This window comes from Picosynechococcus sp. PCC 8807 (assembly GCF_001693295.1).
Lineage (GTDB): Bacteria > Cyanobacteriota > Cyanobacteriia > Cyanobacteriales > MRBY01 > MRBY01.
This window is the reverse complement of the sequence record NZ_CP016483.1, coordinates 1824512-1881381: the sequence shown is the minus strand read 5'-3', so window position 1 is coordinate 1881381 and position 56870 is coordinate 1824512. Positions and strand designations below refer to the sequence as shown.

At 49.5% G+C, this 56870-nt stretch carries 60 protein-coding genes (2 of these 60 running past the window's edge); 28 read left to right on the top strand and 32 right to left on the bottom strand.

From position 1 onward, the window contains the following. The 7 genes from AWQ24_RS09085 to AWQ24_RS09055 form a co-directional block, all read left to right on the top strand. On the top strand, positions 1 to 184 hold the 3' portion of the coding sequence (locus tag AWQ24_RS09085; RefSeq protein WP_065716623.1) for a hypothetical protein. The gene continues 110 nt to the left of window position 1, outside the view; 184 of the gene's 294 nt are visible here — the last part of the coding sequence; the start codon falls outside the window, past its left edge; it ends in the stop codon at positions 182 to 184. Then, the gene (locus tag AWQ24_RS09080) at positions 177 to 902 is read left to right on the top strand and encodes a CHAP domain-containing protein (protein ID WP_065716622.1); all 726 of its coding nucleotides are present in this window, start codon (positions 177 to 179) and stop codon (positions 900 to 902) included. The genes AWQ24_RS09085 and AWQ24_RS09080 overlap by 8 nt, the downstream gene beginning before the upstream one ends. Then, the gene (locus AWQ24_RS09075) at positions 895 to 1146 is read left to right on the top strand and encodes a hypothetical protein (protein WP_065716621.1); all 252 of its coding nucleotides are present in this window, start codon (positions 895 to 897) and stop codon (positions 1144 to 1146) included. Before AWQ24_RS09080 ends, AWQ24_RS09075 begins: the two co-directional genes overlap by 8 nt. Then, positions 1136 to 1864: a hypothetical protein gene (locus AWQ24_RS09070; protein ID WP_065716620.1), complete on the top strand. Its 729-nt coding sequence runs from the start codon at positions 1136 to 1138 to the stop codon at positions 1862 to 1864. Before AWQ24_RS09075 ends, AWQ24_RS09070 begins: the two co-directional genes overlap by 11 nt. Positions 1865 to 1866: 2 nt before the next feature. Next, a complete protein-coding gene (locus AWQ24_RS09065; protein WP_065716619.1) occupies positions 1867 to 4035 on the top strand; it encodes a hypothetical protein in 2169 nt (722 codons plus the stop codon). 214 nt (positions 4036 to 4249) lie between these two features. Beyond that, positions 4250 to 5332, top strand: a complete 1083-nt coding sequence (locus tag AWQ24_RS09060; protein WP_083993513.1) for an integrase — start codon at positions 4250 to 4252, stop codon at positions 5330 to 5332. Then, positions 5329 to 5820 (top strand): hypothetical protein, encoded by a 492-nt coding sequence (locus AWQ24_RS09055; protein WP_065716618.1) that lies wholly within the window; start codon positions 5329 to 5331, stop codon positions 5818 to 5820. Before AWQ24_RS09060 ends, AWQ24_RS09055 begins: the two co-directional genes overlap by 4 nt. A 51-nt stretch (positions 5821 to 5871) precedes the next feature. On the opposite strand, the gene AWQ24_RS16610 is transcribed toward AWQ24_RS09055, so the two are convergent. Genes AWQ24_RS16610 through AWQ24_RS09040 form a run of 3 tightly spaced genes read right to left on the bottom strand, consistent with a single transcriptional unit; the run spans position 5872 to position 8840 of the window. Continuing rightward, positions 5872 to 7413 (bottom strand): NAD(P)/FAD-dependent oxidoreductase, encoded by a 1542-nt coding sequence (locus AWQ24_RS16610; RefSeq protein ID WP_065716617.1) that lies wholly within the window; start codon positions 7411 to 7413, stop codon positions 5872 to 5874. A 44-nt stretch (positions 7414 to 7457) separates the two neighbouring features. Beyond that, the gene (locus AWQ24_RS09045) at positions 7458 to 7895 is read right to left on the bottom strand and encodes a DUF1493 family protein (protein ID WP_065716616.1); all 438 of its coding nucleotides are present in this window, start codon (positions 7893 to 7895) and stop codon (positions 7458 to 7460) included. Between the two features lie 12 nt (positions 7896 to 7907). After that, positions 7908 to 8840: an NAD-dependent epimerase/dehydratase family protein gene (locus AWQ24_RS09040; protein ID WP_065717346.1), complete on the bottom strand. Its 933-nt coding sequence runs from the start codon at positions 8838 to 8840 to the stop codon at positions 7908 to 7910. A gap of 210 nt (positions 8841 to 9050) precedes the next feature. Here AWQ24_RS09040 and AWQ24_RS09035 point away from each other — a divergent pair, with 210 nt between their 5' ends. The 8 genes from AWQ24_RS09035 to AWQ24_RS09000 all read left to right on the top strand — a co-directional run bounded on the left by AWQ24_RS09035 (position 9051) and on the right by AWQ24_RS09000 (position 14643). Further along, positions 9051 to 9230, top strand: coding sequence for a DUF3285 domain-containing protein (locus AWQ24_RS09035; RefSeq protein ID WP_030007517.1), 180 nt, complete (start codon positions 9051 to 9053; stop codon positions 9228 to 9230). 6 nt (positions 9231 to 9236) lie between these two features. Next, positions 9237 to 9728: an rRNA maturation RNase YbeY gene (ybeY, locus tag AWQ24_RS09030; RefSeq protein ID WP_065717345.1), complete on the top strand. Its 492-nt coding sequence runs from the start codon at positions 9237 to 9239 to the stop codon at positions 9726 to 9728. A 25-nt stretch (positions 9729 to 9753) separates the two neighbouring features. Next, positions 9754 to 10242, top strand: coding sequence for a diacylglycerol kinase family protein (locus AWQ24_RS09025; protein ID WP_065716615.1), 489 nt, complete (start codon positions 9754 to 9756; stop codon positions 10240 to 10242). Positions 10243 to 10290: 48 nt separating this feature from the next. Continuing rightward, positions 10291 to 10905, top strand: coding sequence for an aminodeoxychorismate/anthranilate synthase component II (locus AWQ24_RS09020; protein WP_030007514.1), 615 nt, complete (start codon positions 10291 to 10293; stop codon positions 10903 to 10905). 22 nt (positions 10906 to 10927) lie between these two features. Beyond that, positions 10928 to 11752 (top strand): MBL fold metallo-hydrolase, encoded by an 825-nt coding sequence (locus tag AWQ24_RS09015; protein ID WP_065716614.1) that lies wholly within the window; start codon positions 10928 to 10930, stop codon positions 11750 to 11752. A gap of 168 nt (positions 11753 to 11920) precedes the next feature. After that, positions 11921 to 12238 (top strand): hypothetical protein, encoded by a 318-nt coding sequence (locus tag AWQ24_RS09010; protein ID WP_030007512.1) that lies wholly within the window; start codon positions 11921 to 11923, stop codon positions 12236 to 12238. Between the two features lie 369 nt (positions 12239 to 12607). Then, positions 12608 to 14131: a photosystem II chlorophyll-binding protein CP47 gene (gene psbB, locus AWQ24_RS09005; protein ID WP_012307371.1), complete on the top strand. Its 1524-nt coding sequence runs from the start codon at positions 12608 to 12610 to the stop codon at positions 14129 to 14131. A 203-nt stretch (positions 14132 to 14334) separates the two neighbouring features. Next, entirely contained in the window at positions 14335 to 14643 is a 309-nt protein-coding gene (locus tag AWQ24_RS09000) for a YkvA family protein (protein WP_065716613.1), read from the top strand. Here the strand turns inward: AWQ24_RS09000 and AWQ24_RS08995 are convergent. Both AWQ24_RS08995 and ileS read right to left on the bottom strand, forming a co-directional pair. Further along, positions 14640 to 15344 (bottom strand): diacylglycerol/polyprenol kinase family protein, encoded by a 705-nt coding sequence (locus tag AWQ24_RS08995; RefSeq protein WP_065716612.1) that lies wholly within the window; start codon positions 15342 to 15344, stop codon positions 14640 to 14642. The two genes, AWQ24_RS09000 and AWQ24_RS08995, sit on opposite strands and share 4 nt — an antisense overlap. Positions 15345 to 15386: 42 nt before the next feature. Next, positions 15387 to 18278, bottom strand: a complete 2892-nt coding sequence (gene ileS / locus AWQ24_RS08990; protein ID WP_065716611.1) for an isoleucine--tRNA ligase — start codon at positions 18276 to 18278, stop codon at positions 15387 to 15389. Between the two features lie 154 nt (positions 18279 to 18432). Here ileS and AWQ24_RS08985 point away from each other — a divergent pair, with 154 nt between their 5' ends. Next, positions 18433 to 19053, top strand: a complete 621-nt coding sequence (locus tag AWQ24_RS08985) for a Uma2 family endonuclease (protein ID WP_065716610.1) — start codon at positions 18433 to 18435, stop codon at positions 19051 to 19053. Positions 19054 to 19211: 158 nt separating this feature from the next. On the opposite strand, the gene AWQ24_RS08980 is transcribed toward AWQ24_RS08985, so the two are convergent. Beyond that, entirely contained in the window at positions 19212 to 19694 is a 483-nt protein-coding gene (locus AWQ24_RS08980) for a restriction endonuclease (RefSeq protein WP_065716609.1), read from the bottom strand. Continuing rightward, positions 19663 to 19911 carry a helix-turn-helix domain-containing protein gene (locus tag AWQ24_RS15925; protein ID WP_071932320.1) on the bottom strand — a complete coding sequence of 83 codons (249 nt, stop codon included), beginning with the start codon at positions 19909 to 19911 and terminating at the stop codon, positions 19663 to 19665. The genes AWQ24_RS08980 and AWQ24_RS15925 overlap by 32 nt, the downstream gene beginning before the upstream one ends. A gap of 86 nt (positions 19912 to 19997) precedes the next feature. Between AWQ24_RS15925 and AWQ24_RS08975 the strand changes: the two genes are divergently transcribed. Both AWQ24_RS08975 and hemB read left to right on the top strand, forming a co-directional pair. Then, positions 19998 to 21050 (top strand): site-specific DNA-methyltransferase, encoded by a 1053-nt coding sequence (locus tag AWQ24_RS08975; RefSeq protein WP_232318799.1) that lies wholly within the window; start codon positions 19998 to 20000, stop codon positions 21048 to 21050. A gap of 480 nt (positions 21051 to 21530) precedes the next feature. Beyond that, entirely contained in the window at positions 21531 to 22514 is a 984-nt protein-coding gene (gene hemB, locus AWQ24_RS08970) for a porphobilinogen synthase (RefSeq protein ID WP_012307365.1), read from the top strand. 138 nt (positions 22515 to 22652) lie between these two features. Here hemB and AWQ24_RS08965 read toward each other — a convergent pair whose 3' ends face one another. From AWQ24_RS08965 to AWQ24_RS08900, 13 genes are all read right to left on the bottom strand, one after another. Further along, positions 22653 to 23108: an LCCL domain-containing protein gene (locus AWQ24_RS08965; RefSeq protein ID WP_157096846.1), complete on the bottom strand. Its 456-nt coding sequence runs from the start codon at positions 23106 to 23108 to the stop codon at positions 22653 to 22655. A 77-nt stretch (positions 23109 to 23185) separates the two neighbouring features. Continuing rightward, on the bottom strand, positions 23186 to 24358 hold the full coding sequence (locus tag AWQ24_RS08960; protein WP_065716607.1) for an agmatinase family protein: 1173 nt from the start codon (positions 24356 to 24358) through the stop codon (positions 23186 to 23188). Positions 24359 to 24455: 97 nt separating this feature from the next. Beyond that, positions 24456 to 25232, bottom strand: coding sequence for an ABC transporter ATP-binding protein (locus AWQ24_RS08955; RefSeq protein WP_065710883.1), 777 nt, complete (start codon positions 25230 to 25232; stop codon positions 24456 to 24458). A gap of 7 nt (positions 25233 to 25239) precedes the next feature. After that, positions 25240 to 26070, bottom strand: coding sequence for an ABC transporter permease (locus AWQ24_RS08950; protein ID WP_065710882.1), 831 nt, complete (start codon positions 26068 to 26070; stop codon positions 25240 to 25242). 64 nt (positions 26071 to 26134) lie between these two features. Then, the gene (locus AWQ24_RS08945; protein ID WP_065710881.1) at positions 26135 to 27175 is read right to left on the bottom strand and encodes an ABC transporter substrate-binding protein; all 1041 of its coding nucleotides are present in this window, start codon (positions 27173 to 27175) and stop codon (positions 26135 to 26137) included. Positions 27176 to 27257: 82 nt separating this feature from the next. Then, positions 27258 to 27953 (bottom strand): hydrogenase nickel incorporation protein HypB, encoded by a 696-nt coding sequence (gene hypB / locus AWQ24_RS08940; RefSeq protein ID WP_012307359.1) that lies wholly within the window; start codon positions 27951 to 27953, stop codon positions 27258 to 27260. A 12-nt stretch (positions 27954 to 27965) separates the two neighbouring features. After that, positions 27966 to 28331: a hydrogenase maturation nickel metallochaperone HypA gene (gene hypA / locus AWQ24_RS08935; RefSeq protein ID WP_065716606.1), complete on the bottom strand. Its 366-nt coding sequence runs from the start codon at positions 28329 to 28331 to the stop codon at positions 27966 to 27968. 100 nt (positions 28332 to 28431) lie between these two features. Continuing rightward, positions 28432 to 28929 (bottom strand): TIGR00725 family protein, encoded by a 498-nt coding sequence (locus AWQ24_RS08930; protein WP_065716605.1) that lies wholly within the window; start codon positions 28927 to 28929, stop codon positions 28432 to 28434. A gap of 2 nt (positions 28930 to 28931) precedes the next feature. Continuing rightward, positions 28932 to 29525, bottom strand: coding sequence for a recombination mediator RecR (recR, locus tag AWQ24_RS08925; protein WP_083500703.1), 594 nt, complete (start codon positions 29523 to 29525; stop codon positions 28932 to 28934). A 64-nt stretch (positions 29526 to 29589) separates the two neighbouring features. After that, positions 29590 to 31320: a diflavin flavoprotein gene (locus tag AWQ24_RS08920; protein ID WP_065716604.1), complete on the bottom strand. Its 1731-nt coding sequence runs from the start codon at positions 31318 to 31320 to the stop codon at positions 29590 to 29592. A 122-nt stretch (positions 31321 to 31442) separates the two neighbouring features. Further along, entirely contained in the window at positions 31443 to 32549 is a 1107-nt protein-coding gene (gene cobT, locus AWQ24_RS08915; RefSeq protein ID WP_065716603.1) for a nicotinate mononucleotide-dependent phosphoribosyltransferase CobT, read from the bottom strand. A gap of 142 nt (positions 32550 to 32691) precedes the next feature. Beyond that, entirely contained in the window at positions 32692 to 32868 is a 177-nt protein-coding gene (gene rpsU, locus AWQ24_RS08910; protein WP_012307353.1) for a 30S ribosomal protein S21, read from the bottom strand. Positions 32869 to 33213: 345 nt separating this feature from the next. Further along, positions 33214 to 34470 (bottom strand): MgtC/SapB family protein, encoded by a 1257-nt coding sequence (locus AWQ24_RS08900; RefSeq protein ID WP_062434607.1) that lies wholly within the window; start codon positions 34468 to 34470, stop codon positions 33214 to 33216. A gap of 144 nt (positions 34471 to 34614) precedes the next feature. On the opposite strand from AWQ24_RS08900, the gene AWQ24_RS08895 reads away from it, so the two are divergent. Continuing rightward, a complete protein-coding gene (locus tag AWQ24_RS08895; protein ID WP_012307350.1) occupies positions 34615 to 35286 on the top strand; it encodes a J domain-containing protein in 672 nt (223 codons plus the stop codon). Positions 35287 to 35397: 111 nt separating this feature from the next. Then, positions 35398 to 37683 (top strand): single-stranded-DNA-specific exonuclease RecJ, encoded by a 2286-nt coding sequence (gene recJ / locus AWQ24_RS08890; protein ID WP_065716601.1) that lies wholly within the window; start codon positions 35398 to 35400, stop codon positions 37681 to 37683. A gap of 10 nt (positions 37684 to 37693) precedes the next feature. Here the strand turns inward: recJ and AWQ24_RS08885 are convergent, their stop codons facing one another. Beyond that, positions 37694 to 38152 carry a tetratricopeptide repeat protein gene (locus AWQ24_RS08885; RefSeq protein WP_198161448.1) on the bottom strand — a complete coding sequence of 153 codons (459 nt, stop codon included), beginning with the start codon at positions 38150 to 38152 and terminating at the stop codon, positions 37694 to 37696. A gap of 199 nt (positions 38153 to 38351) precedes the next feature. Between AWQ24_RS08885 and AWQ24_RS08880 the strand changes: the two genes are divergently transcribed. From AWQ24_RS08880 to AWQ24_RS08865, 4 genes are all read left to right on the top strand, one after another. Beyond that, a complete protein-coding gene (locus AWQ24_RS08880; protein WP_065716599.1) occupies positions 38352 to 39329 on the top strand; it encodes a metal ABC transporter substrate-binding protein in 978 nt (325 codons plus the stop codon). Between the two features lie 54 nt (positions 39330 to 39383). Next, the gene (locus AWQ24_RS08875) at positions 39384 to 40181 is read left to right on the top strand and encodes a metal ABC transporter ATP-binding protein (protein WP_065716598.1); all 798 of its coding nucleotides are present in this window, start codon (positions 39384 to 39386) and stop codon (positions 40179 to 40181) included. Continuing rightward, entirely contained in the window at positions 40178 to 41041 is an 864-nt protein-coding gene (locus AWQ24_RS08870; RefSeq protein WP_065716597.1) for a metal ABC transporter permease, read from the top strand. Before AWQ24_RS08875 ends, AWQ24_RS08870 begins: the two co-directional genes overlap by 4 nt. 156 nt (positions 41042 to 41197) lie before the next feature. Further along, a complete protein-coding gene (locus AWQ24_RS08865; RefSeq protein WP_012307344.1) occupies positions 41198 to 41833 on the top strand; it encodes an L-threonylcarbamoyladenylate synthase in 636 nt (211 codons plus the stop codon). Between the two features lie 11 nt (positions 41834 to 41844). Here AWQ24_RS08865 and AWQ24_RS08860 read toward each other — a convergent pair whose 3' ends face one another. The 9 genes from AWQ24_RS08860 to AWQ24_RS08820 form a co-directional block, all read right to left on the bottom strand. Continuing rightward, the gene (locus AWQ24_RS08860; protein WP_012307343.1) at positions 41845 to 42486 is read right to left on the bottom strand and encodes a hypothetical protein; all 642 of its coding nucleotides are present in this window, start codon (positions 42484 to 42486) and stop codon (positions 41845 to 41847) included. A 127-nt stretch (positions 42487 to 42613) separates the two neighbouring features. Further along, positions 42614 to 43477 carry a shikimate dehydrogenase gene (locus AWQ24_RS08855; protein ID WP_065716596.1) on the bottom strand — a complete coding sequence of 288 codons (864 nt, stop codon included), beginning with the start codon at positions 43475 to 43477 and terminating at the stop codon, positions 42614 to 42616. A gap of 71 nt (positions 43478 to 43548) precedes the next feature. Next, positions 43549 to 44325 carry a DUF6816 family protein gene (locus AWQ24_RS08850; protein ID WP_065716595.1) on the bottom strand — a complete coding sequence of 259 codons (777 nt, stop codon included), beginning with the start codon at positions 44323 to 44325 and terminating at the stop codon, positions 43549 to 43551. Positions 44326 to 44329: 4 nt separating this feature from the next. Next, positions 44330 to 45424, bottom strand: a complete 1095-nt coding sequence (ychF, locus tag AWQ24_RS08845; protein ID WP_012307340.1) for a redox-regulated ATPase YchF — start codon at positions 45422 to 45424, stop codon at positions 44330 to 44332. Between the two features lie 38 nt (positions 45425 to 45462). Continuing rightward, positions 45463 to 47349 carry a WD40 repeat domain-containing serine/threonine-protein kinase gene (locus tag AWQ24_RS08840; RefSeq protein ID WP_232318798.1) on the bottom strand — a complete coding sequence of 629 codons (1887 nt, stop codon included), beginning with the start codon at positions 47347 to 47349 and terminating at the stop codon, positions 45463 to 45465. Positions 47350 to 47556: 207 nt separating this feature from the next. Continuing rightward, complete coding sequence (locus tag AWQ24_RS08835) at positions 47557 to 48063, bottom strand: hypothetical protein (protein WP_065716593.1); 507 nt, start codon at positions 48061 to 48063, stop codon at positions 47557 to 47559. 124 nt (positions 48064 to 48187) lie between these two features. Continuing rightward, a complete protein-coding gene (locus AWQ24_RS08830) occupies positions 48188 to 48820 on the bottom strand; it encodes a hypothetical protein (protein WP_065716592.1) in 633 nt (210 codons plus the stop codon). Positions 48821 to 48822: 2 nt separating this feature from the next. Then, the gene (locus tag AWQ24_RS08825; protein WP_065716591.1) at positions 48823 to 49206 is read right to left on the bottom strand and encodes a hypothetical protein; all 384 of its coding nucleotides are present in this window, start codon (positions 49204 to 49206) and stop codon (positions 48823 to 48825) included. After that, positions 49203 to 49955 carry a hypothetical protein gene (locus AWQ24_RS08820; protein WP_157096845.1) on the bottom strand — a complete coding sequence of 251 codons (753 nt, stop codon included), beginning with the start codon at positions 49953 to 49955 and terminating at the stop codon, positions 49203 to 49205. Before AWQ24_RS08820 ends, AWQ24_RS08825 begins: the two co-directional genes overlap by 4 nt. Positions 49956 to 50109: 154 nt before the next feature. On the opposite strand from AWQ24_RS08820, the gene AWQ24_RS08815 reads away from it, so the two are divergent. From AWQ24_RS08815 to AWQ24_RS08800, 4 genes are read left to right on the top strand one after another with little or no spacing between them, the layout of a single operon-like run. Beyond that, entirely contained in the window at positions 50110 to 51351 is a 1242-nt protein-coding gene (locus AWQ24_RS08815) for an HlyD family secretion protein (protein WP_065716589.1), read from the top strand. A 2-nt stretch (positions 51352 to 51353) separates the two neighbouring features. Further along, entirely contained in the window at positions 51354 to 53315 is a 1962-nt protein-coding gene (locus AWQ24_RS08810; RefSeq protein WP_232318797.1) for an ATP-binding cassette domain-containing protein, read from the top strand. A gap of 3 nt (positions 53316 to 53318) precedes the next feature. Then, entirely contained in the window at positions 53319 to 54425 is a 1107-nt protein-coding gene (locus AWQ24_RS08805) for an ABC transporter permease (protein ID WP_065716588.1), read from the top strand. A gap of 10 nt (positions 54426 to 54435) precedes the next feature. After that, a complete protein-coding gene (locus AWQ24_RS08800) occupies positions 54436 to 55566 on the top strand; it encodes an ABC transporter permease (protein ID WP_065716587.1) in 1131 nt (376 codons plus the stop codon). Here the strand turns inward: AWQ24_RS08800 and AWQ24_RS08795 are convergent. Together AWQ24_RS08795 and mltG are read right to left on the bottom strand one after the other, a co-directional pair. Continuing rightward, positions 55517 to 56422, bottom strand: a complete 906-nt coding sequence (locus AWQ24_RS08795; RefSeq protein WP_065716586.1) for a tRNA (5-methylaminomethyl-2-thiouridine)(34)-methyltransferase MnmD — start codon at positions 56420 to 56422, stop codon at positions 55517 to 55519. The genes AWQ24_RS08800 and AWQ24_RS08795 overlap by 50 nt on opposite strands. Positions 56423 to 56442: 20 nt before the next feature. Beyond that, positions 56443 to 56870, bottom strand: the end of a protein-coding gene (mltG, locus tag AWQ24_RS08790) for an endolytic transglycosylase MltG (RefSeq protein ID WP_232318796.1). 661 nt of this gene lie beyond the right edge of the window; the window shows 428 of its 1089 coding nt (coding positions 662-1089); its start codon lies beyond the right edge, outside the window; it ends in the stop codon at positions 56443 to 56445.

The window sequence follows — 56870 nt, the reverse complement described above, 5'->3', positions numbered from 1 at the left end:
TCTCCCTGATGAGATAGATGCTGACCTTGGGGAGATCCACCGCCAATTAAATGCCGTTTGGGGGAAGCTGGATCACCTCACAGAACTAACCGACGCAAGGCTAGACCGTATGGAACGGCAACTAAATTATCTGGCCGGGACGATCCGCATAAATCTTGAAAACTTAGAAGGTCGCCATGATTGAAGAAATCCTAAAAGTTGCCCGCGCTGAAATTGGCTACCGGGAAAATCCCCCAGGGTCTAACCGGACAAAGTATGGGGATTGGTATGGCTTCCACGATCTTTGGTGCGCCATGTTCACCTCATGGGTATTTGATAAGGCTGGATTCCCTTTGCCTAAAATTCAGACTGGCGCACCATCTGGAGGCGCTTATTGTCCCTATATTGAGGGCTATGCTCGGAGACAGGGGCAATGGCACCGAACCCCCAAGCCTGGGGATTTAGCCCTGTTTCACTTTGGGCAGAATTTGGCGATCCATATCGGCATTGTTGAATCTGTTGGCAGTGGCGGAAATTTCACCACCATTGAAGGGAACACGAAAAAGAGCAATGCCCCAGGACAGAACAATGGCGAATGGGTTTGGCGAAAACATCGCCACGTTAATCAATGTCGGGGATTTTATCGGCCCATCGGATCTCAAGCCCTCACGGGGAAAGAAGCTTACCATCGCTTTCTCTCTCTGAGGAAGCCTTTTATGGCAGGCTACGATATCCGGGAATGGCAAAAGCAGGTCAACTATTGGGGGCTAGCCATTGAGATCGACGGTGTTTATGGCCCGGAATCAGAAAAAGCCTGTCGAGAATTACAGCAAAAATGGGGGCTAGATGTTGACGGAATTGTTGGCCCGCTTACTTGGAATCGAACCTTTCTCCCAAGCTCTGAGGCTCCCAAAAATGGCTGAAAACGACAAAGAAAAATTATTCAAAATAGCCATGGCTAAGGACGGCATCCAAGCCGCCGATATTGCCTATTATTGCCTGTTATTCTTGCCTATGATTACAGGCTTAGTCGGCTTTTATTTTTGGGCTAAGGCAATCCTTTTCTATCCCGACATCCCCTCTAAAAGATTGGAGCCTTTGTTGATTGTTTCCTGCCTTTTGATTGGGGTTCCTGTGGCTGGAGGATATGCCAAAAATGGCAAGTAAATTATTAATTAATGGGCAATTATTTTATGGCCGATCCGAAATTCAATCTTTCTCAACACAGCAACAAGGTGGATCGGGGATTGAGGTCAACTGGGGTGGTGGGGATATTGATGTTTTGACTGGGGAAACCTATCAATTTGTCAATCACGTTGTAGGGGGGATGTGGGAATATTCCAGCTATCGAACGCATTGGCTTAGTGGTGCCAACAAGTGCGGCTACCAAAAAGCGATAAGAACTTTGACGGCAACCAGTTGGGCTCCCCCCACCTTTGGCACGTTTCAGGCGGGAAGCCCGCCCCCTGACCCAGAAATTGATTGGGAACAAGCAACCCAAGCCAATACACAAGACCAGGGGATATGGAGCTATACAGCAGGCTCAACGGATAGTCGGTGTGATGGCACAAAACGCTGGCAACAAAGACGAAACGGATCGATTGTCAGAACTCTTGATACGTGTATATCTGCATACGCTTTTTTTGAAACTAGAACTTTCCCGAAGGTCTTAACTAACACAGGGCAAACTTCAGTCAGGCAAACAGGGGTTACACCGTTAGTAAGAGTTCTTGGGAATGAGTGCAACTTAGTTATCACCTACACAGACGGAAAAACGCAGACTTTGATTTATTCAGAGTGTCCCACGGTTGCCCCTTTTGAGGACGAAATTTGTCCCCAGGCTTGCGATAAAGCGAATCAGATTTTAAATAGATTGAGAGGTTGAAAATGGCTTGTAATTGTGGTCAGTTAAATGGGAGTCTGTCGAGAATCAATAGTAAGCTTGACTCTCTTCTAAAGGAAAATCAGGTATTAAAAGCTCAGGTGAACGGGAAAGCAGATAAAAGCGCGTTTGATATCGTCAAGGATAATTTAGGGACCGTCCTTAAAAGTTATCGCAATATCGATTTGCGCAATAAAGCGATTGATGATGAATTGGATTTTCTGCGAAATGCGACCAACGTCGTGCCGAATACCGTTCAAGAGTTAATCAGAAACTATCGGAATAGCCGAGACTCTGGGACAGCGGTTAGCAGGGCAGAATTAGAGGCGCTCCGTAGGGAATTGCGAAGGGAGTTTGCAACTAAGGGCTATGTCAATGCTCAGGTGGGGGCAGCGAAAAGAGCATTGCAGGAGCAAATTGTTTCTGTTCGGGATGACTTGGGAAGACGAATCAACAAAGTATCTGAGGGCATCCAGGCAAAGATTGATGAGGCAACTAAGCCACTACAGGATCAGATTGACAAACTGAAGGGACAATACAACTCTCTCAAATTACGCCAGGACGCGTTAGGGGCTTCCCTTCGAGCAATTGAATTATTAGTGGGGACACTCGATACAGCAGTAAGCTCTCTTCTTACTACCGTTCTCCCTATTGTGAGCTTTATCACTTCGATGATCTCTTTGGGGTTTGGGGTAGGGGCATGGATCGATTTTCGTAGGGAAGTGCGGGGATTACGGAAAGAGCTAAATTCCCTGAGCCTGCAATATACCGGGCTTGATGGTCAGCTCAAATTGATTCAGAGAGAGCTTGATCGGCTTTCCCCCACTAAAGACCCAGCAACACAACGGGATATCCAGCGATTGCGGGATTCGATTAACTCGATTAACACTTCCCTGTTGGTCAGAATCAGCACACTGACCCAAACGGATAGAGCGCAAGATGTGGCCATAGCGGGGAACGCGGTCAAGCTTGCGGCCCTTACTGCTGGATTGACCACCGTGACCAATTTAGTTTTTGGTAGACCGGGCTTTACTGGAGGAACCAACGTGATTAGAGAAACACGCATTATTGAACGGCAACCGATCATCAACAATCGGACGATCAACAATACCACCGTGATTAATCGTCCAACGGAGCGCACGGTGATCACCAACAATAACGAAAGGGTCAGGGTCGTTAACAATACCAACAGAGTGACCACCAACAACACAACGACGATCCGCGAGAAACCGATCATCACCAACACGACGATCAATCGCACAACCAGTCAGCCAACACAGCAGATCGACTATGCCAGAATCCAACAGGGAACCAGGACTGAATTGGTGCCAGTTAACGCGAACGTGACGGCACAGGCGACAGAAACCAGAACCCGCTTTCAGCAGCTTATTGACCCCATCCGAACCACGACCCAGGACATCCAGAAAAAAGCGAGGTCAATTTACGATAACCAATTTGTGCAAACCTCCCTGAACGTGCTGAATACCGCTTTCCTGGTACATAATGCGATGCGATTAAGCTTTGATGCGGGGCAATTTGTGGGCGATGTTTTGGGGCAAGTTCTAGGCTATGCGGGGATTAAATTTAAGGATGAAGATGGCGGCGAAATTTCTCTGAATCAGGCAATCGGAAATACCCTGAATGATGCGATTAGCGTAATTATTCCTGTGGAATGGCAGGATCGCCTATTGGATGCCTGGATCAGAACGAATAATGTGTTTTCGGCAAGTGCCAATATCTATTGGAGCCTCCGAAATATTGGCGACGAATTACAGAACGTCACGGAGATCACCAACGACCGCTTAGGGACTTGGATGAACGTCGCCAGGGAGGAAGGCTTGGTAAGTGACGATGCCTACCCTTATCAGCCTCCGATTAGCACAGATTCGCCCTATGGTCGGACAAATGCTTTTCTACAGAAAATCAATAATCGCGTGGACGGTTGGGAAAATGCCGTTAATAACTTAGAAGATGCTGCTGGATCGGTAGGATATATCGCCTCAGTGCCGATCACCGTGGCGGATGAGGTGAGCTTTATTTCTGAGAATCGCGCCAATATTGCGACGGCGGTTAACGGCACCCAGGAAACCGAAGAAGTCAGAGAGGATGAGCAGCTGATCGACAATGAAGCCCCAACGACTTTAGAAAGTCCATTAGATTTTCTAGGGGAGTGATGTTTTATGGGGGATTCGCTATAGTGCGATCGCCCTTTTACAGACTCATAAGCCCAAGGTCGGCAGTTCAAATCTGCCTCGAGCCATATTTACAGTGTAGGTCAAATTTCCATTGCGCTATCGGTAGCGTGGGGGATTTTTGCTTACTTTTTCATGGTGGCCTGGGATGCCTATTCTCCCGTAAGGCTTGGTCTAAATATGGTCTAGATCAGCCATGAAAATTCAAGAGATTAACCGGGATTTAGACGCCCTAAGAATTGGTGTGTCTGTGGAAATCCAGGGGAAACGGGTCTATCTGCGGGCCACACTTCCCCCTAAACCTGGGACAGGGCGGACAGCTCCCCATCGGCAACGGATCGCCCTTGGGGTCTTTGCTAATGAGCAGGGATTGCAGCGGGCTAAGGCCGAAGCGATTAAGCTCGATGGTCTGATTGCTTGCGGGGAATTTGACTGGGCCGCGTATGGCAAAAATGACATACAGACTTGTTCGGAATGGATCGCCGCATTTGAGCAAGATTATTTTGCCAAGCGGGCCGATACACCCCAAGCGCGAACGACCTACCGCAGCAGCTACCAACAGATTTTCAACAAACTCCCCCAGGGGCGCAAGCTCACCAAAACGGCGATCCTTGATGTGGTGAAGGCAATCAAACCAGACAGCCGCCAAAGATTGCGGGCCTGCATTGCCTTAAGGAAGTTGGCGGAATTTGCGGGGATAGCGGTAGACCTGGACGAATACCGGGGCCGATATTGCCATAAATTTCTCACGCCGCGTACATTGCCCACGGATGAGCGGATCGCCAATGGATTTAGAAAAATCCCGAACCCATCCTGGCGTTGGGCCTATGGGTTGATGGCGGCCTATGGGTTGCGCCCCCATGAGGTATTTTTTGCAGACTTGAGCGATCCGCCATTGCTTTACCTGCGGGAAGGGAAGACCGGACCGCGCCATGTGTCGCCCCTGTATCCGGAATGGGTAGAGCAGTGGGGGCTATTGGGGGGAACCGCGCCGCCATGGTCGGGGAGTAAGGATTATTCTGCGTTGGGTAGTCGAGTGACGCGGCAATTTTATCGCTATGATGTGCCGTTTACGCCCTACATTTTGCGCCATTGCTACGCCCGCCGATCCAAGCAGTTTGGGATTAAGCCTATCGATGCAGCGAAATTGATGGGCCACGGCCTCGATGTGCATTTTAAGACTTATCATCATTGGTACGAGAAGGATGAAGTTTTAACACTTACCCGACAGATTGCTGATAATCCCGACCGTCCCCGCGCCCCTGGAGAAAGCTCATGATTGATACTTTGATTAAAACCCTGAAGCTGCTAGGAATTTCTCTGCTTGGCTCTGCTGCTTTTTTTGTCATTTTTATGGTGGCGACATCGGTAGATCCGAATAATCCAGAAGATTTTTTAGCCATCCTGATTCTTGTCTGTCTAGCCTTTGCTCTGGAGGTTTGGGTTTACAAACGGTTTTATAAAAGGTGGCACATCGTCTTTTTAAATTTCATGGTGACCCACTTTGCTTCATTTTTTGCTGTGGTTCCCACGATTTTTTTTTACAGGGCCGGATATGAAGATACAGCAGGGCTTGTCTTTTTTGCGGTCTGGTTTGCGATCGCCTATTTTTCTCAGTCCCACGTTAGGTATGTGGAACGGCTAGAGCAAAAGGTTAAGGCACAGCAGGCCCAGATTGATGGGTTTACGGATCAGAAAATCCAGATCCAGAAGCAGATCGAGACCATGAAAACGCGCCTAGATAACACACGGCGTTACGGCAAATAAAAACGGCGATCGCCCCCTGATCGCCATTGTCCAGATCCTTTAAGCACGCTTTTAATCAGCAATCATCTGCAAAATTTGTAAATGTTGACCCAGGGGACTGAGGGTATTGGCGGCAATCATCCCGGATCCAGCCACCGCCGGAATGCCAATCCCCGGAAAAGTGGAATCTCCACAGCAGAAAAGTTGGGCGATGGGCGTTGTACAGCCCGGAAACTGTTCTTTCCCCGCTTTTAATTCGGGGCCATAGGTACCGCGATCGCGTCTGAGGAAACGACTATGGGTGAGAGGTGTACCAACAAGGGTTAATTCCGTGCGTTGACGAATATCGGGAATCACTTTTTCCAGGGCTTGCCACAAAACCTGGGAACGTTCTTCTTTGAAAGCAGCATATTCCGGGGAACGACGGTCTAGGTTTGCCCAGGGTGCATAGTCTTCGGTAGCAGGTAAATATACGTGGATACTATGTTTTCCTGGGGGCGCTAGACTCGGATCCAGCAGTGAAGGAACCGAAACAGCAACCACATTTTGAGGCGCATCAACCCCTTTTTCCCAGTCATCAACGATGAGGTAATGGCACTCCAAATCTTCAGGTAAATTGCTGCTGTCAATCCCTAAATGAAGGTGCATAAAACTGCGACAGGGCTGCATTTTATCGGCTCGTTTCTGCAATTTTTGGGGAATATTTTGCGGCTCAATCAACTTGAGAGTATCCCAAACAGAAGCGTTAGAAACTACAGCGCGACGGGCTTGAGTAATTTCACCGTTGCGCAGTTGAACTCCCGTGGCCTTGCCATTTTCAGTGAGGATTTTTTCCACATGGCTATTCAGGCGCAATTTGCCCCCAAATTTTTCGAGGCCCCGCACCAGAGCCGCCACGATCGCCCCACTGCCTCCCTGGGGATAATCTAAAATCACCTCCGGACGATACCAATCGGCGAACATAAAGGCCATCTCCGCGCAAATCGTACCGTTGGCCGGCAATCCAGACAGCATAAAACAAAGCAAATCCAGCCAATTACGGATAAAGGGGTCAGTAATCACGCGATCCATCACCCGGCTAAAGGGGGTATTCAGTTGGGGAGTGTAGGGGAGATAAGGCAGGAGAGTTTTGGCATATTTACCGACGGTGCGGACAACACCAAGATCGTTACGAAAGGCCGCCAAAGGGAGTTTTGTCGCCGCTTCGCCGAGGGGACGCATGGTTTCCTGGAGCTGGCGCCATTGGGGAATCACATCAGCCTTACCGATCTGGGTCAACATTTCACAAAAGCCATCGGCTCCCACCGCCGCGCGAAAATAACCTTCGGGTAAATGGACACCCCAGGCATCGTAGGTGAGCCATTGGCAATCTTCTTCGAGGAGATCAAGGACTTGGCGCAGGGGATTGGGGGAAGGGCTGTAGGAAAGACCGGAATAAAGGGATGGCCCGGAGTCGAAATGATAACCCTGTCGGGTAAAACTGTGGGCTGCACCACCGGCGATCGCATGGCTTTCTAAGACCAAAACGTCATAACCATAACGAGCCAAAAGACCCGCACAACAAAGCCCGCCAATGCCGCTACCAATGACGATTACCTCTGGATTTGCACTCATCGCTACATTTTCCCGAATACTGCTTCGACGTATGGTAAACGCCTTTAGGTGAATTTTTCGATGAGGAGGGGCGCAAAACGATTCAGGATGTAGAAAAAGACGAGGAACAGAATAATTTTATTGACCACCATATCCCAACGTTTTTTCGGGAGGGTGTGGTCGGGATAGCTGAGTTTCCAGCGGCGCTTGGTGGCCGCTTTTAATAAAATTTCTGGGGTGATAGGAATGCGTTCAACCCGTTCGTAGGGAGGCTTGATCAAAAATCCACCAAGGTTAAGGCCCGCTTCGCCGTGGTGAAAATACCAAAGGTAGCCATCAAGATCGACTTTGAATTTCTGGGCGAATTTTTCTATAAAGGTGGCACAGTCATCGGCCTGGATGTCAAAAGTGCCAAAAAGATCAGTTGTTGCGTTGAGGCGATCGCCTTCTGTTTTGGGGAGTTCTGTTTGGATGAACTGATAAATATCGTCGAGGGTGGGCATGGGGTTTTTCCTCTACTGCTGGCTTAGGATCTGGTCATCAAGGCTAAAGTCAATAGCAGCCTTGTCTCGTTCGTTGGCAAGGTAATCATTTTGGAAGGAATCTTTTAAGCCACCCACCAGATCATATTTCGGTTGCCAATCCAGGTCATTTAGGGCCTTGTGAATATCCGCCATAAAGTGCTGGGCGCGGATCGGGAAAGTCTTCCGTTTGCCGAGGTCAAATTTTTTCGGGTCATAGTAAACCAGATCCACAGCCGCTGGATCTTTCCCGGCTGCTACCGCACAGGCTTTGGCAAGTCCGGTAAAAGTGACAAAGCGATCGCCTGAAATATTGTAAATTTGCCCAATTGCTTTCGGATTATCCAGCACCGCTGCCATGGCCGTGGCGAGATCATAGACGTGACCAAATTGAGTAATCAGTTGTCCATCCCCAGGAATTGGAATCGGTCGATCGCGGACGATGCGGTCAAAGAACCAAGCTTCCAGGTCATTGTAATTTTTTGCGCCGTAGATGTAGGTGGGACGGATCGACGTCCAGGGCAAATCACTCTGGGCCAAATAAGCATCCGTTTCGTGTTTACCCTTGTGGCGGCTGTTGGGGTCAACGGGATCGGCTTCCTTATGGGGCGGTTGGTCAGTGGGCAGATAAACGCCAGCGGAACTGACATAGACAAAATGCTTCACTTTTCCAGCAAAAATTTCGGCGAGGGGCTGGGTATGGGCGAGTTCCCGGCCGTTGTTATCAAAAATCGCGTCAAAGGTTTCGCCAGCCAGTTTTTCTTTCAGTTGCGCCGGATCTTGGCGATCGCCAATAATTTGCTCTACCCCCGTCGGTGCCGGATGATTGCCCCGGTTAAACAGCACTACTTTGTGGCCTGCCGCCAATAAAACCTGGGTGAGATAAACCCCAATAAACCGGGTACCACCAATAATTAAAATGCGCATAATTTTTTCCCAAACAGCGATCGCCTTAAGCATTCAGTGTATCGGATGGGGTTCCAGAACTGGAGCGACGTATCAGAAAAACTCGTCTCAAGGGGTTGGCTCTTTCCGCCGTTATTTTTTGCAACAAACTGTTACATTAGAGAGGCATTTCTCAAACAAATATTTTTTTCAAAATTCCGACCCGTTGCCGTAAATTCTTCGTCCCGAACCATGTCTGAATCCCAAACTTCCCTCGACCAGGCCCCAGAAGCCACTGAACCTAAACCCAGCTATGTCAAGCTCGCCATGCGGAATATGGTGCGAAAAGGGGGTAAGTCCCTCTGGCATTTTTTCCTCACCACCGCTGGCCTGTTGGGGTTTTTCGTCACCATGGCCTACCTCACCCGTTAGATGGGGATGCAGCCCGTGCTTGAGTGTGAAATTTTTGTCGAAAATGCTTCTGGTCTAGAGCTGCCGGAATTGGCGATCGCCCCTTGGGAAAGCCACCTGGAGCAGTGGCTACCGAAATTAACAGCGGCTTTACCCCCGGCCGATGGTTACGAGTTAACCCTCCGCTTTACCACTGACGTCGAAATCCACAATCTCAATCACCAATATCGCCACAAAGACCAACCCACCGACGTCCTTTCCTTTGCGGCCCTCGAAGACAACTTTGCTAGCCCCTTACCCCCTGGGGAACCGCTCTATCTGGGAGACATTATTGTTTCGGTAGAAACAGCCCAACGCCAGGCCCAGGAACGGCAGCATAGCCTCCAAACGGAACTGGGTTGGTTGGTGAGCCATGGTTTATTGCACCTGCTGGGGTGGGATCATCCCGATGAAGCCCGGTTAATTGAAATGCTTGATCGTCAAGCCGTACTCTTGCGAAACGTTCAACTTATTCCATAATGGGGTGATTCTATTGAGGGAGAAGATGACACAACACAAAAAAATCCTCTCACCCCCCGACCGGGAACGGCGATCGCTAGCTTGGAAAGTGGCCCCTGACCTCCTCGCGAGCTTCCGTTACGCTTGGCAGGGCATTGTGTACGCCACCCGCACCCAGAGAAATTTTCGGATTCACTTGGCGATCGCCGTTTTTGTGTGGACAATGTGTTGGCTGTTGTCCCTCAATTATCTAGAAACAGCGATCCTCACAGCCATGGTCGCCCTAGTACTCGTCCTGGAGTTGCTGAATACAGCCCTTGAATCGGTGGTGGATCTCACGGTACAGCAGAGTTACCATGAGCTCGCAAAAATTGCCAAAGACTGCGCGGCGGCGGCGGTACTCATTGGGGCGATCGCCTCGGTGGCCATTGCCGGATTAATCGCTTGGCCCCACTTCCAAGCACTCCTAGAGCCTGCTATCTTAACCCCTGTAAAATCCTATTTTTTACCGCAAAAAATTTCCCTGTTTCCCTAGCTCAACCCCGCACAAATCCCCATCACTATCTAAAGGAGTGTGACCCCTTTGATCATCGTCATCGACAACTATGACAGTTTCACCTATAACCTTGTCCAATACCTCGGCGAATTAGGCAAAGAATTACCCGTGGCCCAGGACATCGAAGTGTATCGGAACGATAAAATTACCCTCGCTGAAATTCGTGCCAAACAACCTGCGGGCATCGTCATTTCGCCGGGGCCAGGCCGTCCAGAAGACGCGGGGATTTCCTTGGCGGTGATCAAAGAATTAGGCCAGGAACTTCCTATCCTTGGGGTTTGTCTGGGACACCAAAGCATCGGCCAGGTGTTTGGGGGCAAAATTATCGGTGCCGCAACCCTGATGCATGGCAAGATCTCCGCGATTCACCATGCCAACAAAGGGGTATTTGCTGGTTTAGAAAATCCATTCCCCGCCACCCGTTACCATAGCTTGGTGATCGACAAAAATAATTGTCCTGATTGTTTAGAGGTCACTGCTTGGGTGGATGACGGTACGATTATGGGCGTACAACATCGGGATTATCCCCATATCCAGGGGGTACAATTCCATCCCGAAAGTATCTTAACCACGGCAGGTAAACAGCTTTTGCGGAATTTCCTCGCTACTCTGTCGCCTGTACCGCTGCTTGTAACGAATTAGTGAGGGGCTCCCCGACATAACCATGAAACGTAGACAGTTTATTCAGACCGCAGGAATTAGTGCTTTTGGGGCGATCGCCGGCTTTTCCCTCCTGCAAAAAAACGCCGTCCAAGCCCAAACCGGCAACCTTGACATCGAATGGCTGGGCCACACCTGTTTTTCCGTCAGTGGTGCGGGGACTAAGGTTCTCATTAATCCCTTCCGTGCCCTCAGTTGTACCGCAGGTTATCGGGACACATTTCCCCAAGCAGACATTGTCCTGTTGAGTAGCCAACTGTTCGACGAAGGCTATACCGATGGTTTACCCGGAGACCCCAGGATTTTGTTCCAAGCCGGACAATATCCCGTGAATAACATCACCTTTGACGGCATTAGCCTCGCCCATGCCAACATCGAACGCTATCGGGGCTGGCGTTTCCCCCCCAACATTGCCTGGAGTTGGCGCCAGGGAGGCATTAGTATCTTGCACCTCGGCGGCGCTGGGGAAGAAGTAGACATTGATGATTTTATTTTGACCGGGGGCAGCCCAGATATTCTGATGATCCCCGTTGGGGGCACCGACGCCGACCCACAGAATATTCCCCCCAAGGGTTACACCCCAGCCCAAGCGCTCCAAGCCCTAGAGTTGCTGCGTCCCAAGATTGTTATCCCGACCCACTACAAAACAACGGCCGGGGACGACACCTGTGGGCTCCAGTCCATTGAATCCTTTTTAAACTTGGTAGACCGTAACGAAATTAAGGTGACAACGGTGGCTTCAAATCGCCTCCAGGTCAATCGAGCGGCCCTTTCCCAAGCCAATTCAGAGATTAAAGTTTTAAGCGATCGCCCCCTGTTGCGGGTCTAGGCGGATCATCATTTTTCTTTTGATTGAACAACCTCCAAAATTCTTGGGGGTTTTTTGATCGCGATGGTAAAACCTAGAAAATATTTGCGATTTATTGACCTCACCCCTGGGTATAAAGGGCAATCGAGCCTATCATTTTGGACATTGATCTGCCCTAAATTCTCGCTTATGCAATATTTTTTTCTCACCGAAGGGTGGCACATTGGCCGCGTTTGGGAACCCGGTGGCCCCTGGGATATCCTGTCCTGGCGACGTCCCCCCAAGATTCAGCGCACCAACATCGCCATGGAAAATCAAGGGGAGCGCCTCTGGCTCTACCAAGTAGACGACCCGATCCTGATGCTGGAAGTTACCCCCGATCCCACGAAGGTCAAAACCGAAAACATCGGTCAAGTGATGATCAAACGCCTCATCACCCCCGAAGAGGCGATCGCCCAATTAAACCAAGCCAACACCCTCTACAAAGACCCAACTCCAAGCCATTAGCGCCATTACATTTCCCGTAATACGCTTGCCAAGCCCTCTAACAATAGTTACACTTCTTTAAACAATCTTCCCCCTAAACCCAGCACAAACCCTTTGTATCGTAGTTTAGAGAGAAGAAAAAAACGCTTAAGTCCTTGGGACAACTAGCAATAACAAAACAACTTTCTTGAGGATGCTTTGTAAACTTTTGTAAATTTTTCCGAGGAAGCTTTTATTAAAGTCTACGAAGACATTGCCGTCAAAAAGCCGTTTCAACTCAAAATCTTCCTATAGATTTGAAGTTGTTTTTCTCGGTTCAGACCAATCCTCGTTAATAATGAGAAAATATTTGGTCATAGTAGACACGATTGTTTAGGAGGAGAGTAGTCAATGGGACTACCTTGGTACCGCGTACATACAGTCGTCCTTAACGACCCAGGTCGTCTGATTTCTGTACACCTCATGCACACTGCGCTCGTCGCAGGTTGGGCTGGCTCAATGGCCCTCTATGAGCTAGCAATTTTCGATCCCAGTGATCCCGTCCTCAATCCCATGTGGCGGCAGGGCATGTTCGTACTGCCGTTCATGGCACGGCTGGGCGTAACTGGCTCCTGGAATGGCTGGGATATCACTGGTGCCGTAGGCACTAACCCCGGTTTTTGGTCCTTTGAAGGCGTCGCCGCAGCACACATCGTTCTGTCCGGTCTTCTGTTCCTCGCTGCCGTTTGGCACTGGGTTTATTGGGATCTCGATCTTTTTGTTGACTCCCGTACCGGTAAGCCTGCCCTAGACTTGCCGAAAATGTTTGGGATTCACCTATTCCTATCTGGTCTTCTTTGCTTCGGCTTTGGAGCCTTTCACCTCAGCGGCGTCTGGGGGCCTGGAATGTGGGTTTCTGACCCCTATGGTGTAACGGGCCATGTCCAAGCTGTTGCCCCCGATTGGGGCCCCAGTGGATTTAACCCCTTTAACCCTGGCGGCGTTGTTGCCCACCACATTGCCGCTGGTATCGTTGGGATTATTGCTGGTCTTTTCCACCTCAGTGTCCGTCCCCCTGAGCGTCTGTATAAGGCACTCCGGATGGGTAACATTGAGACGGTTTTATCCAGCAGTATTGCAGCGGTATTTTTTGCCGCATTCGTCGTCGCTGGCACCATGTGGTACGGCAACGCTACCACCCCCATCGAACTTTTCGGCCCGACCCGTTATCAGTGGGACCAGGGTTATTTCCAAAACGAAATTCAGCGCCGTGTGGATGCTGAAATTGCGTCAGGGGCAACACCTGCGGAAGCTTGGAATACAATTCCTGAAAAACTTGCTTTTTATGACTATGTCGGTAACAGCCCTGCGAAAGGTGGTTTGTTCCGTACAGGGCCGATGGATCAAGGTGATGGAATTGCTCAGTCTTGGGCCGGCCACCCTGTCTTCAAAGATGCAGAAGGTCGTGAGCTTTTTGTTCGTCGGATGCCCAACTTCTTTGAAACCTTCCCTGTGGTCATGACCGATGCGGATGGCGTCCTCCGGGCTGATATTCCGTTCCGTCGTTCTGAGTCTAAGTTCTCCGTTGAACAGGCTGGGGTTACGGTTTCCTTCTTGGGTGGCGAACTCAATGGTCAAACCTTCACCGATGCTGCCACTGTCAGAAAATACGCCCGTCGTGCCCAGTTGGGTGAGCCTTTCGAGTTTGATACTGAAACCCTTGGTTCTGACGGTGTATTCCGGACGAGCCCCCGTGGTTGGTTCACTTTTGGTCACGCTGTATTTGCGCTGCTGTTCTTCTTTGGTCACATTTGGCATGGTTCTCGGACGTTGTACCGTGACGTATTTGCCGGGGTTGACCCTGAACTGGCAGAAGAGCAAGTGGAATGGGGCTTCTTCCAGAAGGTTGGTGACAAGAGTACCCGTGCTAGCTAATTAAACACAGGTATCTATTGCATCGATCGGAAAGTTTTTTCCAATAATTCATTTTGAGGAGGTTGGGCATTTAAGCCTAGCCTCTTTTTTCTTGGAGAAAATTAACTAGATTTGGGGGAGATGGTGGCGGTTTTCTACACTGGTTGCGAAAGAAGAGGATTCTGCAAAATTGAGGTATTCCCTGAATGAATTAAAAGAATATTATGTCGCTTTCTCCCAAGGCTCTTTATGATTGGTATCGCAACACCCTGCGCAATCCGAAATACCGGTGGTGGATTATTTTAGGCACTTTGGCATATTTGATCAGCCCCATTGATCTCTCGCCGGACTTTTTCCCCATTGCGGGCCAGATTGATGATGTGATGCTGGCGACATTGTTGATTGCGGAACTGTCCCAAATGGCCTTGGCCTTTTTCCAAGCTCGTCAAGAAAATTCCCAAGGGAAAACGACAACCCAGGGAGAAACGACGGCAACGGTAGATATCCCTTCGGTTTCGGTAGACGAATCCTAGATCAAAGCTTGTACGAGTAAAAAGGCGATCGCCGCACTGCCGACGGGCACGAGAAAATTATCAATGCCAAACTGGGCAATGCTTTCGAGCAAGGTAGAACAAAGGGCAACAACGAGGGCGATCGCCGCTTTTTGCCAAAGCATGAGGTCAAAACTGAGAAATAATAAACCGCAAATCAAGAAACCCACCCCAAACATGGTGGCGGTGCCTTCGAGGCTTTTTTTGTTGCCAAGAATTTCGTAGGGATGTTGCCCCAATTGGCTACCGACCACGGCAGCCAAACCATCGCCCCAGGCCATCACCAAAATGCCGAGCACCGCAAACACAGGTTGCTGAATTGACCAAAACCACCAGATCAACACCCCCATACTAAGGGCATAAAAAAAGGTACCGAGGCTCTGGCGACCAACGCTGTTCACGCTGGGTAAAATCGGCAGGAAGTAGGAAACTAAAGCAATTAAGCCTGCAATAAAGGCGGCGGCAATGCCAATTTCCATCGGAATATCAAACCACCAGGCGAGGAGAATGACATTACCACTGCCGATATGGACAATTTTGCGGGTCAGTTCTGGGCTTAGGTGATTTTTGCGGCTGAGACCTTCGGCGATCGCCAACAGCGCCCCCAGATAAGTGATGACCGTTCCCAAGGGCATCCGGAGGGCTGGGGAAAAGATTTCCGCGACGAGATGATTGACATCCATAAAAAATTAAGGGCGAGATTACTCCCACCCCTAAAGCACAACTTAGAAGTTACCAACTAGCGCCTCATTACAACGTTCACAAATGGTGGGATCATCCGTAAAGGTGCCCACTTGTGTGGAGTAATTCCAACAGCGATCACACTTGTGACCGTCCGCTTTGACCACGGCGATTTGGAGCTTGCCAGCGGCCAACTCCAGGGTGTCTTGGTACTGCTGATCGTCGAGGGCTGCCGTCACAAATTCCACCTGGGAAACAAGGAGCAAATAGCGCAGTTCATCCACCCGTGGGGACTCACTCAAACTGTCGGCGGGATTTAGGGCCGCGAGCCAGTCTGTTAAGGCCCCATCCACATCGCGCATCAGAATTTTTGCTTCGAGGGAAGCACCGATTAATTTTTCTGTGCGGGCTTTTTCGAGAACGAGGTTCACGCCGTTGCGGATTTTGCGCAGTTCTTCCCACCGTTGGAATAAAGTTTCGTCTGCTGCCCATTGGGGATCGAGTTGATACCAACCCGCGTTAAACACCGATTGATGCTCCGTTTCGTAGGGCAAGTTTTGCCAAATATCCTCCGCCATGTGACACAATACCGGGGCGATCGCCTTGGCTAGGGTTTCAAGGATAATCGCCATTACCGTTTGACAACTGCGGCGACGGGGCGCATTCACATCAGAAATATACAGGCGATCCTTGGCGATATCAAGATAGAAATTAGAGAGATCCACCACACAGAAATTTTGCACCTTTTGGAAGAATTTAAAGAATTGGAATTCCTCAAAAGCTTCTGTAACTTCTGTAAAAACATTGTGGGTTTGATGCAGAATATACTTATCTAATTCCGGTAAATCACTGTAAGCAACTGCATCTTTCGCCGGATCAAAATCATGGATATTTCCTAAGAGGAAACGGGCCGTATTGCGAATCTTGCGATAAACATCCGCCAACTGTTTCAAAATCGTTTGGCCGATAGGCACATCTGAAGAGTAATCCACCGAAGAAACCCATAGGCGCAGCACATCTGCACCATAGGGCGGTTCGGTTTTCTGGTTTTTGCCGCCATTAATAATGATATTGGGATCAACAACATTTCCCAGGGATTTACTCATTTTGTAGCCCTTTTCATCGAGCACAAAACCGTGGGTTAATACCGTTTTATAGGGGGCCACATTATTAACAGCCACACTGGTTAAAAGACTCGACTGGAACCAACCCCGATGCTGGTCAGAACCTTCTAAATACAGATCCACAGGATAATTTAAACCGTCCCGCTGTTTAGCCACAGCCGCCCAGGAAGAACCCGAATCAAACCACACATCCATGGTATCGGTACCCTTGCGGTAAGTGCGACCATTGTCACGATATTCCTCCGGTAAAAGTTCTTCTACCGAACGTTTCCACCAAGCGTCAGAACCTTCCTTGGCAATGATTTCTCTAACGTGGTTAATGGTGGTTTCATTTAACAATGCTTCCCCGGTTTCCTCGTCGTAGAAAACAGGAATGGGGACACCCCAATTGCGTTGCCGGGAAATACACCAGTCACTGCGATCGCCAACCATCGCCGTGATCCGATTTTCCCCCTGGGCCGGAATCCACCGCACCCCCTTAATCGCGCTTAGGGCTTCATCGCGGAACCCTTCCACCGAAGCAAACCACTGCTCCGTGGCCCGGAAAATGGTCGGTTTTTTCGTCCGCCAATCGTAGGGATATTTGTGTTGGTAGGCTTCTTGCTTTAAAAGGGCGCGTTTTTCCGTTAAAGCTGTGATAATGGCGTCGTTGGCCCCGTTGAGGACATTTAAGCCCGCAAACTCGCCTGCTTCTTCGGTTAAAGTTCCTTCTGCATCTACTGGGGAAAGGATCGGCAAACCATATTTCTGGCCTGTGATGTAGTCTTCCTGACCATGGCCCGGCGCGGTATGGACGAGGCCCGTCCCAGATTCCGTTGTGATGTAATCACCACCAGCCACCACCGGACTGGTGCGATCATAGAGGGGATGCTGATAGGTGCAATGTTCGAGAATTTCCCCTTTAAAACTGGTTTTAATCGTTAAGGCAGCGTCAAAAGTTTTCGTTAAACTTGCTGCGAGATCCTTGGCCACCACTAAATATTTCTGAGCGCACAGGCTGCCATCGGTTTCGACAACAGCATATTCCAGGGCCGGGTTGATCGCGACAGCTAAGTTACCGGGCAATGTCCAGGGCGTTGTTGTCCAAATCGCCACGCCCAAACTATCGGCAAATTCCCCTAAAACAGCTTTGGCTTCAGGGCTTAGATCCGTGATCGGAAAAGAGACGTAGATACTTTGGGAAGTGTGGCCTTCGGGGTATTCAAGTTCTGCCTCTGCGAGGGCCGTTTGGGAACTCGGACTCCAATGGACGGGCTTCAGACCCCGGTAGATATAGCCTTTGAGGGCCATGTCGCCAAATACGCCGATTTGAGCCGCTTCGTATTCTGGGGTGAGGGTGAGGTAAGGGTTTTCCCAGTCGCCCCAAACGCCATAGCGTTGAAATCCGGCTGCTTGGGCTTTTTGGGTTTTGAGGGCAAAGTCACGGGCTTTGTAGCGGAGTTTGAGGGGCGTAAGGTTTTGCCGGGCATCGGCGCTGAGGTTTTGCAGTACCTTTAATTCGATGGGTAAACCGTGACAATCCCAACCGGGAACGTAGTGGGTTTTGTAGCCTTGTAAGAGTTTGTACTTATTGATGATGTCCTTCAGCACTTTGTTCAGGGCATGGCCCATGTGGAGGTCACCATTGGCGTAGGGGGGGCCATCATGCAGCGTAAAGAAGTCTTTGGGGTTATTCTGCGCTAAATCTTCGTAAATGCGGTTTTCTTGCCAGAATTTTTGGATTTCTGGCTCTTTTTGGGGAGCATTCGCCCGCATATTAAAGGTGGTTTTCGGCAAATTAACGGTATCTTTGTAGCTCTTTGCGTCTGTCACGGTGGCTGTGGTGGCTGATGTTTACAAATGTTTGCTATGGCTGATTTTAACTTGCCAGGGCTTGTCCCGTGAATCTCGGTGAAAAAAGGCGATCGCCAACGTCTTGGGATTCATTAAATAGAATGGAGGGTGATCGGCAAGGGGAGATAAAGTGATGCTGACGAAACAACGGGCGGATCGGGTGCTGTTGAGCAATATCAGTTGGCAGCAGTTTGAAAATATTCTGCGGGATCTGGGAGAAACTCGTTCTAGTCGCGTGGCCTATTGTGATGGAACTTTGGAAATTATGACGCCCCTCCCTGAACATGAATTTTATAAAGAGGCGATCGGTGATGCGATCAAAGATTGCGCTGACGAACTAGAAATTGATTATGAAAGTCTCGGCTCAACGACTTGGCGCAAACCGGCGGCCAAAGCAGGCTTAGAGCCGGACAATTGTTTTTACTTCCAGCATGAGCCGTCAATTCGGGGCCAGTTGGACTATGATCTCGCTAAAGATCCGCCCCCTGATTTGGTTTTAGAAATTGAACTGACAAGCCGATCTTTAGAACGGTTTCCCATCTATGCACGGTTAGGAGTGCCGGAAATTTGGAGCTACGAGGACGGCAAAATTACAATTTACTTGCTTGACCAGGGAGAATATCGCGTTTCAGAAACGAGTCTAGCGCTGCCGCAAATTTCCGTGACGAAAATGATGACATTAATCGAAGAAAATCGTCCCCTAGGCCGTCGGGCAATCCGCCGCGCTATTCGGGAGTGGGCGAAAACTCTGTAATCCTTAAACCATCAATTTGCAGGGTGATCGATAGGATACTTTCTTGCCCTGTACTCTGTAGTGTTAACAGTGAAGTTGTGCGACGGCAGATAATCTTGAACTCCCACCGGCAATCTTTGTTCCGTCCGCACCAACATATTGTTAGACAGGAAAACCACTCAAGCCTCGTAGATTAAAAAGCCATGTTCTCTGACATAGGTTAAGGAAATTTTGGGATTATTAATATCCTTTCCACCTGAGTCGTTCCACTTCCTTTCCCACTGTTCATAATAGAACTCCAAGTCCGCTGGAGTAAGCTGATATATTGACACTAAATTTATCCCACTGTAAACCGCAAAAAGCCAATCAACTTTCCTATATTTTTCGATAATTCTTGGGTTGATATGATGGTGCGTCGAGAAACTTTTAGTTAACTGTATGTTGACAGATTTCAACTCATACTCATTTCCGTCTGAGTCCTTAGCATCATTTCCTTCTCTTCCTGGCAAAACTTCCAGGCCAGTTATTAAGAGAACTTGTAAAAGTTTGCCGCCATTATCTTGAAAAATGTCATTAATCCCATGCTTTGATGCCAGTTCTTGATAACGTTGTATGTATGGGAACAGCTCATCAAGTATCCTCTTGTCTGGGTGGAAATTCATTCTTGTGATCTCTTAGAAGTTCGAAGGTGTCAACCTCTAAGGCTTTTGCAAGACGCTCCATATTATCGATCGATACATTACGTTCGCCACGTTCAACCGATCCCACATAGGTTCTATGCAAACCTGCTAAATCAGCAAGTGCTTCCTGCGACAGTCCTTTTGACAGACGGATCTGACGTAATCGTTTTGCAAATAACTCCCTGGCATTCGTTGACACAGGCGTACAACATAAGAGGTTGACATAAAATACATTTTTGAGATAATGATGACCATGAGTCTACAGACTATAAGTAGCAATCGAGGTTGGCATTGATTAACTTAAATACTGATTTTCCTATAGATGTTGAAGCTCTTGAATGCCCACCAGTTTATTCAACTGATAAGGGTGCAGCGTTTTGTGGAGACTCTTTAGAACTCCTTGGTAAGTTGCCTAATGAGAGTGTTAATTTAGTAGTAACGAGTCCACCCTTTGCGCTTCAGAGAAAGAAGGAGTACGGCAATAAAAATCAGAGCGAATATATTGATTGGCTAGCTGGTTTTGCTCGACTGGTTTATCGAAAATTAAAGAGCGACGGCAGCTTCGTTTTGGATTTAGGAGGGGCTTATGAAAAAGGAAAACCAGTTAGAAGTCTCTACAACTTTAGAATCCCTATCTACTTCTGTGATGAAATAGGATTTTTTTTAGCAGAAGATTTCTACTGGTTTAACCCTTCTAAGCTTCCTAGTCCTATCGAATGGGTGAATAAAAGAAAAATTCGAGCAAAAGACTCAGTAAATACAGTTTGGTGGTTTAGTAAATCTGAGTTTCCCAAGTCAGATGTTACTCAAGTTTTGACTGAATACAGTCCGAGAATGAAAAAATTGTTAGAAGATCCTGATAAGTTTTATAATCCTAAAAAGAGACCTTCAGGGCATGATATTAGCAAAGGATTTGGAAAAAATAATGGAGGAGCGATTCCTTCTAACTTGCTGAAAATCCCGAATTCTGAATCAAACAGCCAGTATCTTAGAGGTTGTAAAGCCCTTGGGCTAAAGGCTCATCCAGCCAGGTTTCCTGGGAAGTTGCCAGAGTTTTTCATTCGTTTTCTTACTGAGCCTGGAGATCTCGTACTTGATATATTTGCAGGATCTAATACGACTGGTTTTGTAGCGGAGCAAGAAAACCGCTATTGGATATCTTTTGAGAAAGATATTCAGTATTTAGCTGCATCTTCTTTCAGGTTTATGCAAGAGAATATCCATGATCAAGCATTGAAAGACTGGCATCAAGAAATTATCGATGGTAAATCTCTTGAGGTCTCACCGAAGGCTAATCAGCTCAGACTTTTTGAGAAAGCAGCACAATATCACAACTGATGGCACACAGCTAAGTATGTTTGTCTAACTAGTGATTATGCGGAATTATTCCATCTAAAATGCCTCACAGCACTTTTACTTGGAATAATTCCGTATAAAACCTCTACTAGGGACGTTATGCAGACGACATCCATATAAAGTTGTTATCCAGATATTGTACAGACTTCATTTCCATCATAGACAATAACCTCTGCATAAGCTTCTGGATTTTTTCCGGAGAGTGATTAGCCTTGGCATAGTGACCCTGGCACTGGGCTTGATCAGAGCAAAAAGGCGATTTTTGATTTTAGGGTCATTCTTGAACATAGACCATTGAGAGGTTGGGCCACCCGCTGTGCCATTCGAGAATGGACGAAAACCCTCTAGGCCAAGCCAAAACTTGCGAATCATTGAGGACTGTTACGTTTCAGTAAAGGAATGGGGGCGATCGCCTAAACTATTCAGAAGCAATTTTTCATCTGGATTTTATTTTTGCCAACTATGTTCCCTTCTAGCCGCCCCCGTCGCCTTCGCCAAAGTGAGTCGCTTCGCCGCATGGTGCGGGAAAATACCTTTACGGCCAATGATTTGATCTATCCCCTCTTCGCAGTGCCCGGAGAGGCGATCGCCAACGAAGTAAAGTCGATGCCCGGCGTTTATCAACTCTCCATCGATAAGATCGTCACCGAGGCCAAGGAAGTTTGGGAACTGGGCATTCCAGCGGTGATTCTGTTTGGCATTCCCCCCGAAAAAGATAACGATGCAACGGGAGCCTGGCACGATTGCGGCATTGTCCAAAAGGCAACCACGGCGATCAAGGAAGCGATCCCCGAAATGACCGTGATTAACGATACTTGCCTCTGTGAATATACGCCCCACGGTCACTGCGGCTACCTGCAAACGGGGGATTTAACCGGACGAGTCTTAAACGATCCCACCCTTGAACTGCTGAAAAAAACCGCTGTGTCCCAGGCCAAAGCTGGCGCGGATATTATCGCGCCTTCGGGGATGATGGATGGTTTTGTCGCCGCGATTCGTGAAGGTTTAGATGAAGCTGGTTTTACGAATATTCCGATCATGGGCTATTCCGCAAAATATGCCTCGGCTTACTATGGCCCCTTTCGGGATGTGGCCGAATCTGCTCCCCAATTTGGCGATCGCCGCACCTACCAAATGGATCCGGGCAATGGCCGCGAAGCCCTCAAGGAAGTGGAACTCGACATCCTCGAAGGGGTAGATTTTGTCATGGTCAAACCGGCCCTCGCCTACATGGATATTATTTGGCGGGTCAAGGAAATGACCAACCTGCCCGTTGCCGCCTACAACGTTTCTGGGGAATATTCTATGGTCAAAGCCGCAGCCTTAAACGGTTGGATCGACGAGAAAAAAGTCGTCCTCGAAACCCTCACGAGCTTTAAACGGGCGGGCGCAGATTTGATTCTCACTTACCACGCTAAAGACGCTGTCCGTTGGTTGGCAGAGTAAATCTTGGCCTGGGGCATATTTCCCCCAAGAGAATAAACAATGAATCATGGGGACGCTTGTGAGTTGTCCCCTTTTTCGTGACCCAAAAAAAGCCCCGTACATCCTACGGAGCCAAATTTTTTTCGGGAACATCAAAAACTATTCCACCTCGAAGCTACCACCCCAAGGCCCATAACTAGAGGTTGTGATGCCGTTACGTTCTGTGCCGACAAAATCCGTTTGGGAACCCAGCACTTTGACCGTCACATTGCCCCCAGTAGTCGGTTCTAACAGACCTGCGTGGACAGCAGCCGTACAAATCGATGAGCCATCACTGTAGATATCCGTGCCCCAAATTTTTTCTGTGGGTTGTCCCGCCGGACAAATCACGCTGAGGGTCTGGCCTATTTGGCTCCGCAGACCGAGCATTCCTGGGGTTGTTTCCCAGTCAATGGCCCGGACTTTGGCCGTTTGGGTGCTGGGCTGGTGGTGGCTGATCTGGGTAGTGGGTTGGTGGTGGGCTACGGTGGGTGCAGGGTCATGGTGGGCAAGGGTGGCAACGGGGGCGATCGCCAACCCCAAAAACACACAACTGCCAAGGGTCAAATACTTCATCGCAAACAATTACTCTAGAAAACACAGACAAAAATTATGCTTTGCCGCTAAGAAAACAGAACACTCTTCCTCAAAGTTTAAGTCCAAGCCTGATCCACTGCCATATTTGCTTCGGGGTGAATGTAGGCGGGCTTTTCTTTGCGGGGTAGCTGACCAGATAAAACGAGGTGGGCCATGGTGTCACAAATCACGCGGGTCGCCATCAGGGATGTGATATCGCTAATGTCGTAGGGCGGTGAGACTTCGACGATTTCCAAACCGCAGACGGGGGCATTCCGGACAATCTTACCGAGGAGGGCGAGGGCTTCCCTGGGCAATAAACCGCCTGGTTCTGGCCAACCCGTGCCGGGGACAAATCCCGCATCAATGCAGTCAATGTCAAAGCTGATATAAACACAGTCGGTACCATCTAAGGCACGCTCCAGGGCAAACTCCGCCGCCGCATCGATACCCATTTCGGTAATATCAGTCACCGTGAGAATATTGGTCGCCCGTTCGCGACAAACCTTGACCCCTTGCCGGGGTACCTGCCAGCCGCCAATCCCCAACTGCACCAGATTTTTGGCGGGAGCATTGGCCATGTTGGTGGCATGGAACCAAGGACAGGTGTGCATCCGTTCGTCTAAATCTGTTTCCTGGGTGTCCACATGGCGGTCAAAGTGAATAATGCCTACTTTTTTATCGCCTAAATGCCGACAAACCCCCCGCACCGTGGGAAAGCCGATGGAATGGTCGCCGCCGAGAATGATCGGAAAAGCACCGGAACTAAAGACATGGGCGACTCCTTTAGAAATTTGATCAAAGGATTTTTCGTTATTGGCCGGAATCGTAAAGACATCCCCTACATCACAGAGGGTAATTTGCTCCCGCAGATCAATGCCCATCTCAAAGTTGTAGGGCGTGTAGAGGGCAGAAATCCGCCGGATCCCCTGGGGGCCAAAGCGAGTACCGGGCCGATAGGTGGTACCAGAGTCGTGAGGAACGCCAAGGATAGCCACGTCATATTCACCGACCTTGCGGACATCTTCGAGGTAAGGGGCCTTTAGGAAAGTATTGATCCCGGCATAGTGGGGCAGTTCTCCCCGGGAAAAGGTGGGAATACTGCGGTCTTTGATACTGGCGGCGGCTTCGAGGCCGTATTCCAGGCCCCGGGCTACTTCCTGTTGCCAACCGGTGAGGGGGAGGTGAGATTCTTTTTCGAGGGCTTCTTGGGCTTCGCTGGGGGGACGAAAATTCGGTTGTTCACTCATGGTGATCGGGCCTTTCTTGGGACGAATTTAGTTAACGATAGCAGTAACCAAGCAAATTCTTGGTTTTTGGGCAAATTACGCAAGATAGCTTTGCATTTTATGGGGTCTGTACTGCTTCTACGGGGACTTCACGCATTAGTTGCATCACATGGTATTTGTAATCGATAAATTCTGGCGATCGCTTAATTTCGTCGCCGTGGTGGTGGGAAAAATCTACCTTTAATTCTTCTTTGATGCGGCCAGGATGGGCTGCCATGACGTAGATCCGTTGACCAAGAAAAATCGCTTCTTCGACATCGTGGGTAATCAAGAGAATACTGGTTTCGGTTTGCTCCCAAATTTCTAGGAGAAATTGCTGCATATTTTCTTTGGTGAGAACATCCAAGGCCCCAAAGGGTTCATCCATTAACAAAATCTTCGGTTGGGAAGCGAGGGCGCGGGCGATCGCCACCCGTTGTTTCATCCCCCCAGAAAGCTGTTTCGGCAGTGCTTCCTGGAAAGGCCCTAAGCCGACCACATTGAGGTAGTAATAAGCTCGTTCGTAACGCTCTTTTTTCGGTACTCCCTGCAATTTCAACCCAAAGGTGACATTATCCAAAACAGAAAGCCAAGGATAGAGGGTATAGCGTTGAAAGACCATGCCCCGGTCGGCCCCAGGCCCAATAATTTCTTGCTGGTCAACGGTGACTTTGCCCGTACTCTGGGTTTCGAGGCCCGCAATAATCCTCAAAAGGGTGGATTTTCCAGAACCAGACGCTCCAACTACACAAACAAATTCGCCTCCCTCGACGTGGAGACTAATATTTTGGAGAGCGGTAATTTTTCCGTGGCGGGTTTGGAAAAACTTGTGAACTTGATCAACTTCTAAATGCATGATGTTTCTAGTCGAGAGACCAGCGGCAGAGGAATCTTTGGAGCCAAATAAAACAGAGGTCAATGAGGAGGCCAATTAAGCCAATTACAATTAAGCCAGCGAAAATTTGGTCAGTATTTAAAAATCTTTGGGCGACACTAATGCGCCGACCTAACCCTTCTGTGGCGGCCACCAATTCTGAGACGATTACTAGGTTCCAGGAGGCGGCGATATTCACTCGGCCAGCGTCAATGATTTTGGGCAAAATATAGGGAAAAATAACTTTAATGACGATTTGGGGTCGATTTCCCCCCAGGGTGTAGGTGGCCTCAATCAGTTCTTTGGGGACAAACTTGACGGCGTCCATAATCATCAAGGTATTGAAGAAGAGGGTGCCAATAAAAATTAATAAAACCTTGGGAATTTCCCCGACGCCGAAATATAAAACCAATAAGGGAATAAAAGCGGGGGCCGGCATATAACGAACAATGCCGATGATCGGTTCACACAGCGCCCGGATACTGGCAAAGGCCCCCATCAAAATGCCCAAGGGAATCGAAATGATGACCGCGAGACTAAACCCCGTCAGCACCCGCAAAACGCTGTAAATAATGTCTTTTTGCAGGTCGCCGCTGGCCCACAAATTGGCGATCGCCTCCCAGACAGCCATGGGGGTCGGTAGAAAGAGCGGTTTAACCCATCCCTGACTGGAGATAATTCCCCATAAAATCAGAGGCAACAGAATCGAGGCAGACATCAACAGCCAACGTAACTTTGGGGGAATTCCAGAAGTGATATCCCAAAATAAAGAGGGCTTGAGCATCCGGAAAGAGGGTTTGATAACGGGCGCTTTAGTCATGGCGATCGCCAAAATAATGGATTTAAAAAATCCCCCGGAATAAGAAGACCGAGGGATGCAAAAGCTACTGTTTTTCTGCGTAGGCTTTAACGAAAGAAGGATCAAATAAACCACTGAGATCCGCTGGCGCCTCAATTAACCCCGCATCCACCAAGAAAGTATTAATTTCCTGGGCGGCGTAGTTCAGGGAGATCATGCTTTCTTCTGTAGAATCAAAGGCCGTTAGGTTATCTTCAAGGCTAAAAATTGTCGTTCCCGCATCATATTCTTGATATTCTTCGACGGAAACATTGGCCCGGGCCGCCATGATTTCCAGGGCTTCCTCTGGATTTTCTTCAATGAAATCTAGCACCGCAAACCAAGTATCCACTAACCCTTGGACGGCTTCGGGATTATTTTGAATTAGCTCACGACTGACCACCAAATGATCCGGAATCGCCCCCGGAAAATCCGCCGAAGAAATGAGCGTTTTACTGCCTTCTCGCTCTAAAGCCTGGGTTGTAAAAGGGGCAAAGGCTCCCACTGCATCCACCTGACCAGCAACAAACGCAGCGGCGGCGGCCCCCGTTTCTAGGGGTTTGATAATCACATCATCGGGGCCAAGACCTGCTTCCTGGAGGGCCAGCAATAACAAAAAGTGATCGACGGTGCCCTCTTCAATGGCGATGGTTTTTCCCTGTAAATCCTCAATACTATTAATGCCTTCGCTGACAATAATTTGATCATTCCCTGTGGAGTTATCATTCACCAGAACAATCACTTGTTCAGAACCCGCTGCCACTGAACTAATCGTGTCATTCAGGGTTTGGGTATTTGCGTCTAGCTGTCCCGCCGCAAAAGCATTAATTGAGTCTAAATAACCATCAAACCAAGTCAGGTTTACATCAACGCCATTCGCTTCAAATAGGCCTTTTTCTGCGGCAATTTGCCAAGGAAACCAACCGGGCCACGCGCTAAAACCAAGGGTAATTGTTTCTGTTTCCGCTGTTGGGGTTTCCGGAGTTTCACCTGTTGTTGTGGGCGGTGTACTTTGGCAGCCGACGGTCAAGGCAAGACCCGCACAAAATAGCGCCGGTCGGATCAGAAGACTAGGCAGTTTTAGCATAGGAAAATGACAAGAATAAACGCAAGGGATCAATTAAAAGGCGATCGCACCTTGCCTGTTGTTTATCCTGTTTTCGGACAAATTATGCTGTAACTTTCATTACATCTTCCCGATGACAACTTTTTTTAACCCAGTCGTACCAAGTTTCTAAACCTTCCCCAGTCTGGGCAGAAACGGGGATAATCGTCGCGTGGGAATTCATTTGGCGGACATGATCAATAATCCGTTGGACATCAATGTTTAGATAAGGAACCAGGTCAATTTTTGTAACCAATAAACAATCCGCTTCTTGGAACATAACGGGATATTTGAGGGGTTTATCTTCTCCTTCCGTCACACTAAGGAGGGCGATTTTTGCATGTTCACCCACTTCAAATTCGGCGGGACAAACGAGATTCCCTACATTTTCCACAAGCAATAGATCAAAATCATTTGGGTTATATTCCTGTTCGAGGCGGTGCAGTCCTCCGGAAACCATCTTGGCATCTAAATGGCAGGAACGCCCCGTATTAATGGGGATCACAGGCACGCCGTATTGACGGAGGCGATCGGCATCGAGTTCTGTGGTCATATCCCCTTCGATGACGGCCATTTTGAGGTCATCTCTTAGGGCGGCCAGGGTTTTTTCGAGTAAAACGGTTTTACCAGCACCGGGACTACTCATCACATTGAGGCAGGTCAGGCCCCAGGCATCAAAATGTTCACGGTTGTGGTCAGCGAGGTCTTGGTTGGCATGGAGGAGATTGACCCCCAGGGCAGCGTCAAAGGTCTGGTGCATGGTGGTTAGTTCCTAGGAATGGAGAGTTAAGGGAGCGTATTCAATGCGGTCGATTTTTAGCTCACGACCGGAGCGGATATCATCCATGGGCTGATGACAGTCTGGGCAAGAATATTGCAGGCCAATGTTGGGGGCATATTCTTGTTGGCAGGTGTGGCAGTAGGCAATCAGGGGCGTTTCTTGGATCACCAGGGCTACCCCATCGAGAAACGTGCCTTGGGTTTGGGCAGCAAAAGTGAATTCCAAGCTGACGGGTTCAACGCAGGTGAATTGCCCCACGATGAGGTGGACTTTTTCGATCTTGACGGGTTCGGGATGGCTCTCCTGCCAATCTTTAATGGTCAAGATGAGTGCCTTGGTCATGTCCACTTCATGCATCGCCAGAGGCTCCGGATTGAGGGCTACTTTCGTCCACGATACAACAGGAATTGGGACAGAAATGTTTAGTTTATTGTTGACTGGAGGAATGGATGAATGCTCATGCGGGGTTGTCCATGAGGGCTTGAATTTGGGCGATCGCCCCTGAAATATTTTTCGCGACCGAAAACTGACCGGGAGCAAGTTCCGTAAAAAAGGCTTGGGTGGCCGGGCTGGGTTGCCAAAGAATGACGGGTTTGTGGTTTTTCAGGGCGAGGACAATTTCTGAGACGGTGCCCAAACCGCTGCCCACTGCCACCACCACATCGGCACTGAGAACATTGACGTTATTGCGTCCATGCCCCAAATCCGTACAAATAGCAATGTCGATACTGTCGGCTAAACCTTGGTGATCCTTCCCGGGCAAAATGCCCACCGTTAACCCCCCAGCTACTTTTGCTCCCTGACTAGCAGCGGCCATCACCCCAGCAGCCCGGCCCCCGGTGAGCAGCACCCACCCTGCTTCGGCGATCGCCTTTCCCAGATCGTAAGCGGCGGTTAAATTTTCTGGAGTAGCGCCGCCCCCCGGCCCCATCACCCCGATGATCAGTTTGCGCATTGTTAATCTAGTTCCCGGCGACCTTCTAAGGCCCTGGCCAAAGTGACTTCATCGGCATATTCCAAATCACCGCCCATGGGCAAGCCAAAGGCAATGCGGGTGACTCTAGTAAAGGGTCGCAGCAGTTGCGCCAGGTACAACGTCGTGGTTTCCCCTTCCACACTGGGATTGATCGCTAAAATCACTTCCTTGGTTTTCTCGGCGCTTACCCGTTGTACTAGAGCCTGGATTGTCAGTTGCTCCGGGCCAATGCCATCCATCGGCGAAATTACGCCCCCCAGGACGTGATATTTTCCCCGATATTCCCGGGTTTTTTCGAGGGCGATCACATCCCTGGAATCCGCCACCACACAAATTACGTCCGGCTCCCGTTGGGGATTGCGGCAAATATCACAAACCGAAGTGGCCGACAGATGGAAACATTTTTGGCAAACACCCACCTGTTTTTTCGCGTTCAATAGTGCCTGGGCAAAGGCTTCCACATCCTTTTCCGGACGCTTGATGACGTATAGGGCAAGGCGTTGGGCGGTTTTCGGGCCGATACCGGGTAAGCGCTGGAACTGTTCGATCAAGCGGGCGAGGGGGGGCGTATAAATGGCAGGTTCCTCCAGGGACGGTCAAATTCTCCGAACCCTATTCTAAAAGGCGATCGCCTTAGTCTTAATAGTGGGTGCCTGATTTGCGGTGGTGGACGGCGGTCATGCCATTATTTTGCAGCACTTGCCCCTTGTCGGTGGTCGCATAGATCACCCAATGGTCACCACATTCGAGCCGATTCGCCACAGTACATTCGAGATAAGCCAGGGCATCAGTAAGGATTTGACAGCCATTGTCCGCCGTTTCCGTTGCCACCCCAGCAAAACGATCTTCCCCAGGGGCAAAGGGTTTGAGGAAATGTTTCATCAGCCCTAAATGGTTCCCCTCCTGGAGGACATTAATCACAAAATTGGTGCCCTTGTGGAGGAGAGATTCGATCGCCCGTTCCTTGGCCACCGCTACCGTAAAGCCAGGGGGATTGAATGTTGCTTGGGAGACCCAGGAAGCCAGCATTGCCCCAGAAAGGTTGTCCTGTTGGGTCGTAACGATACAAAGGGAACCGACAATCCGGCCCAGGGCTTGTTCCAGGTTGTCCGATTGAGAAGTGGAAGCGACATTTTGTTTCGGTTGCCGCCGTTTAGCCGCTTTTTTAATCGCCTGGGCAAAGTCTGTCCCCGTTTCTTCGCAGGTTTTCAGGGTCACTTCTGTGGGTTTAAATTTGACGCGGATTGGCTCGAAGCCCATTTGGTAGCCCGCATCTTTAAATTTGCCTTCGAGGAGATCGATCGCTTCACCACTCCAACCAAAGGAACCAAAGACCCCAGCCAGTTTATTTTTGTCGGCATTGTTTAGAACGATTCCCAGGGCCGTTTGGATCTGGGTCGGGGCATGGCCGCCGAGGGTCGGGGAACCCATCACAAAGCCACTGCACCGGGAAATGGCCCCTTTAATTTCCTCTGGGTCAGCGTGTTCGGCGTTAAAGGTTTCGACCATCACCCCCGCTTTGGAAATGCCATGGGCGATCGCCTGGGCGACAGTAGCCGTATTCCCATAGGCAGAGGCATAGATGAGGGCCACGGACAGTTCGTTTTTCTGTTTTTCGATCCAGTGGCGGTAGTTATTGAATAGTTCCTGGCGACTGTAGCGGATTAAGGGGCCGTGACCAGGAGCATAGATTTTCGCAGGGATGTCTTCAATTTTGTTCAAACCAGCGAGGGTTTGGCGGATGGAACTGGCCATCACACAGTCGAAATAATAGCGGCGGTCTTCGTCGTAAAATTGCCAGCCTTCGTCAAAAACTTGGTTGCCGCAAACGTGGGCGCCAAAAAATTTGTCAGTAAAAAGAATTTCCTCTTGGGGATCGTAAGTGCAGAGGTGACCGGGAAAACGGGGGGTCGGCGTCGGGATAAATTCCAGCCCATGGCCTTTGCCCAAATCGAGGGTGTCACCACTTTTAACGATCTGCACTTTGGGGGTTTCATCCTTGAGTAGATCCTTAAGGGCGATCGCCGCTGGGTTAGAACAAACCAACGTCACTTGGGGCGCAAGTTTGAGCAGTGCTTTGAGGGTAAAACAGCGGTTGGGGTTGATATGGCCGAGGACGATGTAATCTAGTTGACTCAGATCCGTGCGGTTTTGGATTTCTGTTAAAAATAGCTCAGAAAAAGATTCCCCCGGCGGATCAAGCAATGCCGTTTTTTCCCCAGTGATTAAGTAGCTATTGGCCGTTGTCCCCTTTTGTAGGCCGTATTCAATCTCGAATTTGAGGCGATCCCAGGTACGCGATCGCAGCAGCAGAACGTCATCACTCACCAAATAGGGTTGGATATCTCTGGGGGGTGTTGCAACGGCCATAAAATTTTGGGGATCAAAATGTGCTTCAAATCCCAGTATCGCAAACTTCGGCGGGCGATCGCCATTCAAAAACAATGTGTAAAATTTATCGCCCCAATTGGCAAACTCAATGCCCCAATCCCTTAATCTGCCGCGAGATAGGGGGCAATGGTACGTTCAATCATCGCTAACAATTCCGCCTGGGTCGCACCATAGGCCAAATGGGCGGCGATCGCCAATCCGCCTGCGCCCACTCCTTCTTTGACGTAACCCTGTTCGTAGGATTGCAGTTGTGAATATTGAGAAGTTTGAAAACTGAGTTGCGTCGCTAATAAAGGCACTTCACCAATTAACTCGGCCAAACCCACCGTGTCCCCCGTCGGATCTTCCGCCACCCAGCGTGTCGTTCCCACTGCAATATTTTTCGGATCAAAATCAAGCGAATGGTACTCACAAATTCGTTGTATCAAGGCATACACCGCTAACATTTGTGTTCCCCCTGCAAGCAAAACCCCTTGAGTCCTGCTTAAGGCGATCGCCATGCCAGCGACGAAAATCTGCATCGGATCGCCCACTGCGGCCACCACTGCAAAAGGATCAGGGTTTGGGTTTAAATTTGCTTTTTTTAAACCTGTTTGCACAATTTGCCACTTTAAATCGTGGTTACATTCGATATAACTGCTATTCACTTTCTGGTTGGCGTCATAACCTAATCCTGTTAACACCCCCAATGCCGTTGTGGTGCCTGCGACCACACATTCTCCTAACATGAATAAATGATTGGGATATTGGGTTGCTAATGTTTCGCCCCAGGTTAAACCTTGCTCGAAAAGTTTGTTCACCGTTGAAAATTCGAGGGCTTTTCCTGTTGAAACACACCTTGCTTTTTGACCACCAACATCAATACAATGCACGGCATTTTCGTCCGGTTTAAGCCATAATCCTGTGTCGAATAAATAGGCAGGAATTTGATAATACTGCAAAATAGCACGGGATAAAATCGCCGGCGACGCCCCGACAATTAACGGCGGCAAGGGATAAATTGCTTTTTTTCGGAAACCATGACAAACACATTCCGCATCGGCGATCGCTGTATATTTGCGCGCCTCTGGGGTGGCCCCGGCAGCGGAAATGTTCGGAATTAAAGCCGTATCTGTAAAGCCCAAGCCACAGGCGAAAACGACCGATTTTTGCTGGTGATTACTGAGCCAAGCCTGGCCCTGGGTCTGTTGTGTATAAATGCGGATCATTTTGCCTTTTCTTGCCCTCAGTCTAGCCAGAACGATATTTCCCTCCTAAAAAAATTAGGAGAATCGCAATGATCCCCCTAATCTTCCTACTTATTCGTGATATTTCCGAACATCAAGATTCAATAACCAAGACAGAAATTCTTTAGCGGAAACGCTTCTTCCGACGGGCCACAGCCTTACGCTTGCGCTTCTCGATGGGCGTTTCAAAGTGACGACGACGTTTGATATCAGCAAAAATACCAGCTTTAGAAACTTGACGCTTAAAGCGACGTAATGCAGATTCGATATTTTCGTTTTGTCCAACAACCACTTGGGTCATAGGGTATCCTCCTTTGTTGGTGATGTTATTAATTGAAATGAATGGAGCCGGGCAAATGATTTTTTACATCATTTCCTCGAAAAACATTTGGCAAACTGCCAGATATACGATCTTAGGATCTTTTTGGGGGGAGTTGCAAGGTTTATCCTGTGAGGCATTCAGAAAAATGAGCTTAATCGAAAGCCACTTAAGGAAAGTCAACACCGGATCAAAACACGGTAATCAGTGTCGTTTTTTCGAGGTTTATCAGCCAATAAAGCTGATTCTTTAATTAAAGTCCCGTACACCACCTCCAAAGGGGGTATTCAAAAGGCTCGTGAATCTTGATGGGAAAAAATATTTCACTCAGACTGCTAACAATACCAAAAAACCGGCAATTAAACCACTCAACATAATGCTGCCACACCAGTAGGCAAGTTTAGGATTGCCAATCGTCCGAGTGAAGCCGACTTTCACAAGGGTGTTGGCTGTTACGGCTAACCAAATTCCGTACATGGCAACTTTTTCGGGAAGATCGTCTTGTACCGCGTTGGCGAGGGATAAACTCACGGCATCGACATCAGCAAAGCCAGACAGGGCAGAGAGGAGATAAATCCCTTGTTCACCAAATTCTTCCTGGGCCCACCGCACCAACAGCGACAAGATCACCAGGAGAGCAGTGTATTGGAGCGCAGAACCCAGTTCAACGGGATTATTCACGCTCACTTCGGCGGGGGGTCTGTCCTGGGGTTGGGTTTTCCAACGGGCGATCGCCACTGCGGCAATTACAGGAATCAAACCCAAAATTAATAAAGGAGCCGCTAACTTGTAGGCCAGAGTTTGACTGACTACAGCAATCACCAACAGTAGCCTGGGGGCCATAATGCCGTTGGCGAGGACAATGCCAGCCGCAAGGGAAATGGTTTCGCTGGGTTGTTGTTTGGCCATGCGAGAAAAGGACACCGTCAAGGCAGTGGAAGAAGCAATCCCCCCAAAAAAGCCCGTTAACATCAGCCCAACCTGACTACCCAAAATGCGAATCGCAAAGTAACCGATGTAGGAAATGCCTGCAATCAAGAGCACCAGCCAACCGATCGCCCGTGGATTGAGAGCATTCCAAGGCCCCATGGCTTGGTTGGGCAGAAGGGGTAACACGACCACCGCAATCAGCAGTAGTTGGAGGGTCGCAATTAATTCCTGGCGCTGGAGCCAATTGAGAGTTTTCGTCAGTTCCGGTTTCGCTCCTAGGATCCAGGCCACCACCACCGCCACGGCGATCGCCTCTTGGGTAAAGCCACTCAAGGCCAAGGCTCCCAGACAAAAGGTGATCATTAAGGCCAATTCTGTCGTGCTGCCATAATCACCGGATTTTTTCGCGGTTAAAACGTAGGAGGTGGCCACCAAACCCGCTAAACCGAGGAAAATGCCGACAAGAATACCAAATCCCCAACTTTGCGCCAGTAAAGCGGCAATTCCCCCTAGTAAGCCACAAATTGAAAAATTGCGGAGGCCGCTATCGCCGTAACCCTCATCGTCGGCCCGGTTGCGCCAGCCCCGTTCTAGGCCAATAATCACCCCCAAGGCTAAGGCGATCGCCAACTCGACAATCACATCTAAATTCATCGCATTCCTCAAATTTTCAACCTTAGCTTACCCACATTTAGGGGTCACAAAAATTTAAAAAACGCCTGAAACAGCCGCCAATTTCGGTTAGCATAGCTCGTAATCTCGCCGCAATTTCTCGCAATTTTCAGCGAATTTCGGAGTATGACAACGCCAGATTATTACAAAGTGCTCAACATTTCTCCGAAGGCCACCCAGCAGGAGATCAAAAACGCCTATCGTCGCCTCGCGAAGCAGTTTCACCCAGACACCTGCGATAAAAGTCAAACCGCCAACGGCGATCGCATTGTGGCCCTAAACCATGCCTACGAAATCTTGGGGGATGCCCACCAGCGCAAGCAGTATGATCTCAGTCGGGATGCGGCAAACTATCGCGGAATTCGCTCGGCCCAGGGGACAACGGTGCGCCCCCGCCAAACCATGGAAACGGATTTAGATGTCTGGTTACAGCACATTTATCGACCGTTAAACCAGGCAATTTTAAAGATTATTAAGCCCCTAGAAGCTCAAATTGATGAGTTGGCAGCCGACCCCTTTGATGATGATCTGATGGCAACGTTCCAAACCTATTTAGAAGATTGCCAAGCCATTTTAGACCAGGCCCAAAAATTATTTCAATCGTTGCCAAATCCAACTAATGTGGCGCGGGCCGCACGGGATTTATATTATTGCTTAAATCATCTGGGTGACGGGCTAGAGCAATTGGAATGGTTTACCCTCAATTACAATGAAGAATACCTCCACAGTGGCCAGGAAATGTTTCGCCGTGCCGACCAGTTTTCTTGGCAGGCCCAGGAGGCGATCGCTCAATTATAAGAAATCAATTTAAGCGAAGCTTAAAAATTATAAAAATATAATTTTGCCGTAATTGGCCATTGAGTAAAATCTAGCAGTCAAGCCATTAAACCCAGAGGAAAAAGCATTAAAGTGAATTGGCAGGTTTTAGCAACACCACAGGTGCCGGACTCTTTTATTCGGCGGGTCGAAATCCTGACCGATGGCAAAGGCGATCGCCATTTAGCTCAACTCCTATGGCAACGGGGCTTTAATGATGAAAATACCTTAGCTGGCTTCCTTAACCCAGAGGCTTACGCACCAACTTCTGCCTTTGCCTTTGGCCAAGAAATGAAACGGGCGATTCACCGCTTGATACAAGCGAAAGAACGGGGTGAAAAGGTGGCCATCTGGGGAGATTTTGATGCCGATGGCGTCACCGCAACAAGTGTTTTATGGGAAGGATTAGGGCAATTTTTTTCCCAAGAAACCCAATTAACCTATTACATTCCCAATCGTTTAACAGAATCCCACGGCTTAAATAATCCAGGCATTGACCGCCTGAAAACTTGGGGTGCAAGTTTAATTATCACCTGCGATACTGGTAGCACAAACTTGACAGAAATTGCCCACGCAAAAAGCCTTGATATTGACCTGATTATTACCGATCATCACACTTTACCAGAAACCAGACCCGACGTTTTATCGATTATTAATCCCCGTTACTTTGCTGAAAATCATCCCCTATTTCATCTATCTGGGGTTGCTGTGGCCTATAAATTAGTTGAGGCGTTATCAGAAACACTACCGGATCCGACAAGGCCGCCTGTTACCGATCTCTTAGACCTCGTGGCGATTGGTTTAATTGCAGATTTAGTGGCCCTCAAGGGAGATTGTCGCTATCTGGCCCAGGTGGGGATCCAAGCCCTGCAAAAACAAACAAACCCTAAAACTGTCGTCCATCCAGGCATTAAAGCGCTCCTCGACAATTGCCATAAAACCGGCGATCGCCCAACCGATATTTCCTTTGGCATTGGGCCACGGATTAATGCCGTCAGTCGTATCTACGGCGACGCAAGCTTTTGTGTCGAACTGCTCACCAGTCGTGAACGGGGGCGCTGTGGTTACCTCGCCCAACAGACAGAACTCGCCAATGCCCGTCGTAAAGAGATTCAACAAAAGGTCGTCCAGCAGGCCAAGGCCCAGATCGAAACCCTAGATTTATCGACCACGAGCGTTTTAGTGCTGTGTGATGCCCAGTGGCAGGGGGGCGTGCTGGGATTGGTAGCCAGCCAAATTGCCCAAACCTTTGGCCGCCCGACCATTCTTTTAACCTACGATCCGGAGCAAGACCTCTGGAAAGGATCCGCCCGTTCCGCCCACGGCATCGATTTGTATGATTTGGTGCAAGCCCAAAGTCACCTGTTGCATCGCTTTGGCGGGCATCCCTTTGCAGCGGGTTTGAGTGTGCGGCCCGAAAATTTGGCGATGTTTAAAACAGCCATTAATCAACAGGCTCGGCAACAGTGGGGCGGCCACATTGAGACCCACCAGGGAGAAATCACCGTTGATCTTGTAGTGGCGATCGCCGACCTGGGGAAATCATTATTTCAATCTTTAGAATGCCTAGAACCCTTTGGGATGGGGAATCCAAAACCAAAACTATTGATCAAAGACTGTGGTCTGACGGTGACTGGGTTTAGCAAATTGCGGGACAAATTTAATCGCAAACTGAATTATTTCAAGACAAACTTTGAGCTTTGGGATGAAACGGATCAAATTAGTGGCATTTGGTGGGGCGGCCATCCCGACGATTTGACCCAGGGGGCGGGGCTGGACGTGGTGGTTGAGCTAGACCGTAAAGAGGCCCAGACCCAGGATCAATATTTTGTGCGTCTCTTGGCTGTGGCGCCGACCGCAAAGACCACCGCAGAATCGGCTCCACAAACATTACTCGACTTTCGCCATCAGTCTCTCCCCCAGGAAGCTTTGGATCAGTATGTGTTGCAACAGGATTGTCCGGTCACTTGGCAGGAGCTTTATGGGAATTATCAACAGGCGATCGCCACGGGGAAACCTTTGGCCCTCCACTATGCTTCCCCAATTTCTCGTACTCCGGAGCAGTGTTTTAAAACGCTGATTGGCATTGCGAAATATTTATTGGCCCAGGATCAAACGGTTTCCCTGGCTGACCTGAAAGCAAAACTCCATTGCGGCGATCGCCCCTTAGATTTCGGTCTGAAGGCTTTAAAGAATGTCGGCTTTGTCGCTGAAATTCAAGGCGAACAAGTGCGTTTTCAGCAGACGACCGTCACTCCTGATCCAGCAGCCTTTGCCCAATTTAAACAGGCAATCCTCGAAGAGCAATTTCAAAGGCAGTATTTTGCCCAGGTTCCCCTCGCCGTCATCCAAGCCACCCTCGAAAAAATTCCGGTCTAAATCACAAGGCTCACTCCGGCGCAGTCTGTAACTGTTGGTAAAAAGTTTGGGCTTGGTCAAAATTTGGGGCGATCGCCAGGGCTTGATTCACCTGAGCCAACGCCTGGATTGAGTCCCCTTGGCGATTATAAATAATGCCCAGGTTGTAATGGGCGAGGGCATGGATACTTGCGGGTTCCTCCGGGTGATCCGGCAATGACAACACCGTCTGCAACAACGCTTCTGCGTCGTCCAACTGGCCCATACTGATGTAGATCAAGCTCAAATTGATGTAGGGATCAACAAAATTCGGATCAACGGCGATCGCCCTTTGGTAGGCGGCGATCGCTTGGTCAAAATCAGCCAGTTCATGGAACTCAACCCCCAACTGATAAGCCGCTTTCCCTTCGGCAGTTGGGAGCAACTCTAAACCCTGAGCTAAAGGCGAAACCACCTCTGAAACGACGGGAAATTGGGATTCTGAAACCATTGCAAATACAACATTCAACATAAATTTTTCGACGACCCATTAGATATCGGCAACTATGGCCACTTCTCTAGCTTAACGATGGAGTACCTACGGAACGAATAGTAAAGAGACTTTACAAAAGCAGTTTTTAGGAGGGCAACCTTGGCAAATATGAAAAGAAAATGAGATAATTTGGCTAGGATCTTTTCATAATTGTTTCATGATTCGGATAAACTTACCGCGGCAAACCCTTGGCCTCGTCGGTATTGTCTGCGGCATTTGGTTAGTAGGTTGTACCCAACAAGCGGCTCCGCCAGTCGATAGTGATGTTTCGACTAATAACGAAACAACGGTTAATAATACAGACGGGCGCAAAAAAGTCTTAACCACATTCACCGTGATCGCCGACATCGCCCAGAATGTGGCTGGGGATAAATTAATCGTTGAATCCATCACCAGAATTGGGGCCGAGATCCACGGCTACGAACCCACCCCCAGTGATCTCGTGCGGGCCCAGGATGCGGATTTATTGCTCTATAACGGCATGAATTTAGAACGGTGGTTTGAGCAATTTTTAGGCAATCTCAATGATGTCCCCGCCGTCATTGTGACCGCAGGTATTGAACCGATTCCCATCGCCGAAGGCCCCTACACCGACAAGCCCAATCCCCACGCTTGGATGTCGCCGAAAAATGCCCTGGTTTATGTCGAAAATATCCGTCAAGCGTTTGTAGCACTCGATCCAGACAATGCGGCAACCTATAACGCCAATGCCGCTGCCTACAGTGCCGAACTAGAGGCGATCGCCGCCGAATTTGAAGCCGATCTTAATCTCGTTCCCGCAGCACAGCGGTTCCTCGTCAGTTGTGAAGGCGCATTTTCTTACCTGGCCCAGGATTATGGCCTCGAAGAAATCTACATTTGGCCCATCAACGCCGAACAACAATTTACCCCCAAGCAAGTCCAGAGCGTCATCACCCAAGTTGAGGCCAACGATGTCCCTACCATCTTTTGTGAGAGTACCGTCAGCGACGAAGGCCAAAAAGAAGTGGCTAAGGCGACGGGCGCCCGCTTTGGGGGGAACCTTTATGTTGATTCCCTCTCAACCCCCGATGGCCCAGTGCCAACATTTTTAGATCTCCTCGAGTATGACGTGCGGACGATCGCCAATGGCCTCCTCGCCGGAACAGCCCAGTAGGAGAAAACCCGCTCTAATCAGACTTTCCTAAACCCACTACCCCGGTAAAATGCGATGACTTACCCAATCCCAGAAATCGCCGTTGAAAATATCAGCGTCACCTACAGCAACACCCGCCTCGCCCTTTACAACACCAGTTGTCACGTCAAACCAGGCACCATCACCGCCCTTGTTGGCCCCAATGGTTGTGGCAAATCAACCCTGTTTAAATCAATTATGGGGTTTTTGAAACCGACCCAGGGGCGTGTCACGATTGCGGGTCAGTCGGTGCAGCAGGCCCAAAAAAAACAGCTGATGGCCTATGTACCCCAGGCCGATGAAGTGGATTGGAACTTTCCCGTGAGCGTGTTTGATGTGGTGATGATGGGTCGCTATGGCTACATGAATCTGCTACGGATTCCCAGTCAAAAAGATCGCCGTTTAGTGATGGAAAGTCTAGAGCGGGTAGATCTGGTGGAATTTCGTCACCGTCAAATTGGCGAACTCTCCGGCGGCCAAAAAAAACGGGCTTTCCTTGCGCGGGCCTTGGCCCAGGAAGGCAAAATTATTTTGCTTGATGAACCCTTTACGGGAGTTGATATCAAAACAGAAAAAAGCATCATCGATCTGTTGGTGCAATTGCGGGATGAGGGGCACACGATTTTAATTTCGACCCATGATCTTGCTTCGATCTCAACGTTCTGCGATCGCACCATTCTCCTCAATCGCACTGTCCTCGCCGAAGGTTACACCGCCGATACCTTCACAGAAGAAAACCTCGTGATGACTTTTGGGGGGTTACCCGTCGCCAGTCTCGAAAAATTATCCTCCCATTACCAACAGCAGCCCAACAGTTTAGAAGTAGATCAATGAGCTTAGTGAATTGGATTATTGAACCCCTACAGTATGGATTTCTCGTCAAAGCCATTTGGGTAAGTGCCTTTGTCGGCCTCGTCTGTGCGGTGTTGTCCTGCTATATCACCCTCAAGGGTTGGTCACTGATGGGGGATGCCGTTTCCCATGCCGTCGTTCCAGGAGTCGTAGTGGCCTATGCCCTCAATATTCCCTTCGCCATTGGCGCCTTCATCTTTGGTTTTGGCGCAACTGTGGCCATTGGTTATGTGAAGTCAAAAACGAGGCTTAAAGAAGATGCTGTCATCGGGGTGATTTTCACCGGGTTCTTTGCCTTTGGCCTTGTCTTAATTACGAAAATCCCCAGTAATATCGATCTTTTCCATATTCTGTTTGGCAATGTTCTTGGGATCTCCAACAGTGATATTGTGCAAACCTTGATCGCCGGCACCCTGACCTTGGTGGTGATCCTCATTCAACGGAAGGATCTCTTACTCTTTTGCTTTGATCCGAATCATGCCAAAGCTATTGGCTTAAATACTCGACTGATGTATTACACGCTTCTGTCTGTGTTGGCGTTGACCATTGTGACGGCCCTACAAACAGCGGGCATTATTCTCGTCATTGCGATGCTCGTGACCCCAGGCTCCATCGCCTATCTACTGACAGACCGCTTCGACCATATGCTGTGGATCTCTGCGGCGAGCAGCATTTTTTCCTGTGTTTTCGGCACCTATTTGAGCTATCACTTTGATGTTTCGACGGGGGGGGCGATCGTGGTTTTACTGACGATTGTTTTTGTGTTGGCGATGTTTTTTGCGCCGAAATATGGCATTTTGAGCCAGGGCAAGTCCTCGATACCGTTGGAATCTTCGCCATAGGAAAGAATATTGCCAGCAGTTCATTGGCCTTGAGAAAGGGCGAGCCTCGTTGCCATTTGGATTAAATATGCAAAAAATTAAATATTTTAATGCGAAAAACGCATCATGCAGCAATTGCATCACTTAGGATGGAAAAAATAGCTAGGTGCAATTACTATGGCAACATTTTTGCCCAAATCTCCCCAGGCGATCGCCCCGATCATCGAACAACTAGACCGTGGGCAGGTCGTCGTGATCCATACCGACGTAGTGTATCTGCTCATTGCCAATGCCCTAAATCCCCAGGCGACCAATCAGATCCACGAACTCAAAGGCTGGGAGCCCCGCAAACCCTTGACGCTTCTTTTAACGCCCCCAAAAGTACCTGAATACGGCATCCTCAGTGCCGAAGCCCAAACCCTCGTCAATCAATTTCCCTATCCCATTAGCGTCATTCTTCCCCACCGCAACAACTTGGCTGAAGGGGTAACTGCTGGTCATAGTGAGGTTTTTGTGTCCTGTCCTGACCAATTTATCTACGACCTCGCCGCCCAAGCTCCTTTTCCCATTGCCGCTGGCACCGCAAGTTTAGGGAGTGAGATGCGTGCAAATGATGCAAAAACCGCTGAAGCCTTTTTTGGGCAACAAGTTTCGCTCATTATCGATGGCGGCAAGGCCAAGGAACGCATCCGCACCACCCTCATTGATTGCCACTTGCCTTTACCGACCATTTTGAATTTTGGTCTGGTGTCCTTTGATGATTTGCGGGAAATTATTCCCCACATCGAATTGCCTTCTCACCTGCGGAAATAAAAGCTCGTCGTTCACAGTTGCTCATCATCACCCAACAGCTCTGAACCAGAACTGCCCGTTAAAAACATGATATTTGCCCCTTTTAGTTTACGGCGGAGGTAGGTGTAGGGATTGCCATAATTCCCTTCCCAAGGGTTGACCCAAACTTCCGCTTCCAGGAGGGGGAAAATTCGCACCACTGTACGCGTTAATTCGTAGATATTATCGAATTTAAAATCTGGAAAGAGAATTTTTTCTCCTTTGCCCAAGAAACGCAGGGTGTCATATTGAGTAACGTGGAGTGCTTTGAGTTGGGGAATTTTGAGGGCGTAAACCTTGGGTTGGGGCAAGAATTGAAACCAAGGGCGGCCCCGCTTAAAGAGTTGAATTAAATAGGCTTCTAAATAAATAATTTGGTTCGCATCGGCATCTACTTTTAGATAGCGAGCGTAGGGCATCAGATAAAAGGGAAAAAAGATAAAAGTATAGATAAATAAACCCACAAGATAAACGGCATAGCGATAGCCCAAAAAATCAGAAATTGGCCATAAAATAATCGCGAGGGTTGGCACGAAGGCAAGGATTATCGCTGTGTTTTTATCAATGCCTTGTTTGAGCACGAGGTCAGAAGGACTGATGCTCTGGATTCTATAGACTCTTTTGTATAGGCCCATGGGGATTTATCTTTTGTGAGCGCCTGGCGAGGAAGAGTGGAAGAGTTGGCCCTGGCCTAGCCAAGGGAGATGCTTTTATCATACGCAGTTTTGATCGAGGAACCGATAGATCTGTCCGACTCTAATTTTACCGAGCAAGATGATTAAGTAACGCTTGACGCATGGTATCGACAGGAACCGGTTGACCAAGCCATTTTTCTAAGGCGATCGCCCCTTGCTGTACCAACATTTCGCTCCCGTCAATAATTGCTGCGCCCTGGGTCTGGGCTTGTTTAAGAAACTGGGTAGGAGAAGGCGTATAAATTAAATCGTAGGCGATCGCCCCTGGGGGAAGATTGGCCATCAATTCGTCACTGACTGGGGACGCATCGACCTTGGGAAACATCCCGATGGGGGTGGCATTGACCAGCAGTTGGGCCTGGGGAATTAGCCGTTGGCGATCGCCCCAAAGATGGGTTTGTACCTTGCCCGCCAGGGGCGTATTTTGCCAACTTTCGCTAAATTGCGCCAATTTTTCGGGATCACGACCCAAGACATGGATCTGCGGACAGCCCAGTTGATGACAACCGACTACCACTGCCCGCGCCGCACCGCCATTGCCGAGGATCACCGGGGTTACATTCGACCAGTCCCGTTCCAACGCCTTCAGAGGAGCGACAAAGCCCGCCACATCGGTATTTGTCCCCTGCCAGCCGGTTGCCGTGCGCCAAACGGTATTCACTGCGCCCACCAGTTCAGCCTCCGGGGCGATCGCCTCTAGGTGCGCCATAATCGCCTGTTTGTGGGGAATGGTGATGCTAAATCCTTGGAGATCAATCGCCCAAAATCCATCCAGGGCCGCTTTTAGAGCCGCCGCCGCCACCGGGAACGCGAGATAAACATAATCCACTCCCAGTTCGGCGATCGCCGCATTGTGCATGATCGGCGAGAAGGAATGTTTAACCGGATCCCCAATCACACCGAGGAGTTTTGTTGTGCCAAGAATTTTCATGATTCACCTTAATTTTTAAAAGATTAGCTTTGTATTAAAAATCGTTCTGAAACGTGTTTAAAATTCCTAATTTATTCAGAAATTTTCGTTAACTCTAAATGGTAATGGTAAAGGGCTACAGGTTTATTTTGGGCCTGGAAAAAGTCTGGATCACTGGGAGACAAATAAATCGCAGTTACTTGATTGGCTGTAACATGATCGGAGTCAAGCTGTTGATAATCCGTCGTTGTTTCAACGCGATTCAGGTAGATTTGCTCGCTACTTTGAAATTGCTGTTGGGTGAGTTCACTACTGAAAAACTGGTCGGGTTCAGGTTGAGCTTGGGCACGGCCTGTGACGGTAGAAATCAGACGGCGATCGCCTTTTAAAATCGTTAACTGGCGGTTGGGATTTTGGGGATCGACTTCTACTTTTTGTACCGTTTTTTCGCCTAGATAAGCCTGGGCAATTTCAGCACCATTAAACGCCCGGTCTGCCACAATCGCCGCCCCAGTCGGCCTCGGTAAAGATAAAGGTTTTACCAAAAAGTTCGTCTGGAGTTGAAACCGCACCCGAAACACAAAAGGCTGACCAATTAACGTTTCGTTAGCAGCAAAGCCAGGTGTCACTAAATCCGGCGCGAGGGGAGCCACTTGGTCGATCAGGGTACTCGTCACCTGCCAGGTGCCCGCAAACCAATCCGGATAAATCAGATCTTCTCCAGTTTGCACCGGATTCAAGCTTGGTAAATCCTGCCACTGGGGGTAATGACTAAGGCGATCGCCTAGGGATTCAGCCCAAACCGGACTCCACCCCAAAAACCAAATCAATAAACCCAGAACAAGAACTTTCCCCCAAACCTTAACCATTTCCCTAGACATTAAAACGAAATAACATTACATCCCCTTCCTGGACTAAGTATTCTTTTCCTTCCGCACGCACTAGGCCCTTTTCCTTGGCCGCAGGCATTGCCCCACAGTCCACCAAGTCTTGATAGGCCACCGTTTCCGCCCGGATAAAACCCCGTTCAAAGTCCGTGTGGATCACCCCGGCGGCCTGGGGTGCTTTCATGCCCACATGGATTGTCCAAGCGCGGGTTTCTTCGGGGCCAGTGGTGAAGTAAGTACGTAAACCCAACAGTTCATAGGTGGCACGAATCAGAGATTGCAACCCCCCTTCTTCCACGCCGAGGGATTCGAGAAAATCTTTCTTTTCGGCGGCGTCTAATTCCACTAATTCTGCTTCTACTTGGGCCGAAACCACGACCACCTGGGCATTTTCCTGCTGGGCTAACTCCCTGACCTGTTCTACCCAAGCATTACCGTCGGCGAGATCTTCTTCGGAAACGTTGGTCGCATAGATTACAGGCTTGCGGGTCAGCAAACCAAGGGCTTTAATCGCCAGTTCTTCCTCTTCATCCAGTTCCACTTCCCGGGCCGGACGAGCATCTTCGAGGACGGGCAAAATCTTTTCTAAAACGGCCACTTCCAACAGGGCTTCCTTAGCGCGGCTCTTGGCTTGTTTGCGGGCGCGGTCGAGGCGTTTTTCCACCTGGGCCAAATCGGCGAGGATTAACTCTAGGCTAATCACTTCAATATCGCGGATCGGGTCAACGGAACCGGACACATGGATAATGTCATCGTCGTCGAAACAGCGCACCACATGGACGATCGCATCCACTTCACGGATATTAGCGAGGAACTGATTGCCCAAACCTTCCCCTTGGCTCGCCCCTTTTACCAAGCCAGCGATATCGACAAATTCGATGCGGGTAGGCACAATTTTGGCGGATTTGGAAATGTCGGCGAGGACATCAAGACGCCCATCGGGAACCGCCACCACCCCCACATTGGGTTCGATGGTACAAAAAGGAAAGTTGGCCGCGTCTGCTTTGGCATTTTCACAGAGGGCATTAAAAAGGGTGGATTTTCCAACGTTGGGCAGTCCGACGATTCCGGCTCGTAGCATGGGGCTTTATGTTTTAAATTCTTGTTTTTGCTCGGTGGTCATTGTATCCCGAATCGCCAGAGTTTAATGGTTTTATCGGCGGCGGCGGTGGCAATAATCTGACTGTCTGGGGCAATGGCGATCGCCTTTATTTCACCACTGTGGGCAGCGAGTTCGACGAAAGGTTGTTCCTGACCGAGTTGCCAGAGGGAAAGGTTTCCTTGGTGATCGCCGCCGGCAAAAAAGCGCTGGTTTGGGGCGATCGCCAATTGGGTAAAGGGAATGACTGGCCGAAGAATTTTGGGTGTGTAATCAGAAGCGAGGGGCCAAATTTTGAGGGTCTGATCCGTGGCGATACTGATTAAAAATTGACCATCGGCACTGACTTGAAAATCAAGAATTTCCCCCTGATGTTCCGGGAGAGTTTGAACAGACTGGCCTTGTTCATAGCAGCAAGTTAAATGATTTCCCTGGGCGAGCCAGAGCTGGTTTTTCGCCTGGGATGCCCGGATGAGATGGGTGTCCGGTGCGGTGAAAGTGTAGAGAATATTTTGCTCCGTCAAATCCCAGACCACGATTTCCTGATCGGCCCCCAAAGTGGCTAATTGCCCTGTCTTTTTCCAGCAAGCAAGCCCTTGAATCCAAGTCGATCTTCCCTGGAGACAAGCGGTTTGTTCTCCCTGTTGCCACTCCCAAAGACGAATGGTGTAGTCCCAACTGCCAGAAATTAGGCGATCGCCCCAAAAGGCCAACCCAGAAATAATTCCCCGGTGCCCCCGCAAACAACGAGACTCCCGGCGGCGATCTAAATCCCAGAGGCGAATCGTTTGATCTGCAGCGGCACTAGCGAGAAACTGACTATCCGGGGCAAACTGTAGGGCGGTAATGTAGGCATGGTGACCCGTAAAGGTGCGAAAACAATACCATTGGGGCACGGGGCTGGGTTCAATTAGGGAAATAATTTGAGGCGGTTCGGGGGCAACTCGCGGTATCGGTTTTGGGGTGACTGATCTAGCGGCTGGAAAAAGTTGATCGAGGATTGCCTGGGCAGATTGGGGGCGATCGCCAACGGCTTCAGCCAGCATTTGATCCAGTAAGTGGCCCAGATTATTGCTAATCGGTATTGTGAGATAATCCCGCCAGACCCAGCGATTTTCGCGCACACTGTAGAGATCAAAGGGATGAATTGAGGTGAGCAGTTCCAGGCAGATCACCCCCAGGCTGTAAAGATCGCTGCCAGGATAACTTTGGCCCCGCAATTGCTCTGGGGCGGTGTAAATCCCCGAACCGATTAGGGTGCCGGGTTCCGCGCTGGCCATTTTTGAGGTCACCTTCGCCGCCGTAAAATCGACGATCGCCCAATGCTGTGCCGGGGTAAACAGGAGATTATCGGGGTTTAGATCTCGATGAATTAGCCCATGATCATGAATGAGTTGTACCAAGGGGAAAATGTCTTGGAGAAACTCCCGTAATTTTGCCTCGGAGAATGGCCCCATAAGATCGAGCCGCTGCCGTAAGCTTTCCCCAGCAATTTTTTCAAACACAAGGGTCGGTGGAATCGTGATTTGATGCCAATGTTCCGGTAAAAATAGCCCTAAAACTGTCGGAAATTCTGGGCGATCGCCTAACGTTTTTAACCGCGCCGCATTCTCCTGGAACGTTTCCACAGACTGCTGGGCCTGCACGCTCTGGGTCAGAAAAACTTGCTTAAGAATGCAATAACTTTCGGGAAAAGTGCCCCGGTCAATGCCCAAGAGGGTGCGTCCCTTGGTTCCTTGGTGCAGAACTTGCCGGACTATATAGCGATCGCCTAACACCAGGGGTTGACCACAGGCCATACAAAATTTCCCCTGATCAGGGTTGCGGGGTTGGGAACAAGTGGGATTCAGGCAAAGAATCATCAGTGGCGATCGCACAGAAACCTTTCCATTGTGGCAGGAAGCCACCGTTCCGTTAAAACTTTCCCAGTAAACTAATGGGGATAGTCCCTGTAATTTCCAAAGTGAAAATTGATTCCCTATTTTTCTAGAGATTTTTGTAGATCGCTTAGGTGCGATCTACAAGGCGATCGCCAACAAAATAATCAGCACTGCCATTATCTTGCGGGATAATTTCAGTGCTGCTGCCAAATTTTGCATCATTTGCACATTGTCTTACTTCTGAAGATTGAAGAAACTATTGGGATAGCCCGCTAATTTCCCAGAGATTTTCGTGCCGCCATTTTGGAGGGTGCCTTCGAGGACGACAGTTTGCCCAGAAAAACCATTGAGCTGAATGGTGACATTACTCCCCTGAAGGGAAGCCGAAGCGGTTCCTTGTTGCATCACACTCTGGCCACCGTAAAGCTTCCAGGAACCATTGCCCCCAGGGGACAACGTCACATCAAAGTTAGTTAAAACATCATCGCCAACACTGCCCATATTCCCCTGCCAAAGACCAACGAGAGAAACGGGAGCAGCCAGATCGAACTGGGGTTGAAAAATATTTTGGGCGGGAATCGGTCGCAGATCAAAAGTTTGGGATTGTCTAGATTGACTAATTTGAGTCAGGGGCTTGGATCGGAGCAATGGTGAAGCATTCGCTGCGTTGAGCATGAAGCCAGTAGTTAAAGAAAGGGTACCGAGGGTTGCGAAAGAAAGGGCTTTGAAAGAAATAGTCATTGGTTTTTCTCCACTTAAAAAAACAGAACTGATGGTGAATATCTGCACTTTTGTAGTGAATCAAACAAATTACTGATGCAGTGGCTCGACAAGATGACTTGAATTTTTTTCCATTACAGTTGAGTCAATTTTGTTGTGAATTTGAAAAGGCGATCGCCGCCACCCAGATGTGGAGATAATCTGCGGCCCGTCGCCAAGATCCCTGGGATTGGATCACAATTTCCGCCGCCTTTTCTGGGGAAAGGATTAAAGGGCAATTCTGATCTGGGATGGTGGTTGCAGCAATTTTGAACGCGGCCCAAGCTTGCAAAGTGGGTACGTCGAGGGGCGGCAGCTGAATCGTTGTTGTTTTCAGCCCCACCAGTTTCGCCCAAAAACTAATGTCCACATGACTACCAACTACCACCGTCCCCCGCCGGAAACGCACCCGGAGCAGTCCCCCCAGAAATAACCCCAAGGGCAGGCGATCTACTTCATTCCAATAGGCGATCGCCCCCGTTTTTAGCCACTGCCAACGCTGGAGATAATTGGGCGGCACATAGCAATAATCACCCCCCGTTTGCGATCGCCAATGGTGCAGATGGGCCGTTTTCCCAAACCCCTTTTCCCCCAGGATTTGCACAAATTGATTTCCCCCTGGCAAGGGCGCTTCAGAATAACCGCGATCCAGCCAAAAAGTGATGTTTTGCGCCAGTTGTTCCGTGCCGATAAAGGGATTGTGCTGTAAACCGATGGCCTGGTAAGGATTTGTCGCCATGCCTAAGCCAATACCTGAAAAGAAGCTACCGCTGTATCTTTGTCGCTAAACAAGCCTGGAAACGTGATCCGCACTTCCACAGACCACATCAGCCGAAATAAAAAGCCATCGTAGGAAATGGGGGCATCCAACGGAATCTCAAACGTAAAAGGATGGTTTCGTTCCATGAGATTCAGCACCATATTTGGGTCAAGGATTTGGGAACTGACCCTGTGGCGATCGCCTTTGCCTCGGCCTTCCGTTGACCACAGGATAGAAACCGTCGCTTTTTTCGGGCAACGGTCTGGATTTTCTGATCGCCAGACAAAATCACCCGATAATCTTTCTCCCAAACTGACTGCATCACGGTCGAGATGTAGCGTAATGGGCGTTTTCAGCGTCGTCATGGTCTACTCACCACCCTTAACTTAAAAAAAGATGTATCCCGCACAATTTGGGGCAAATGGCAACGCACCTGAAGTTCCCAGCGCAGTTGATTGTGGGGCGGCGCGTAGATGCTCGGCTTGGCATCGGCGGGAATGGTCAGATCGATGGTGTATTCCAGTTGCTTGACTCCCCGACCAATGGCGCGCTCCAAACAAGCCTGGGTTGAAAGCCCGTGGGTCACAGTTTCGAGGTCTGTGCCGCGATAATATTGCACCCATTCATAATGCAACCAGGTGGCAGATACAAGGGCGGTTTGGGTTGTTTGCCCGTTACGCAAGGGGCGGCGATAGCGCACCCGATAGGTTTCCCCGGCATAGAGCGGATAGGTTGGTAAAATCAGTACCCCAGTTTTGATTCGATATTTTTGGTAGAGGAGTCGCCCCACCCAAATCAGTCCGCCCACACCAATGGCCACAAAGGGAATGAGGAACAGCAACATAAATATGGCTCCCAACGTCGGGCCTTGGAAGATCTGTACTAAGGCGATCGCAAACATCGTAAAAGAAACCCCGCACCAAATGCCGAGCCACACCGTAATAAAAAGACCCGCACAGCCCATCGCGGCCCAGCTTCTCGATTGGGGAGATTCTGCTGAGAGCACATAACCTTCTGGGGTCGATTTCGGTTCCCAATATTGGGCGTAGGGGCAATACTCTTGCTGCGGGATTTTGAGATTGGCCATGGGCGATCGCCTTAAGTTGCCCACCATTTTCCCTGGAATTTTGCCGGGTGTCTCCAAAATATAGATAAACCTTATCAGCGATGGCAATTTGTCGAAATACTACGTGCTGAGCCATCCCCCGGCGTATCCCTTCCATAATGAAAGGTAGTTAGATTAACGACGAAAATCTCCTAGAAATGTGATGACTGCCGCCACAACAACCCGAAACAAAGGCATTCCAAAATTTCTTAAAATTGCGCTGCCCATCGTGCTGGTGGGGGGATTGGGCGTTGGTCTGGTGAACTATTTTCTCCGTCCAGAACCCACCCAAGGCATCGAACTCAGTGGCAGAATCGAAGGCTATGAAACGAATATTAGCGCCAAGGTGGGCGGGAAAATAGAGGCGATCGCCGTTCGGGAAGGAGATACTGTCATACAAGGGCAAGTCCTCGTCACCCTCGACAGTGCGGAATTGCAAGCTTCTCTGGAAGGGGCACAGGCGCGGATTAACGCCGCCCAGCAACAGGTGAACCAAGCCCAACTGCAAATCGCCGTCATCGAAAATCAGATCACCGAAGCCCAACTCACCCAACAGCAAGCCCAGGACGATACCGTCGGACGGGTGAATGCGGCCCAAGCCAATGTTGCCGCTGCGAAAGCCCAACTCGCCCAAGCCCAAGCTCAGGTGAAACAACTCGAAGCTGAACTCGCCCTTGCAAAAGCCGATGGCGATCGCTTTCAGGAATTGTACGCATCCGGTGTGGTGTCCAAGCAGCGCTTAGAACAAGCCCAAACCCAATATTTATCGACGAAGGAAAACCTCGATGCCCGCCGTGCCGTGGTGGCTGCCGCCGCTGAACAGGTGAAAACCGCCGAAGGAAATCTCACCCAAACCCAAGCCAGCCAATTTAACCCCGATATCCGTGCGGTGCAGGTGCAACGGCTCCAAACCCAACTCGCCCAAGCCCAAACCCAACTCAGTGCCGCCCAAGCCCAAGTGCAAAATGCCCAAGCCAATTACAACGAAATTGCCGCGAAACTGAAGGATTTAGAATTGGTTAGTCCCATCGATGGGGTGGTGTTAACGCGCACCGCCGAACCGGGGGAAGTGGTGGCAACGGGCAAAACCCTGTTAACCCTGGTGAATTTGGGGGATGTGTATCTACGGGGTTTTATTCCGGAAAAGGAAGTGGGGGCGATTCAAATTGGGCAGACGGCAGCGGTGTTTTTGGACTCTGCGCCGGAGGAACCTTTACGGGCAACGGTGGCGGCAATTGATACGGAGGCTTCCTTTACGCCGGAGAATATTTATTTTCGGGATGATCGGGTGACCCAGGTGTTCGGTTTGAAATTGCAGATTGAAAATGAAGCGGGTTTTGCGAAACCGGGAATGCCTGCAGATGCGACGATTTTGACGGATGAGACCCAAAATGTGCAGCGATAGTGATGATGACAGCGACGAGCAATCATTCAACTTTTAGCAACGGGTTACGCTACGGGGAAACGACGATTCAGGTGGCGGGACTGCGGAAAGACTATGGCGCGGTGCGGGCGGTGCGGGGCATTGATTTTTCGATGAAAGCGGGGGAAATTTTTGGGCTGATTGGGCCGGATGGGGCGGGAAAAACGAGCACGTTCCAGATTTTGGCGGGGGTGATGGGGGCCACGGCGGGAACGGTAGCCATGCTCGGTAAAACGCCGCAGGAGTCCCGCTTGGATGTGGGCTATTTAACGCAACAGTTTTCGCTGTATTTGGATCTGAGCATTCTGGAAAATTTGCGCTATGTGGCAGGCTTACGGAATGTGCCAGAGCGGATATTTGGCGATCGCCATCGGCATTTACTGAAATTGATGAACCTCGATCAGTTTCCAGAGCGGTTGGCGCGGCAGTTGTCGGGGGGGATGAAACAGAAGCTGGCGTTATGTTGTGCGTTGATTGCCCAGCCGAAAATTTTGTTGCTCGATGAGCCGACGACGGGGGTTGATCCGGTGTCGCGGCGGGAGTTTTGGGATTTGCTGGCGGGGATTGCGGCCCAGGGGGTGACGATTGTGACGGCAACGCCCTATCTGGATGAGGCGGAACGCTGTCATCGCCTCGCCCTGATTTATGAGGGGGAAATTCAGCAGCTTGGCACACTGGGGGAATTGCAACGAAATTTAGGGTTACATCGCTTGGAATTGCGGGCGACTCCCTTAACCGCAGCGGAAAAATTGTTACGCAACCAAGCGCCGGAAACGGTGATCGATGTGCAATCCTTTGGCGATCGCCTCGATATTTTGACCCCTGATGTTACTCAAGCCCAGCGGGACATCACCCAAACCTTAGCCCAAGACAATATCACTCTACATAGTTTAGAAGCGAATGAACCGACCCTCGAAAATGTCTTTGTAAACCACCTGCGGCAGCAAGGAGCAGATCCGGTGTATAAATCCTTCCCCTATTACCGAAAACGGGGAAATGCCAACCCAAAAGCTCTAAAACTCGCCATTTCTGCCCAACAACTGCAAAAAACCTTTGGGGAATTTCAGGCAGTGAAAAATGTCACCTTCGATGTCCACTACGGTGAAATTTATGGACTCCTCGGCGCAAACGGCGCGGGCAAAACCACCACGATTAAAATGATCTGCGGTCTGTTACCTGCGACGGCAGGGGTGATGCAACTGGCAGGGGAAACAGAAAAACTCCACCGCTCCGAAGTGCGATCGCGTCTTGGGTACATGAGCCAAAAATTTACCCTGTACGATGATCTGAGTATTCAGCAAAATTTGGAATTTTATTGCGGCGTGTACGGTATTCCCCGAAAATTGCGACGGGAAAAAATCGCGTGGGTGTTGGAAACCTGTGGGTTACTCGGTCGGGAAAAAATCACAACGGGCAGTTTACCAGGGGGTTGGAAACAGCGGGTCGCCTTTGGCGCGTCGGTGATGCACGAGCCGGATATTTTATTTCTCGATGAACCGACTTCGGGGGTGGATCCGGTGGCGCGACGGCAGTTTTGGCGGTTAATTCGGGATTTTGCGCGGCAGGGGACGGCGATTCTGGTCACCACTCACTATTTAGAGGAGGCGGAAAATTGTAATCGGATGGCGTTTATGGTGGCGGGGGAGATCGTAGCGCAGGGTTCCCCGACGGAGATTAAGGCGGCACAACCGGGACAATTGATCGAGCTTTGTACCAACCAAATTCAGCACAGTTCGGATTTACTCAAGGAAAAATTAGCCCATTGGCGGGTCTCGATTTTTGGCGATCGCCTGCACCTCGTTTTAGATAATCCCGCCCAAGACTTAAATTTTGTCCAGCAAACCTTACAGCAAGCAGGGATTGAAATATATAGCCAGCGCACCATTCCCTTCACCCTCGAAGATTCCTTTATCGGCACAGTCCAACGGGCGGAGGATTTACGCTAAACCATGAGCCTAAAACGTGTTTTATCCCAAGCGAAAAAGGAACTGGCACAATTTAGCCGCGATCGCCTGACCGTTGCCTTGGCGTTGGTGCTGCCCTTGGGGATGTTGTTAATTTATGGCTACGCGATCCGGTTGGAAACGAAAAATATTCCTTTGGCGGTGCAGGATTTTGACAATTCACCCCTCAGTCGTAGCTATGTGGAACGACTTTTTGCGACCAATCAATTTATTCCGACCCCCTTGGTCGATAGTTCGCCATTATCCTCTCTGGATCGAGGCACAGCCAAAGCGACCATCGTCATTCCCCCCACCTTTGCGGAAGATGTGGCGGCGGGCAATGCCAAGGTGCAAGCCCTGATCGACGGCACCGATGTGAATAATGCGCGGGTGATCCAAAATAGTGTGCGGGCGGTAACCAACTTTTTTATCCAAACTCTGCCCAATGCCCAGCGTCCCGAAGGCATTCAAGCACGGGTGCGAATTTGGTTTAATCCCGGTCGGGAGGAAGCCCTGTATATTGTGCCGGGGATTTTTGGGGTCGTCTTCTGGGTGTTTCCGTCGATGCTGTCTGCCATTTCGGTGGTGCGAGAAAAGGAACAGGGAACCGCAATTCAGGTCTATGCCTCCGATCTCAGTTCTACGGAATGGCTGTTGGGTAAGGGGTTGGCGTACTGGCTGGTGGCGATCGCCGAAACCCTCGTGGTGATGACCATCTCCTTTGTCTTGTTCCATATCCGCTTACAAACCAGTCCCTTCCCCTTGATCATTGGCACAGCCATTTACCTCGCGGCGGCGGTGTCCTTCGGGTTATTTATCGGCGCACGGGGTGGCAACCAAAATGCAGCAGTCCAAGGCACGGCGATCGCCGGATTTTTAACCTCATTTTTGCTCTCTGGATTTATTTATCGCTTAGAAAATATTCCCTTTCCCTTATCATTAATTGCTAACATTATTCCCGCCCGCTATTACATTTTGCTCACCCGTGATGCCTTTGTACGGGGTAGTGGTTGGCGCAGTATTTGGTATGTGCCCATTGTGGTTGGGATTATTGGTTTAATCCTTTTGAAGGCTGCCACAAAAATCATGGAAAATATGCAGATATCGGACTAAATATTGATGTATGAAAATTAATTTACTACAAGGTTTTTTTGATGGTCGTTTCTGGGCATTAACCCTCAAGGAAATTCGCCAAATTCTCAAAAATCGCCAATCTATTTTTCTGTTAATTTTCCCGCCAACGATTCAATTATTAGTCTTTGGTTTAGCCCTCAGCCCCAATGTCGATCACCTCAGTTTAGGTTTAATCGATTATGCTAATTCTGCCCAAAGTCGTGAATTTGTTTCTGCCTTGACGGAAAATGACATCTTTCAAATTGAGTCAATCCCTAAAAATGAAGCTCAGTTACAGGAGCAAGTACGGAATGGTAAATTAACCGCCGGATTAATTATTCCGCCTAACTTTGATCGAGATTTAAACCAAGGCAATTCAACGGAAGTACAAGTTTTTATTGATGGGGTTGATGCCAATACTGCAGGCATTACGAATGGCTATATTAATCAAATTGTGAATCAATATACTCGCCGAAGAAATCCTGAATTTAAAACGCCCCCCGTCGAAACCCAAAGTCGTTTTTTATATAATCCCGGTTTGATTAGTAGTTGGTTCTTTGTGCCGGGAGTGATCGGTTTAGTATTAACATTAACGGGTTCTCTGATTTCTTCAGTGACTGTCATTCGCGAAAAAGATGTGGGCACACTAGAGCAATTACTCATGACTCCGGCATCGGGCTGGGAAATTTTATTGGCTAAAATTGTGCCGTTATTTATCCTTTTGATGGGCGATGTTTTAATTGCTTGCGGTATGGGGAAATTTATTTTCAATTTACCTTTTCGGGGCAATTTTTTAATTTTTTATAGTCTTTCTGGACTGTATGTATTTGTGAGTATTGGTTTAGGGATTTTACTCGCCACCCTATCGCGTACTCAGCAGCAGGTCGTCTTAACGTCGTTCTTTTTTAATGCGCCGATTATCCAGCTTTCTGGGGCGATCGCCCCGATTGAGAGTATGCCAAAATTTTTCCAGATTCTCTCATGGTTTGACCCGCTGCGCCATTATGTGGCGATCGCCCGGAGTTTGATTCTCAAAGGGGTGGCGATTGACTCCCTATGGCCGAATATTTTGGCATTGCTAGGGTTTGCAATTATTCTGTTGTCGGTGAGTGTGCATCGTTTTCGGGCACAGTTGAATTGAGGGCTAACCAACGTTTTTTCCAGTGACTTGTGGATTCCCGCTGGCTAGATTTTTGTTCGTCCCGTCGCCGCTGCAAGATTGTGTCTGCGTCATCCTGGAGAGTCGGATCGCGATAGGCGATCGCCGCATTGGTGAGAAGATGTTCCTGCTCCTGTTGGGACAAAGGCGTCAGATTCTCAGGAATAAACCGCGCTAGGGTTCCGGGAGACTTTCGACCGACACCGGGGGTTTTGCCGAGCTGTAAACCTGCTGCCTGGAGTGCCACCCGCACCGCTGCCGCACAGGAATAGGTTGCCAAATAGCCGTCAGGGGCAAGGCATTGGGCCACTAAATCGAGAAATTCCACCGTCCAGAGCTGGGGACATTTTGGCGGTGAAAAGGGATCAAGAAAGATGGCATCGGCCTGGAAATCAGCTTGAATCACCCGTTGAATGGTTTGTCGCGCGTCACCGATGAGCAATTGGGCTTTGAATAGGCTTGTTTCGACCTGAAGATTTTCGCTCAGTTCCCGTAGGCAACCCAGCACTGTTGTCGGATAGGCCGCTAGGACATTTTGCTGAATGCTCTCAAGGGCGATCGCCTGGTCTTTTTCTAGGGCAAATAAGGTGACTTGACAGTGGGGATTAACGCGCCAAATTTCCGTGAGGGCTGCTGCGGTATTATGACCCAAGCCATAGCAAACATCCAAAAGCCGGAGTTGGGGTTGTTGGGCGAGTTCGGCGATCCGACAAGGCAGGAGAAATTTTTCCTTAGCCTCCCGTTTGGCCCCCACCTGGGAGTGGAAATGCTCCTGAAACTCTTCTGAAAAAAACGTATAGGAACCGTCGGCTGTTAACTGGGACACCAAGCTAGACATCGTCACGATTGATTTTTTAACTATTCCGTCTCACCGTCGATGGTGGCGCGGATCCGTTGGGTAGCGGCTTCATGTTCTGCCAGGGTTTCACTGAAAACATGGGTGCCGTCGTAGTTGGCCACGAAAAATAAAAAGTCCGTCGCTTCAGGATTGGACGTCGCCCGAAAACTGGCTAGTCCCGGTGAGGCGATCGCCCCTGGTGGTAAACCTTCATTGAGATAGGTGTTGTAGGGATTAGGGGTGCGCACCTGCTCAAGGGTAAGGGGCTGTTCCTTCGTTTGGCGAATGCCGAGGCCATATTCCACCGTCGGGTCTGTTTCCAGGCGCATGCCCTGTTCCAGGCGATTGACAAATACCCCGGCAATCAACGGCCGCTCCTCAGGGATCACCGCCTCTTTTTCCACAATGCTCGCTAGGGTCACCCATTCCGCGAGGGACAAATCCAAAG

Bases quoted from the DNA above. Each gene is read 5' to 3' on its own strand.
- AWQ24_RS09080 (WP_065716622.1), top strand. From the start codon at position 177: ATGATTGAAGAAATCCTAAAAGTTGCCCGCGCTGAAATTGGCTACCGG.
- AWQ24_RS09075 (WP_065716621.1), top strand. From the start codon at position 895: ATGGCTGAAAACGACAAAGAAAAATTATTCAAAATAGCCATGGCTAAG.
- AWQ24_RS09070 (WP_065716620.1), top strand. From the start codon at position 1,136: ATGGCAAGTAAATTATTAATTAATGGGCAATTATTTTATGGCCGATCC.
- AWQ24_RS09065 (WP_065716619.1), top strand. From the start codon at position 1,867: ATGGCTTGTAATTGTGGTCAGTTAAATGGGAGTCTGTCGAGAATCAAT.
- AWQ24_RS09060 (WP_083993513.1), top strand. From the start codon at position 4,250: ATGAAAATTCAAGAGATTAACCGGGATTTAGACGCCCTAAGAATTGGT.
- AWQ24_RS09055 (WP_065716618.1), top strand. From the start codon at position 5,329: ATGATTGATACTTTGATTAAAACCCTGAAGCTGCTAGGAATTTCTCTG.
- AWQ24_RS16610 (WP_065716617.1), bottom strand. From the start codon at position 7,413: ATGAGTGCAAATCCAGAGGTAATCGTCATTGGTAGCGGCATTGGCGGG.
- AWQ24_RS09045 (WP_065716616.1), bottom strand. From the start codon at position 7,895: ATGCCCACCCTCGACGATATTTATCAGTTCATCCAAACAGAACTCCCC.
- AWQ24_RS09040 (WP_065717346.1), bottom strand. From the start codon at position 8,840: ATGCGCATTTTAATTATTGGTGGTACCCGGTTTATTGGGGTTTATCTC.
- AWQ24_RS09035 (WP_030007517.1), top strand. From the start codon at position 9,051: ATGTCTGAATCCCAAACTTCCCTCGACCAGGCCCCAGAAGCCACTGAA.
- ybeY (WP_065717345.1), top strand. From the start codon at position 9,237: ATGCAGCCCGTGCTTGAGTGTGAAATTTTTGTCGAAAATGCTTCTGGT.
- AWQ24_RS09025 (WP_065716615.1), top strand. From the start codon at position 9,754: ATGACACAACACAAAAAAATCCTCTCACCCCCCGACCGGGAACGGCGA.
- AWQ24_RS09015 (WP_065716614.1), top strand. From the start codon at position 10,928: ATGAAACGTAGACAGTTTATTCAGACCGCAGGAATTAGTGCTTTTGGG.
- AWQ24_RS09010 (WP_030007512.1), top strand. From the start codon at position 11,921: ATGCAATATTTTTTTCTCACCGAAGGGTGGCACATTGGCCGCGTTTGG.
- psbB (WP_012307371.1), top strand. From the start codon at position 12,608: ATGGGACTACCTTGGTACCGCGTACATACAGTCGTCCTTAACGACCCA.
- AWQ24_RS09000 (WP_065716613.1), top strand. From the start codon at position 14,335: ATGTCGCTTTCTCCCAAGGCTCTTTATGATTGGTATCGCAACACCCTG.
- AWQ24_RS08995 (WP_065716612.1), bottom strand. From the start codon at position 15,344: ATGGATGTCAATCATCTCGTCGCGGAAATCTTTTCCCCAGCCCTCCGG.
- AWQ24_RS08985 (WP_065716610.1), top strand. From the start codon at position 18,433: ATGCTGACGAAACAACGGGCGGATCGGGTGCTGTTGAGCAATATCAGT.
- AWQ24_RS08980 (WP_065716609.1), bottom strand. From the start codon at position 19,694: ATGAATTTCCACCCAGACAAGAGGATACTTGATGAGCTGTTCCCATAC.
- hemB (WP_012307365.1), top strand. From the start codon at position 21,531: ATGTTCCCTTCTAGCCGCCCCCGTCGCCTTCGCCAAAGTGAGTCGCTT.
- AWQ24_RS08965 (WP_157096846.1), bottom strand. From the start codon at position 23,108: ATGAAGTATTTGACCCTTGGCAGTTGTGTGTTTTTGGGGTTGGCGATC.
- AWQ24_RS08960 (WP_065716607.1), bottom strand. From the start codon at position 24,358: ATGAGTGAACAACCGAATTTTCGTCCCCCCAGCGAAGCCCAAGAAGCC.
- AWQ24_RS08955 (WP_065710883.1), bottom strand. From the start codon at position 25,232: ATGCATTTAGAAGTTGATCAAGTTCACAAGTTTTTCCAAACCCGCCAC.
- AWQ24_RS08950 (WP_065710882.1), bottom strand. From the start codon at position 26,070: ATGACTAAAGCGCCCGTTATCAAACCCTCTTTCCGGATGCTCAAGCCC.
- AWQ24_RS08945 (WP_065710881.1), bottom strand. From the start codon at position 27,175: ATGCTAAAACTGCCTAGTCTTCTGATCCGACCGGCGCTATTTTGTGCG.
- hypB (WP_012307359.1), bottom strand. From the start codon at position 27,953: ATGCACCAGACCTTTGACGCTGCCCTGGGGGTCAATCTCCTCCATGCC.
- hypA (WP_065716606.1), bottom strand. From the start codon at position 28,331: ATGCATGAAGTGGACATGACCAAGGCACTCATCTTGACCATTAAAGAT.
- AWQ24_RS08930 (WP_065716605.1), bottom strand. From the start codon at position 28,929: ATGCGCAAACTGATCATCGGGGTGATGGGGCCGGGGGGCGGCGCTACT.
- AWQ24_RS08920 (WP_065716604.1), bottom strand. From the start codon at position 31,320: ATGGCCGTTGCAACACCCCCCAGAGATATCCAACCCTATTTGGTGAGT.
- cobT (WP_065716603.1), bottom strand. From the start codon at position 32,549: ATGATCCGCATTTATACACAACAGACCCAGGGCCAGGCTTGGCTCAGT.
- rpsU (WP_012307353.1), bottom strand. From the start codon at position 32,868: ATGACCCAAGTGGTTGTTGGACAAAACGAAAATATCGAATCTGCATTA.
- AWQ24_RS08900 (WP_062434607.1), bottom strand. From the start codon at position 34,470: ATGAATTTAGATGTGATTGTCGAGTTGGCGATCGCCTTAGCCTTGGGG.
- AWQ24_RS08895 (WP_012307350.1), top strand. From the start codon at position 34,615: ATGACAACGCCAGATTATTACAAAGTGCTCAACATTTCTCCGAAGGCC.
- AWQ24_RS08885 (WP_198161448.1), bottom strand. From the start codon at position 38,152: ATGGTTTCAGAATCCCAATTTCCCGTCGTTTCAGAGGTGGTTTCGCCT.
- AWQ24_RS08880 (WP_065716599.1), top strand. From the start codon at position 38,352: ATGATTCGGATAAACTTACCGCGGCAAACCCTTGGCCTCGTCGGTATT.
- AWQ24_RS08875 (WP_065716598.1), top strand. From the start codon at position 39,384: ATGACTTACCCAATCCCAGAAATCGCCGTTGAAAATATCAGCGTCACC.
- AWQ24_RS08870 (WP_065716597.1), top strand. From the start codon at position 40,178: ATGAGCTTAGTGAATTGGATTATTGAACCCCTACAGTATGGATTTCTC.
- AWQ24_RS08865 (WP_012307344.1), top strand. From the start codon at position 41,198: ATGGCAACATTTTTGCCCAAATCTCCCCAGGCGATCGCCCCGATCATC.
- AWQ24_RS08860 (WP_012307343.1), bottom strand. From the start codon at position 42,486: ATGGGCCTATACAAAAGAGTCTATAGAATCCAGAGCATCAGTCCTTCT.
- AWQ24_RS08855 (WP_065716596.1), bottom strand. From the start codon at position 43,477: ATGAAAATTCTTGGCACAACAAAACTCCTCGGTGTGATTGGGGATCCG.
- AWQ24_RS08850 (WP_065716595.1), bottom strand. From the start codon at position 44,325: ATGGTTAAGGTTTGGGGGAAAGTTCTTGTTCTGGGTTTATTGATTTGG.
- ychF (WP_012307340.1), bottom strand. From the start codon at position 45,424: ATGCTACGAGCCGGAATCGTCGGACTGCCCAACGTTGGAAAATCCACC.
- AWQ24_RS08835 (WP_065716593.1), bottom strand. From the start codon at position 48,063: ATGACTATTTCTTTCAAAGCCCTTTCTTTCGCAACCCTCGGTACCCTT.
- AWQ24_RS08830 (WP_065716592.1), bottom strand. From the start codon at position 48,820: ATGGCGACAAATCCTTACCAGGCCATCGGTTTACAGCACAATCCCTTT.
- AWQ24_RS08825 (WP_065716591.1), bottom strand. From the start codon at position 49,206: ATGACGACGCTGAAAACGCCCATTACGCTACATCTCGACCGTGATGCA.
- AWQ24_RS08820 (WP_157096845.1), bottom strand. From the start codon at position 49,955: ATGGTGGGCAACTTAAGGCGATCGCCCATGGCCAATCTCAAAATCCCG.
- AWQ24_RS08815 (WP_065716589.1), top strand. From the start codon at position 50,110: ATGACTGCCGCCACAACAACCCGAAACAAAGGCATTCCAAAATTTCTT.
- AWQ24_RS08810 (WP_232318797.1), top strand. From the start codon at position 51,354: ATGATGACAGCGACGAGCAATCATTCAACTTTTAGCAACGGGTTACGC.
- AWQ24_RS08805 (WP_065716588.1), top strand. From the start codon at position 53,319: ATGAGCCTAAAACGTGTTTTATCCCAAGCGAAAAAGGAACTGGCACAA.
- AWQ24_RS08800 (WP_065716587.1), top strand. From the start codon at position 54,436: ATGAAAATTAATTTACTACAAGGTTTTTTTGATGGTCGTTTCTGGGCA.
- AWQ24_RS08795 (WP_065716586.1), bottom strand. From the start codon at position 56,422: ATGTCTAGCTTGGTGTCCCAGTTAACAGCCGACGGTTCCTATACGTTT.